Below are 57,671 nucleotides of genomic sequence, written 5' to 3' on the forward strand. Positions count from 1 at the left end.
GCTCGCGGGCATGGCGGTTGGCCCATTCCGGTAAGGGCACGTTGACCGGTGACAACCTCGTCCTGGTGGAGACGCCGGAGGAGTTGCGGGAACTGGCGCCCGGTCAGGTGCGGATCGCGCTGCGCGCGGCGGGCGTCAACTTCCGCGATGTGCTCATCACCCTGGGCATGGTGTCGGATGCGACTGCCGGATCTCAGTCGATCAGCGCGACCATCTGTGTCGAGGGCGCCGGCGTGGTGCTGGAGGTTGCGCCGGACGTCACCGAATTCGCCCCGGGCGACCGGGTTTTCGGGTTCACGTCGGGGGCGGGCGCGGTGACGGTCACCGATCGGCGACTGCTCGCCCGGATGCCGCGCGGCTGGTCCTTCGCCCATGCCGCCGCGGTTCCGGTGGTGTACGCCACCGCCTATTACGGCCTCGTCGATCTGGCCGGCGCGCAACCGGGCCGGACGCTGCTGCTGCACGCGGCCACCGGTGGCGTCGGCTTGGCGGCGATCCAGTTGGCTCGACATCTGGGGTTGCGGGTGTTGCCGACGACGAGCCGGCCGAAATGGGAGGTGTTGCGCCGGCTCGGATTCGACGATTCCGAGATCGGTGATTCGCGCACCGTGGAGTTCGAGCAGAAGTTCTTCGACGCCACCGCCGGCCGCGGCGTGGACATCGTCTTGAATTCGCTGACGCTCGAATTCGTGGACGCGTCGTTGCGGTTGATGCCGCGCGGCGGCAAATTCATCGAGATGGGTCACCTCGACGAGCGTGACCCCGAGCAGGTGGCCGCCGATCACCCCGGCGTGGACTACCACCACTTCATGCTCCTGGACGTGCCGCCGGAACGGTTGGGGCAGATCCTCACCACCGTCGTCGAGCTCTTCGACGCCGGTGCCCTGGCACCCTCGGAGATCACCGCGTGGGATCTACGCCAGGCGCCGGAAGCGTTCCGCCAGATGAGTCAGGCTCGGCATATCGGCAAGAACGTGCTCACCGTGCCGGCCCCGCTGCGGCCGGAGGGCACCGTGCTGATCACCGGTGGTACGGGCGGTTTGGGCGCCGTGGTCGCACGACAGCTGATCACCGAATACGGGGTGCGCCGACTGGTGCTCGCCGGCCGGCGCGGCCCGGCGACGCCCGGTGCGGCCGAGTTGCGGGACGAACTCGCCGGGCTGGGCGCGCAGGTCGAGGTGGTGGCGTGTGACGCCGCCGATCGTGCCGCCCTGGACCGCGTGCTGGCGGCCGTACCGGCGGACCACCCGTTGACAGGTGTGGTCCACGCGGCCGGTGTGTTGTCGGACGGCCTCCTGGCCACGATGACACCGGAGCGGATCGCGGAGGTCCTGCGCCCGAAGGTCGACGCGGCATGGAATCTGCACGAGGCGACGAAGGACCTGGATCTGTCGATGTTCGTCCTGTATTCGTCGATCGCGGGTGTGATCGGCAACCCGGGCCAGTCGAACTACGCCGCCGCCAACGTCTTTCTCGACGCGCTGGCGCAGCATCGGCACGTCCACGGGCTGCCCGCGACGTCGCTGGCGTGGGGACTGTGGGCGGAGAGCACCGGGATGACCGGTGGCCTCGGGGCCGCCGATATCGCCCGGTTGCGCCGAGACGGATTCCCGCCGTTGGACATCGACGACGGTATGGCGCTGTTCGACGCGGCCCTCGCGAGTGGCCGTGCGGACGTGGCCGCGGTCCGGATCGACCGTTCGGCGCTCGCCGCGGACGGTCGCTCGATCATGCGTGGGTTGGTGCGGCCGACTCGTCGTCGCGTGACCGCTGCGGCCGCGAGCGAATCGTCGACGTTGGCGGCGCTGGTGGCGGGTCGTACGCCGGCCGAGCAGGAACGTGTGGTCCTCGACGTGATCCGGAGCCAGGCCGCGGCGGTACTGGGCCACGAGGATGTGGGGGCGATCGCACCGGATATGCCGTTCAAGGACATCGGTTTCGATTCGCTCAGCGTCATGGAGTTCCGCAACCAGTTGGTCCGAACGACCGGTCTGCAGTTGCCCGCGACGCTGGTCTTCGACTATCCGACCGCGGAGGAGCTGGCCGGCTTCGTTTACCGGCAGATCGCTCCGGCGCAGGATCCCGCGGAACGGATCGCGGCCGAGATCGACGCGCTGACGCGCAGCTGCGCCGCCGCCGAGCTGTCGCCGGAGGACCGGTCGGAGGTGGCGCGCAGACTGACCGCACTCCTGCGGCAGCTCGAGGACGGCGCCGACGACAGCGGCCCCGATCGCGCCGTCGACCGCCTCGACACCGCGGACGACCGCGAGCTTTTCGACTTCATCGACAACCTCAGCTGAGCCGACGTTCTTAGGAGCTCCCACCGATGGCCGACAACGACGAGCTGCGGCAATACCTCAAGAAGACCGCGAAGGAGCTGTACGAGACCAAACAACAACTCCGTGAGCTCACCGACCGGTCCACCGAACCCATTGCCATCGTCGGCATGTCCTGCCGGTATCCCGGCGGTGTGCGCTCGCCCGAGGACCTGTGGCGCCTGACCGCCGACGGTGTGGACGCGGTCGGCGGCTTCCCCACCGACCGCGGCTGGGATCTGCAGCGGCTCTACGACCCGGATCCGGATGTGCCGGGCACGGTGTACACCCGCGAAGGCGGATATCTCGATGCCGTCGGCGACTTCGACGCGGCCTTCTTCGGAATCAGCCCCCGTGAGGCCGCGGCGATGGACCCGCAGCAGCGCCTGATGCTCGAAGTGTCCTGGGAAGCCCTGGAGCACGCCGGCATCGATCCGATGTCGTTGCGCGGCAGCGGAACCGGCGTCTTCGCCGGAGTCATCCACCAGAACTACGGTCCGCGCATCGGCACGTCGGCGACCAGCAGTGAAACCGAAGGCCACGCCTACTTCGGCGTCGCGAACAGCGTGCTGTCCGGCCGGATCGCCTACACCCTGGGCTTCAAGGGCCCGGCGATTTCGGTCGACACCGCGTGCTCGTCGTCCCTCGTGGCGATTCACCTCGCATGTCAGGCGTTGCGCAACGGGGACGCCACCCTCGCGCTGGCCGGTGGCGTCACGGTGATGTCCGATCCGTCCCTGCTGATCTCGTTCGCGCGCCAGCGGGGGCTTTCGCCGGATGCCCGCTGCAAGGCGTTCGCGGCGGCCGCCGACGGCACCGGCTTTTCCGAAGGCGTCGGCATGCTGGTGCTGGAGCGGCTGTCCGAGGCCCGCCGGCTCGGCCACACCGTGCTGGCGGTGGTGCGTGGGAGCGCGGTGAATCAGGACGGCGCGAGCAACGGCCTGACCGCTCCGAACGGACTGTCCCAGGAACGAGTCGTCGCGCAGGCGTTGGCGAACGCGGGTCTGGGGGCCTCGGATGTCGACGTGGTGGAGGCGCACGGCACCGGGACCAAGCTGGGCGATCCGATCGAGGCGACGGCACTGATCGGCGTCTACGGGAAGGGGCGCGCACACGGACCGCTGCGTTTGGGCTCGCTGAAGTCGAATATCGGGCATACGCAGGCCGCCGCGGGGGTGGCCGGCGTGATCAAGATGGTGCAGGCGATGCGGCACGAGATGTTGCCGCAGACATTGCATCTGGATGCGCCGTCGCCGCATGTGGATTGGTCGGCGGGAACCGTACGACTGCTGCGCAGCAGCGAACCGTGGCCGGCGGGGGAGCGGGTGCGCCGGGCGGGGGTCTCCTCGTTCGGGGCCAGTGGTACCAATGCCCATCTGATCGTGGAGGAAGCGCCCACCGAGCCGGTCACGGACCCGGCGAGTGCGGATGTGCCGGATCTCGATCCCATCGCCTCCGATGTGGTCCCGCTGGTGATGTCGGCCAAGTCCCGCGACGCGCTGCGCGCGCAGGCGGATCGCTTGCGGCAGTGGCTGCTCGGCGATCCCGATGCCGATCCGTGGGACGTCGCCCATTCGCTGACGACCTCGCGGGCGCTGTTGGATCACCGCGGTGTGGTCCTCGGCCGCGGCCGCGACGAACTGCTCGCGAGCCTGGCCGATCTGGCGACGGGTGCGCCGAACACAATCGAGTCGAAAGTGCTTGCGGGACAGACCGCCTTCCTGTTCACCGGGCAGGGTGCCCAGCGAGCCGGTATGGGCGCCGGTTTGTACCGGGCGTTTCCGGTGTTCGCGGCGGCGCTGGACGAGTTGTGCGCGGAGTTCGATCCGCTGCTCGGCCGTTCGCTGCGGGAGGTGATGTTCGCCGGTCCGGATGCGGTGCTGGATCGGACGGAGTTCACGCAGCCCGCGCTGTTCGCGTTCGAAGTGGCGCTGTTCCGGCTGGTCGAATCCTTCGGTGTGACACCGGACGTGGTGATCGGGCATTCGATCGGAGAGTTGGCGGCCGCATATGTGGCCGGGGTGTGGTCACTCTCGGACGCGTGCGCCCTGGTGGCCGCGCGTGGCCGGTTGATGGGTGCGCTCCCCGCGGGCGGCGCGATGCTCGCCGTGGCGGTCGAGGAGGCGCGGGCGGTCGAGATCGCCGCCGATTCCGGCGGCGCGGTGGAGGTCGCGGCGGTGAACGGCCCGTCCTCGACGGTGCTGTCCGGAGATGTCGACGCCATCGCGGAGATCGAGCGGCGACTCGGCGCTCTCGGTGTCGAGACCAACCGGTTGCGGGTCACGCAGGCCTTCCATTCGGCGCGGATGGATCCGATGCTGGCCGAGTTCCGGTCCGTCGCCGAGAGCGTCACGTACCGCCCGCCGAACCTGCCGGTGGTGTCGAACGAATCAGGCGATGTCGCCGGAAACGCGGTGACACAACCGGAGTACTGGGTGCGCCAGGTACGCGGCTGTGTGCGGTTCGCGCCGGGAGTCGCGGCGCTGGTGGCGGCGGGAGTGCGCCGTTTTGTCGAGGTCGGCCCGAATGCGGTGCTGGCGGCGATGACTCGCGAATGTCTGGCCGAACTTCCGGAGGTCGAGCCGGCCGCTTCGGTGGTGGCGACAGCGCGGCGCTCGGTCGACGAGGTGGTGCGGTTCGCCACGGCGTTGGCTGAGCTTCAGGTGGCGGGTGCGGCAGTGGATTGGGCCCCGTGGTTCGCGGGCCGGAACGTGCGGCGAGTTCCGTTGCCCACCTATGCGTTTCAGCACCGGCGGTACTGGCTGCAGCCCGCCGGCGAGGTGTCGCCGGCGTCGGATCATCCGATTCTGACCGGCGTGGTCGGGCTGGCGGGCAGCGACGAGTGGCTGTTCACCGGCCGGTTGTCGTTGCGCACTCATCCGTGGATCGCCGACCACACGACCTACGGTGTCGTGGTCGTGCCGAGCGCGGCCTTGATCGAGTTCCTGCTCGTCGCGGGCGGCCGGATCGGCTGCGGGGTGGTCGACGACCTCACCCTGCAGGCGCCGATTCTGCCGACCGCGGACGACGAGATCGAGCTGCAGGTCCTGGTGCAAGCGCCCGACCAGGCCGGGCGTCGCCGGTTCGAGTTCTATTTCCGGACCTCGGCGGACGACGACTGGGTACACAACGCGACCGGCGCACTGGCGGCGCAAGGGGACCATGACTCGGAGTTGTCGGCGCGGTTGCGGGCGGAGCCGTGGCCGCCGGCCGACGCGGAACGGGTCGATACCGCGGGACTGGCCGAGCGGATCTACCGGGATGCCGGGCTCGAATACGGTCCGGCGTTCATCGGGGTGCGCGCCGCATGGCAGCGCGGCGACGCGGTCTTCTCCGAGGTCGTCCTCGATACCGCCGCCGCACCGGAGGCCGCTCGCCACGATCTGCATCCGGCCCTGCTGGATCTGGTGCTCCACGCGGGCTTTTCGCGGCTGATGTGGCGGGACGCGGATTTCCCTCCCGATACGGGCCGGTTGTTGTTCCGGTGGGGCGGTGCGCGATTCCACCGGCAGGCGGGTGAACGCCGGGCCGAGGTGACCTCGCTGCGGGTCGTCGCGATCGCGAGCGGGACCGAAACCATCTCCGTCGCGGCGGTCGATCCGAACGGCGACCCGATCGTCTCGGTCGACGCGGTGGTGATGCGCCCGTACGACCTCGGCGAGTTCCGGCGGATCCTGGCGCGCGACGACGTCGGCCTCTACGAGGTGCGGTGGGAGTCCGCGCCGGCGAGCCCGGCCGCCTCGCAGGCCCCGTCGATGGCGGTACTCGGCAGCGCGCCGCTACCGGGGATCGGCGCCTGCTACGGTTCCGTCGCCGAACTCGTTGCGGCCGAACGGGTTCCGGATGTAGTGGTGTGGCGAGCCGCAGCGCAGGCCAGTGCCGATGCCGCCGATGTCGCGGCGGCGGTGCGGGCGCACGTGCAGGGCACGCTGACGGTACTGAAGTCCTGGCTCGCGCAGCGATCTCTCTCCGACGTCCGGCTGGTCGTGGTGACGGCGGGAGGTGCCGGATTGCCCGAGGCGCAACCGGATCCGGCCGCCGCCGCGCTGTCGGGACTGGTGCGCAGTGCGCAGTCGGAGAATCCGGGGCGGTTCGTTCTACTCGACACCGACCCCGCCGTGTCGGTGGACGGTGATCTGATCGCGGCGGTGGTGCGCTCGGGTGAACCGCAGGTCGCCGTGCGCGGTCGGCAGCTGCTGGTTCCTCGGTTGACGCGCGCCTCGGCAGCGGACGAGACCGGTGTCGCGGCGTCGCCGTGGGATGCGACGGTGGTGATCACCGGTGGCACCGGTGGCCTGGGCGCCCTGTTCGCCCGCCATCTGGTCGCCGAACACCGTGTGCGCAGACTGGTGCTGACCTCGCGCCGCGGACCTGCGGCCCCCGGTGCCGACGCCCTGGCCGCCGAGCTGACGCGGGCCGTAGCCGACGTCCGGATGATCGCCTGCGATATCGCGGATCGCGAGGCGGTGGCACAGCTGGTGGAGACTCTCGATCCCGCCGCCGGGCCGATCGCGATCGTGCATGCCGCCGGGGTGCTCGACGACGGCACCGTCGAGTCGTCGACCCCCGAGCAGGTGGATCGGGTGCTGGCGCCGAAGGTCGACGGGGCATGGCATCTGCACGAGTTGACCCGCGACCGCGATGTGTCGGCGTTCGTGCTGTTCTCCTCCGTCGCCGCAGTGCTCGGATCCCCGGGGCAGGGCAATTACGCGGCGGCGAACGGATTTCTGGACGCCCTCGCCCAATCGCGGCGAGCGGCGGGGATGGCCGCGACCTCGGTGGCGTGGGGGCCCTGGCATCAGGGCAGCGGCATGACCGGTGAGGTGGACGATGCGGCGCTGCGCCGCTGGGCGCGCCTGGGCCTGGGGCAGCTCGCCGACGCCGACGGTCTGCGCCTGTTCGATGCGGCCCTCGCGCACGTTCGACCGATACCCCTGCGATTCGACGCGACCGTCCTGCGGCGCGCATCCGACGCCGTCGCGGTTCCCGCCGTACTGCGTGGATTCCTGCCCCGCTCGGCGCGACCGGCGCGCACCGAATCGGCCGCGGCGTTGTCGCTGGGCGCGAGGTTGGCCGGGGTGCCGGAGGCACAACGCCGTGATGTCGTGCTGGAGGTGGTGCGCGAGCAGGTGGCCGCCGTGCTGGGGCACGACTCGGGCAACGATATCGGCCCCGACCAGCCCTTCGACGAGATCGGTTTCGATTCCCTCGCCGCGGTGGAGTTCCGCAACCGCCTGGCCGAGGCCACCGGCGTGCAGCTGGTATCGACTCTCGTGTTCGACCACCCGACCCCGTCGGCGGTGGCGAAACTCGTGCACTCCCGCATCGCGCCGGTCGCGGCCGGCGCAGCCGCCGTCGAGCCCGTGCGCCGGGTGCGGACCGACGAACCGATCGCGATCGTGGGGATGGCGTGCCGCTTCCCGGGCGGTGTGGAATCACCGGACCACCTGTGGGACCTCGTCGCCTCCGGAACCGACGCGACCGGCGAGTTCCCGTCGGATCGCGGCTGGGAGCTCGAGCGACTGTTCGACCGGGACCCGGACAAACCCGGTACCGTCTACACCACCCGCGGTGGATTTCTCTATGACGCAGCGGATTTCGATCCGGGCTTCTTCGGGATCAGCCCCCGCGAAGCCGTCGCGATGGATCCGCAGCAGCGATTGCTGCTGGAAGTGTCGTGGGAGGCGCTGGAGCAGGCGGGTATCGACCCGGTATCCCTGCGCGGCAGCGATACCGGAGTGTTCACCGGCGCCGGCGCCTCGGGCTATGTCGACCGCGTCGAGGGCGAACTCGAGGGCTATCGGCTCACCGGTAACACCAGCAGCGTGATATCCGGGCGGGTGGCCTACGTGCTCGGGCTGGAGGGGCCGGCGGTGACCGTGGACACCGCATGCTCGTCGTCGCTGGTGTCGCTGCATCTGGCCTGCCAAGCGCTGCGCCAAGGTGACAGCTCGCTGGTGCTGGCCGGTGGTGTCACCGTCGCGGCCAGCCCCTATCTGTACGTGGATTTCGCGCGGCAGCGCGGTCTTTCGCCCGACGGCCGGTGCAAGGCCTTCTCCGCGGAAGCCGACGGCGTCGCCTTCGCCGAGGGTGTCGGTGTGCTGGTGCTCGAGCGGCTCTCCGATGCCCGGCGCCGGGGGCACGACGTGCTCGCGCTCGTGCGCGGGACGGCGGTGAACCAGGACGGTGCGAGCAACGGATTGACCGCGCCGAACGGTCCGTCGCAAGAACGAGTGATCGCGCAGGCACTCGCCAATGCCGGGCTCGCACCCGCCGACGTGGACGCGGTGGAGGCGCACGGGACCGGCACCCCGCTCGGTGATCCGATCGAGGCCAACGCGTTGATCGCCGCGTACGGGCAGGACCGCGGCGACCGGGAGCCGTTGCGGATCGGCTCGATCAAATCGAATATCGGCCACACCGTCGCCGCGGCCGGTGTCGGTGGCGTGATCAAGATGGTGCAGGCGCTGCGGCACGAAACCCTGCCCCGGACCCTGCACGCGGATGCGCCGTCCCCGCATGTGGATTGGTCCGCGGGCGAGGTGCGGCTGCTGACCCGGCCGGAACCGTGGCGCGCGGGGGAGAAGGTGCGCCGGGCCGGTGTGTCGTCGTTCGGTGTCAGCGGCACCAACGCGCACGCGATCCTCGAGGAGGCGCCCGCCACCCCGTCGGGCGTCTCGGCGCCGGCCGCCGCCGACCACCGACCGCCGATGCCGTGGCTGGTGTCGGCCAAGAACGAGACCGCCCTGCGGGCGCAGGCGGCCAAGCTGCGGAACTGGCTGCTCGACCATCCGGATGCCGATCCGGCGGATGTGGCGTATTCCCTTGCGACCGCACGCACGCAGCACGAGTGCCGGGCGGTGGTGCTCGGTGGTGATCGTGAGCAGATGTCGGCGCGACTCGCGGCGCTCGCGTCCGGAACACCCTCGCCCGCAGTGATTTCCGGCACGGTGTGCACGGGCAGGACGGCCTTCCTGTTCACCGGCCAGGGTGCGCAACGCGTCGGAATGGGCGCGGAGCTGGCAGCGGCGTTCCCGGTATTCTCCCGAGCGCTGGACGAGGTGTGCGCCCGGTTCGATCCCCTGGTGGGATGTTCGTTGCGGCAGGCGATGTTCACCGGGCACGGAAGTGACGCGGCCGCCGCGGAGACCGGGATGCTGGATCGGACCCGGTTGACCCAGCCCGCCCTGTTCGCCTTCGAAGTGGCGATGTGCCGGCTCATGGAGTCGTTCGGTCTGAGCCCCGACCTGGTGATCGGCCATTCGATCGGCGAGCTGGCCGCGGCGTATGTGGCCGGCGTGTGGTCGCTCGACGATGCCTGCGCACTGGTCGCGGCGCGCGGGCGGTTGATGGCGGAGCTGCCCGAGGGCGGCGCGATGCTCGCGATCGCCGCATCGGAAGCCGAAGTCGATTCGGCAACAGTCGAATTCGGTGATCGAGTAGCCATTGCGGCGGTGAACGCGCCGGCGGCCGTGGTGGTCTCGGGTGACGAAGACGCCGTCGGCGAGGTCGAGCGGCAGTTCACCGAGCGGGGCCGCCGGACGAGCCGATTGCGGGTCTCGCACGCGTTCCATTCCGCGCGGATGGAGCCGATGCTGGCCGAATTCGAGCAGGCGGCGGCCGGTGTGTCCTTCGTCGTTCCCCGCATTCCGCTGGTATCGAACGTCTCGGGCCGCATTGCCGGCGAGGAGATCTCGGATTCGGGGTACTGGGTGTCGCAGGTGCGTGCCGCGGTGCGTTTCGCGCCGGGTGTCGAGACTCTGGTGGCGGCGGGCGTGCGCCGCTTCCTGGAAGTCGGGCCCGACGCGGTGCTGGCGGCGATGACGCAGCAGACCCTTCCCGCGGAGATCGAGGAGCGCTCCGCGATCGCCGCGGCGGCCCGCCGGGAGCACGACGAGGTCGAGCAGTTCCTGACACTGCTCGGCCGAGCGCATACCGCCGGACTGCCGGTCGACTGGACTCGGCTGTTCGCCGACCGCCGCAATACCCGGGTCGCTCTGCCCACCTACGTCTTCGAACATCGCCGGTACTGGCTCGACCCCGCCGCCGGGGACGCCCGGAATACTTCGGAGCATCCGCTGCTCACCGACGTGGTGCGCGTGGGCGATCGCGACGAGTGGCTGTTCACCGGGCGGCTGTCGCTGCGCACCCAGCCCTGGATCGCCGACCACACCAGCTACGGAGTGGTGCTCGTCCCGAGCGCCGCGCTGATGGAGATGCTGGTGGTCGCCGGTCGGCGGATCGGATGCGGCGCCGTGGACGAGCTCACGCTCGAGGCGCCGATCCTCCCGCCGGCGCAGGGCGATGTCGAGCTGCAAGTGCTGGTGCGGGAACCGGATCCGACGGGCCGGCGACCGTTCACCTTCCACTACCGGCTGCCCGGCCGGGACCTGGAATGGGCGCGCAACGCCAGTGGTGTGCTGAGCGGCGAGCAACCGGCCGGCTCCGAACTCACCGACATCCTGCGCGCCGAGGCGTGGCCGCCGGCCGACGCCGAACCGGTCGATCCCGCATGGATCCCGGCCCAGGTCGCCCGGGTCGCCGGCCTGGAATACGGGAGCTCGTTCATCGGCATCGACGCCGCATGGCGTCGGGGCGACACGATCTTCTCCGAGGTCACCTTGAACCGCGAGGTCTCGCCCGATCGGTTCCAGTTGCATCCGGCCCTGTTCGATATGGCGCTCCATGCCGGACTCGTCTGTTTGATCTGGTCCGACGACCCTGGTGACCGTAGCGAGGGCAAGCTCCTGTTCCGCTGGGGCGCAACGCGATTCCATACCACCGCACGGGTGACCACCCTGCGGGTGATGGCCGTCCGGCGCGGCAGCGAGACGACCAGCGTCGTGGCCGTCGATCAGGACGGAAATCCGGTGTTCTCCGTCGACGAGGTGGTGATGCGTTCCTACGATGCCTCGCAGTTGCGCGCCACGCTGCCGGGTGCGCGTGCGAGCCGGTACGGGTTGGGCTGGACGGTCGTCGAGCCCGGCGAACCGCTTCCGGGCCGTATCGCGCTGCTCGGGACCGCGCGGGTGCGCGGAGTCGAGGAGCGGTATCCGGATCTCGCCGCCCTCGCATCGGCGCCGGCCGTCCCGGATGTCGTCGTGTGGCCCGAATCCTGGGGGGCGCAGAGTGATTCGCCGTTGTCGGCGAACGACCGCGTGAAAACGGCCCTGCGCACGGTGCACGACTGGCTGGCGGAGGCTCGCTTCGCGCGGTCGCGGCTGGTGGTGCTGACCGACCGTGCGGCGGCGCTGCCCGGCGAAGCTCCGGATACCGGATCGGCGGCGATCGCGGGACTGATCCGCAGCGCCCAGACCGAATATCCGGAACGGTTCGTCCTCCTCGACGCCGCCGAGGGCACGGACCACATCTCGGCCGAGCGGATCGCCGCCGCGATCGCGACCGGCGAACCCCAGATGGCGCTGCGCGCCGGCCGCCTCCTGACGCCGCGCCTCGAGCCGGTGACATCCGTTGCGGCCGAGCCGGTTTCGTTCGGCTCCGGAACCGTCCTGATCACCGGCGGCACCGGGGGGCTGGGCGCGTTGCTGGCACGACATCTGGTCACCGCGCACGACGTGCGACGACTGCTGCTGGTATCGCGCCGCGGCGAACGTGCCCCCGGCGCAATCGAACTCGCCGACGATCTGGCGCGTCTCGGTGCCGACGTGCGGATCGCCGCCTGCGATGTCACCGACCGCGATGCGCTGCGGGAGGTGCTGGCCGGCATTCCCGCCCAGCATCCGCTCACCGGGATCGTGCACGCGGCGGGCGTCCTCGACGACGGCACCGTCCACACGTTGACGGGTGCGCAGGTGGATCGGGTCTTCGCGCCCAAGGCGGCCGCCGCCGAGTACCTGCACGAGCTCACCCGGGGGATGAATCTCGAGGCGTTCGTGATGTTCTCCTCGATCTCCGGGATCATCGGGTCGGCGGGGCAGGCGAATTACGCCGCCGCGAACGCCTTCCTGGACGCGCTCGCCGCGCGACGCCGCGCCGAAGGGCTACCGGCCGACGCACTCGCCTGGGGTCCGTGGCAGCCGGACATCGGTATGACGGGTGGGCTGGATCGCGCCGCTCTCGGTCGATTGGAGCGCCTGGGTCTGGCGCCCCTGGACCGCACCGAGGGCCTGCGGTTGTTCGACGAAGCCCTCGCCGCGGACGAATCGTTCTCGGTGCTGATGCATCTGGATACCGGGAAGTTGCGGTCGGAGGCGTACGACGGCCTGGTACCGCCGGTATTGCGCGGATTCGTGCGCGCCCGCGACCGTTCGGTCACCGCGGTCGCCGCCGAACCGGCACTGGGGGAGCGGCTGCACGGCGTAGCCGAGGCGAAGCGCCCCGGCGTCGTCCTGGACGTGGTGCGCGAACAGGTGGCCGCGGTGCTGGGCTACGACTCGCCCGACGACGTGGGGCCCGATCGCGGGTTCGACGCACTCGGCTTCGATTCCCTCGGCGGTGTGGAGTTCCGGAACCGGCTGTCGAAGACGACCGGACTGTCGCTGCCCTCGACCCTGGTGTTCGACTATCCGACCGCGCGCGAGGTCGCCGACTACGTGCTGGCACAGATCGCGACGGTCGCGCCTGCCCCGGTGACGCCCGCGGCGTCGGACGATATCGCCCGGCTCGAGGCACTGCTCGAGCGGATCATCGCCGCCGGCGCCGACAACGACGAGATCCGCGCCGGATTGCGCGGGGTCGACGAGCGCCTGCGCACCTTCCTCGGTGCCGAGGCGACCGCGCACGAGTACGACGACCTCGAATTTACCTCCGACAGTGAGCTCTTGGATTTGATCGACAAGGAGTTCGGCCCGGCATGAGCAACCCCGAGACCAGCAACGAGGAACGGCTCAGCCGGTATCTGCGGAAGGTCACCGCGGACCTGCGCGCCGCCCGGAAACATATTCAGCACCTGGAAGACCGGGCCGGCGAACCGATCGCGATCGTCGGGATGAGTTGCCGATATCCGGGTGGTGCCGACACTCCGGCGCGGTTGTGGGAGCTGGTCGCCGCTGGCACCGACGCCGTCGGGCCGTTCCCGGCCGATCGTGGCTGGGACCTCGAGCGTCTGTTCGACCCCGACCCCGGTACACCGGGAACCGTCTACACGCGCGAAGGGGGGTTCCTCGATGCCGCAGGCGATTTCGATGCGGGATTCTTCGGCATATCCCCGCGCGAGGCCGCGGCCATGGATCCGCAGCAGCGGTTGTTCCTGGAAGCGGCCTGGGAGGCGCTGGAGGACGCCGGGATCGATCCGATCGCGCTGCGCGGTGGCGACACCGGGGTGTACGCGGGTGTGATCCATCAGGACTACGGGCCCCGCGTCGGTTCGCCGGGCCTGACCGCGGAGTCGGAAGGCCATGCCTACCCGGGTGTTTCGTCCGCCGTCCTGTCCGGGCGGGTCGCCTTCACCTTCGGATTCAAGGGCCCCGCGCTCTCGGTGGACACCGCGTGTTCGTCGTCGCTGGTCGCGCTGCACCTCGCCTGTCAGGCACTGCGTCAGGGCGACACCTCGCTCGCCCTGGTCGGCGGAGTCACCGTGATGTCGGATCCCACCCTGCTGATCGCCTTCGGCCGGCAGCGCGCGCTGTCCCCGGACGGACGGTGCCGGGCATTCGCGGCGGGAGCGAACGGGACCGGATTCTCCGAAGGGCTCGGCATGCTCGTCGTGGAGCGCTTGTCGGACGCACGCCGCAACGGTCATCAGGTTCTCGCGCTCATCCGAGGCAGCGCGGTCAACCAGGACGGCGCGAGTGCCGGCCTGACCGCGCCGAACGGCCCGTCGCAGGAGAAGGTGATCACCGATGCGCTCGCCAACGCCGGTCTGACGCCCGCCGACATCGACGTGGTCGAAGCGCACGGCACCGGCACGACGCTCGGCGACCCGATCGAGGCGCAGGCGTTGATCGCCACCTACGGCCGCGAGCGCGTCGCGGGCCCGCTCCGGCTCGGCTCGCTGAAGTCGAACATCGGGCACACCTCCGCCGCGGCCGGGGTCGGCGGGGTGATCAAGATGGTGCAGGCATTACGGCACGATCTGCTGCCCGCCACTTTGTACGTCGACGCACCGTCCCCGCATGTGGACTGGTCGGGCGGCGGGGTGCGGCTTCTCACCACCGCGGAACCGTGGCCGGCGGGCGAGCGGGTGCGTCGCGCGGCGGTGTCCTCCTTCGGTGCCAGCGGCACCAACGCGCATCTGATTCTGGAGGAGGCTCCTGTTCCGGAGGCGGCATCCGCCGACCCGGTGGGCGACGGCGCCGATCGTGTGCGGGCCGTGGGATCCGCTGTCTCGCCGTGGCTGATCTCGGCGAAGACCGAGGCGGGCCTGCGGGCGCAGGCGGGCGCGTTGCTGAATTGGGTGACCGAACAGCCGGACCTGGCAGTCGACGACATCGGCTGGTCGCTGGTGACGACCCGTGCTCAGCTGGAGTACCGGGGTTCGGTCGTGGCCGCCGACCGGGAGACGATGGTCGCCGGACTGGCAGCACTCGCCGAACACGGTTCGGCGACCACAGCGGGCGGAGTGGTGACGGGGCAGGCGGTCACCCGGAAGGCGGCCTTCCTGTGCACCGGTCAGGGCGCGCAGCGGGTCGGGATGGGGCGGGAACTGTACGCGGCGTTCCCGGTGTTCGCTGCCGCGGTGGACGAGATCTGTGCGCAGTTCGATCCGCTGCTGGGCGGCTCGCTCGCCGAGCTGATGTTCACCGGACGGTGGTCGGGCGGCGGTCTCGACGAGACCGACGGCCATGTGCTCGATCGGACCGAATTCACCCAGCCCGCGCTGTTCGCGTACGAGGTCGCGCTGGGCCGGCTCCTGATCTCCTACGGCATGACACCCGATGTGCTGATCGGACATTCGATCGGCGAGGTGGCGGCCGCCTGCCTCGCCGGCGTGTGGTCGCTGCCCGACGCCTGCCGATTGGTGGCGGCCCGCGGGCGGCTGATGGGGCGGTTGCCACAGGGCGGCGCCATGCTCGCGGTCGCGGCGAGCGAAGCCGAGGTCTCGGAGGTGCTGGCGGCGGTGGCCGGCGATATGCGCCGGGTGTCCATCGCGGCGGTGAATTCCCCTGTCTCCGTCGTGGTTTCGGGCGACGATGATGCCGTCTCGGCAGTCGGCCGGTGGTTCGCCGACCGTGGGCGCAAGACGTCGCGGCTGGCGGTATCCCACGCGTTCCATTCGCACCGCATGGAACCCATGCTGGCCGAATTCGAGGCCGTCGCAGGGGATCTGACCTATCACCGTCCGCGGATTCCACTGGTGTCCACCGTGTCGGGCCGGATCGTCGGCGACGAAATACTGGAACCCCGGTACTGGGTCGAGCAGGTGCGGGCGGCCGTGCGGTTCGCTCCGGGCGTGGACGCCCTCGTGGCAGCGGGTGTCCGCCGGTTCCTGGAAGTCGGCCCGGATGCCGTCCTGACGGCGATGGTCCGCGAATGCCTGCCGGAGAATATCGAATCGCAGTCGTCGGTCGTCGCGGGCGCGCGTCGGGGCCGGCCGGAGGAGGAGCAGCTCGTCGACTGCCTGGCCCACGCGCACGTGGTGGGCTTCGACGTCGATTGGCCCGCGTTCTTCGCCGGACGATCGGTCTCGCGAGTGCCGTTGCCCACCTACGCTTTTCAGCGTCACCGCTATTGGCTCGCGTCCGGCTCCCACACCGCCGACCTCGAGGCGGCCGGTCTCGGTGCGGTCGACCATGCGCTACTGGGCGCGGTGATCTCGGTCCCCGAATCCGATGGCCTGCTGTTGACGGGCCGGCTGTCGGTGGCAACCCAGCCGTGGCTGGCCGACCACACGATCGCGGGGCTGGTGGTCTTCCCCGCCACCGGCTTCGTCGAGCTCGCGCTGCATTCCGGGATGCGGATCGGCTGTTCGACGCTGACCGAACTGGGGTTGCGGGCACCGCTGGTTTTGCCGGAGTCCGGCGGCGTCGCCCTCCGGGTCGTGGTCGGCGGCCGGGACGAGGAGGGCGGCCGGACGGTGCGGGTGTTCTCCTGCCCCGACGGTGATTTCGAGGCGAATCCGTCCTGGACATTGCATGCCGAGGGCGTTCTCGCCGAGGGCGAGGACGCCGGCTTCGACCTGATGTCGTGGCCGCCGGTGGGCGCCGCCGCCGTCGACGTCGACGGTATGTACGACGAATTGCTCGGTGCCGGTTACGGATACGGCCCGGCGTTCCAGGGGGTGCGTGCGGCCTGGCGGCGTGGAGACGAGTTGTTCGCCGAGGTCGCGTTACCCGACTCGGCCGCAGCCGAGGGTTTCGGCATTCATCCGGCGCTGTTCGACGCGGCGCTGCAGCCCGGGATGGTCCGCGGCGCGGACGCAGCGTCCCCGGCGTTGCCGTCCACATGGACCCGGGTGACCCGGTATTCGGTGGGGGCCGCGGTGGTGCGGGTGCGGATCGTCGTCGACGGCGACGAGTTCGGGGTGCGGATCGCCGACGATCGCGGGCGGCCGGTGTTGTCGGCGGCTGCCGTGGCCCCCCGGCCGATTTCGGCCGAGGAGTTGGGTGCGCGCCTGGCTGATCGGAATCTGTTCGATGTGGAGTGGGTCGCCGCCGCGCGGTCCTCGGTGGCGACCGTTGTGCCCGAACGTGTGGCGGTAATAAGTTCGCCGGCCGGCCATCCCGACCTCGAGACTCTGATCGACACTCTGGCCGCGTCCGAGGATTCGGTAGTTCCGGAGGCCGTTCTGTGGGAGTGCCCCGAGTTCGAGGGTGCGCCGCCGGAGGCGGCCCGGCGCGTCGTCACCGATGTTCTCGGCACGCTCCAACGCTGGTTGAGCGATTCTCGCTTCGAACGGTCGCGTCTGGTTGTGGTGACCCGATTCGCCGTGGCCGTCGATAAGTCCGACCCGGTGAGCCTGAGCCACGCCCCGGTGTGGGGTTTGTTGCGCGCCGCACAGGCGGAACACCCGGACCGGTTCCAGGTGCTCGACCTCGACAGGGCGGATTCGGAGCGGGACCCGAGCACTGTGGCGGCGTTGTCCGCCGCGGTTGCGGACGAGCCCGAAGTCGCGGTGCGCGGCGCGGAGGTGCTGGTTCCGCGGTTGCGTCGCCGTGAGTCCGGCGCACTCGTTCGGACCGTGGAGCGGGGCACGGTGCTGGTCACCGGTGGGACGGGAGGGCTCGGTGCGTTGATCGCCCGGCACCTCGTCGCGAATCACGGTGTGCGGCAACTGCTTCTGATCTCACGTCGCGGAACGGTGGCCCCCGGCGCGATGCGGTTGCGCGACGAACTGGTCGAACTCGGCGCGCAGGTGACTATCGCCGCGTGTGACGTATCCGATCGGGCCGCGCTGGCCGCGGTGATCGACGGCATTCCCGGCGAACATCCCCTCACGGGAGTGGTGCACGCGGCCGGAACGGTCGACAACGGTGTGATCGAATCGATGACCGGGGAACGGATCGACTCGGTTTTCGCTCCGAAGGTCGATGCGGCGTGGCACCTCCACGAGCTCACGCGCGATCGTTCGCTGTCGCTGTTCGTGTTGTTCTCCTCGGCGGGCGGGCTCGTCCTGGCTGCCGGGCAGGCGAATTACGCCGCGGCGAACGTGTTCCTGGATGCGCTGGCGGCGCATCGCTGCCGTGCGGGATTGCCCGCGACATCGGTGGATTTCGGGCTGTGGGCGCGGTCGAGCGGGCTCGGCGTCGACTTGTCCGAGGCCGATTTCGAACGGATGCGCCGACAGGGGTTCCCGCCTCTGACCGAATCGCAGGGTGTGGCGCTGTTCGATTCGGCGTTGGCCGCCGATACGGCTCAACTGGTGGCGCTGCGGATCGATCCGGCGATGCTGCGCACCCGCGGTGCGGGGATTCCGGCGCTGGTCCGCTCGATCGTTGCGGTCATCCCACGCCGGCAGTCGACACCCGCGGCGGGACCGGCATTCCTGCGGCTGCCGGCTGGTTCGTCGGACTCCGATCGTGCGGCAGCGGTGCTCGACCTGGTTCGATCGGTGGCTGCCGGTGTTCTCGGGCATCCGTCCGCGGATGCGGTCGAACCGCGGCGAGCGTTTCGGGAGTTGGGTTTCGATTCCCTCGGTGCGGTCGAGTTCCGGAACCGGCTCGACGCCGCGAGCGGTCTGAAACTACCAGCGACGCTCATCTACGACTATCCGACTCCCGAAGCCGTCGCGCAGTTCGTCCGTTCGGAACTCGACGGCGTGAGGACCGCCGATACCGGTGTGCCCGAACGCATTCGGAACGAGGGTGACCCGATCGCGATCGTCGCGATGAGTTGCCGATATCCCGGCGGGGTTGCCTCACCGGAAGACCTGTGGCGCGTGGTCGCGGCGGGCACCGATACCACCGGGGTGCTGCCGGCGGATCGAGGCTGGGATATCGACACCCTCTACGATCCGGAACCGGGAAAGGCGGGTCGTACCTACACCCGGAACGGCGGATTCCTCTATACCGCAGCGGATTTCGATGCCGACTTCTTCGGAATCAGTCCCAACGAGGCCACCGCGATGGATCCGCAGCAGCGGCTGCTGCTGGAGACGTCATGGGAGGCCTTGGAACGCTCCGGCGTCGACGCGAACGCGTTGCGCGGCAGTGCGACCGGGGTCTTCACCGGGGTGTCGTTCCACGACTATCCCGCCAGCGCGAATACGGGATCCATTGTGTCCGGGCGGGTTTCGTATGCATTCGGCTTCGAGGGCCCGGCGGTCACCGTGGATACGGCGTGTTCGTCGTCGCTGGTGGCGATGCATCTGGCCGCGCAGTCGCTGCGGTCGGGGGAGTGCGATCTGGCGCTGGCCGGTGGCGTGACGGTGATGGCGACACCGGATGTCTTCGTGGAGTTCAGCCGTCAGCGTGGCCTGTCTCCCGACGGCCGGTGCAAGTCGTTCGCCGAGGGGGCCGACGGAGTGGGCTGGTCCGAGGGTGTCGGTGTACTGGTGCTGGAGCGGTTGTCGGATGCGCGTCGCAACGGTCACGATGTCCTTGCGGTGCTTGCGGGTTCGGCGGTGAATCAGGATGGTGCGTCGAATGGTTTGACCGCGCCGAACGGTCCGTCGCAGCGGCGGGTGATCCGGCAGGCGTTGGCCAATGCTGGTCTTTCGCCCGCGGATGTGGATGCGGTCGAGGCGCACGGCACGGGGACGACGTTGGGTGATCCGATCGAGGCCCAGGCGCTGCTTGCCACCTATGGGCAGGATCGTGCCCCGGATCGTCCGTTGTGGTTGGGATCGTTGAAGTCGAATATCGGCCACGCCCAAGCCGCGGCGGGTGTGGGTGGTGTGATCAAGATGGTCATGGCGATGCGGCACGGGGAACTGCCGCGGACACTGCACGTCGATCGGCCGAGTACGAAAGTCGATTGGTCCGAGGGCAATATCCGGTTGTTGACCGAGTCGGTGGCGTGGCCGGAGGTGGATCGTCCGCGCCGGGCCGGTGTGTCCTCTTTCGGGATCAGCGGCACCAACGCGCACGTCATCCTCGAACAGGCCCCGGAGACCGACTCGCGACCGGCAACCACGACGGCACCGGCCGGCGGCGTGCTGCCGTGGGTGGTATCGGCGCGCACGGGTGCGGCGCTCGCCGACCAGGCCCGGCGGCTGGCATCCCATCTCGCCGACCGTGAATACGACTCGGCCGATATCGGCTTCTCCATGGCGACGAGGATGGCGTTCGACCACCGTGCGGTGGTGTTGTCCTCCGAGCGCGAGGGCCTGCTGGCCGGGATCCGAGCGCTGGGCCGCGGTGAGTCCGTGCCCGGTGTGGTGTCGGGTCGGGTGGTGCCGGGTTCGACGGGTGTGGTGTTCTCGGGGCAGGGGGCGCAGTGGGCCGGTATGGCTGCCGAGTTGCGCGGTGCCTACCCGATGTTCGCCGAGCATTTCGACGCGATCGTTTTGCAGCTGGAACCTGCTCTGGGACAGTCGGTTTCACTGTCGGATGCGTTGGTCGACGAGGCGTTGGTCGATCGGACGGTGTTCGCGCAGGCGGGTTTGTTCGCGTTCGAGGTGGCGTTGTACAGGCTGCTGGAGTCGTGGGGTGTGCGGGCGGATGTGGTGGCGGGTCATTCGATCGGTGAGGTTGCTGCTGCGCATGTGGCGGGTGTGTTGTCGCTCGAGGATGCGTGTGTGTTGGTGGCGGCGCGTGGTCGTTTGATGCAGGCGTTGCCGGCGGGTGGGGCGATGGTCGCGGTGGGTGCCTCCGAGGCGGATGTGCTCCCGCTACTGAGCGGAGATGTCTCGATCGCGGCGGTGAACGGTCCGTCCTCGGTGGTCCTGTCCGGCGCCGAATCCGCCGTCACCACGGTGGTCGAGGCGAGTGCCGAACGCGAGTGGCGGACCAAGCGCTTGCGTGTCTCGCATGCCTTCCACTCGTCACTGATGGAACCCATGCTCACCGAATTCGACTCGGCGATAGCGGGTTTGACGTTCACACGCCCTATCGTCCCGCTGGTGTCGACCGTGACCGGTGCGCAGGTCGGCGACGAGATGTGCGATCCGTCGTACTGGGTGGGGCAGGTTCGCGACACGGTGCGCTTCGCGGACGCGGTCACCGCGATGGCGGATCTGGGGGTGTCCCGCTTCGCCGAGGTCGGACCGGACGCCGTCCTGTATCCGATGGTCGATCAGACCCTGGACGGGCGCACCGCGCCCGCGGGCCGCGCTGCCGCCGTGGTGGCGTTGGCTCACCGGGGCCGGGCCGACGCCGCGAGCGTGACCGCCGGCGTGGCCGCGCTGTTCGTCGCCGGTGCCGAGGTGAACTGGGCCGGTCTCTACGCCGGTACCGGAAGCCGTCGAGTCGATCTGCCCACCTACGCTTTTCAGCATCGGCGGTATTGGGCGAACGTCGCGCCCGCGGCCGCCGACGGTGGCGCTCGGGCACTGGGATTCGTCGATACCGGGCATTCGCTGATTTCGGCGATGGTGCCGCATCCCGACTCCGGCGCCGTCACCCTCAGCGGTCGTCTCTCGGTCCGTACCCATCCGTGGCTGGCTGATCACCGGGTGATGGATACGGTGCTGTTTCCCGGAACCGGGTTCGTCGAGCTCGTGCTGCACGCCGGCGACCAGGTCGGCTGCCCGGTCCTCGACGAGTTGGTGCTGCGGGCGCCCTTGGCGCTCCCGGAAACCGGTGGGGTCGCGATCCGCGTGGTGGTCGACGAACCGGATGACACCGGACTCCGAGCCGTCCGGGTCTTTTCCTGTCCCGATGCCGAGGTCGATTTTACCCCGTCCTGGACATTGCACGCCGAAGGCGTTGTCGCCCAGGACGATACGACGCCCGATTTCGACCTGGTGTCGTGGCCCCCGGCGGGCGCCAGGGCTGTCGACATCGACGGTGTGTACGACGCACTCGATGCCCAGGGCTACCGGTACGGGCCCGTATTCCAGGCATTGACCTCGGTCTGGCGCGGGCCCGACGGCATCTACGCCGAGGTGGCGGTACCCGAACACGTGCGCGCCGACGCGGCCGGATTCGGGCTGCATCCGGCTTTGCTCGACGCGGCCTTGCACGCCGTGCGCTCGGCCTCGGAGACGGCCACGACGGAGGTGCCCACGACCGGCATCGCCCTGCCGTTCGAATGGTCGGGCGTCACCGCGTACGCGGGCGGCGCCGACTCGCTGCGGGTTCGGCTCACTCCGCAGGGCGAGCACGGCGTGGCTCTGGAGCTCGCCGATTCGACGGGCATGCCCGTGGCGTCAGTGCGCCACCTCGCGTCTCGGCCGATCGATCCCGCACAACTCACCACCGGGGCGGCCGCCGGACGGAATGCGTTGTTCCAGGTCGGCTGGACACCGATATCGATCCCCGAAATCGAGACGACGACGGTCCGATGGGCAGAGCCGGCCGACGATGTCCCCGGCCTCGTCGTGTGGGACTGCCCGGCCGGTGACGATCCCGCCGCCGTCCGCGCCGCGACTCACGCCGTGCTGCACACCCTTCAGGAGTGGACGACCGCCTCCCGCTTCGCCGATTCGGTGCTGGTGGTCCGGACCGAGGGCGCGGTATCCGTTGCGGGCGAGGAGATCACGAACCTCGCGGGTGCGGCGGTCTGCGGACTCGTTCGTTCCGCGCAGACCGAACATCCGGGCCGGATCGTCCTGCTCGATACCGACTCCGGCGTGCCGGCCGGACTGGCGGCCGTGGACGAACCGCAGATCGCTGTCCGCGCCGGACAGGCATACGCCACCCGTCTGACCCGCGTCACCTCCGTGTCGGCTCCGGCGGCGGACAATCTCTTCGCCGCCGACGACACCGTCCTGATCACCGGTGCGAGCGGCTATCTCGGCGGGCTGCTCGCCCGGCACCTGGTCACCGCGCGCGGTGTGCGCCGGCTGCTGCTGGTGAGTCGTCGCGGTGAATCCGCCGACGGCGCAGCGCAATTGCGCGCCGAGGTGGAACAGCTCGGCGCTCGGGTCGGCTTCATTTCCTGCGACGTCGCCGACCGCGAGGCATTGGCCGCGGCGTTGTCCACCGTCCCGGAGGAGCATCCGGTCACCGGCGTCTTCCATCTGGCCGGTGCGCTCGACGACGGCGCGATCGGTTCGCTCACTCCCGACCGGTTGGACACGGTGTTGCGTCCGAAGGTCGATGCCGCCCTGCATCTGCACGACCTGACCCGGGATCTCCCGCTGAAGGCGTTCGTGCTGTTCGGTTCTGTGGCCGGCACCTTCGGCAATGCCGGGCAGGGAAACTACGCGGCGGCCAACGCGTGTCTGGATGCGCTGGCCGTGCATCGCCGGGCCGCCGGCCGGCCCGGGCAATCCCTGGCGTGGGGTCTGTGGGAGGCGCAGGGCGGAATGGCCGCCGAGCTCGATGTCGCCGCGCGGCAGCGGATAGCTCGTTCCGGTGTGCTGCCGCTGCCGGCGGAACAGGGTCTCGCCCTGTTCGATGCCGCGACACGGATCGACGCCGCGACGCTGGTCCTGGCCCGATTGGATCCGACCGCGGTGCGCGCCGCCGGAATGGTTTCGCGCCTGTTCACCGACGTGCTCCCGCAGCGTCGCACCGCGGCGTCGGGCGCGGCCGCGTCGTTGCGTGCCAGGCTGGCCGACACCCCGGACTCCGAGCGTCTCGCGGTACTGGTGGCGATCGTGCGCGGCCAGGTCGCAACGATTCTGGGCCACGACCACGCGCATGCCGTCGACGTGGACAAGGCGTTCAACGAGCTGGGTTTCGACTCGGTCACCGCCGTGGAGTTCCGCAACGTTCTGAAAACCGTCACGGGTCTGCCGCTGCCCGCGACCCTGGTATTCGACTATCCGACGCCCCAGGCTCTCGCCGACCGTCTCGTCGAGATGCTTGCCGAGAGCGACTCCGGCGAGCCGGAAGCGTTGCCGGAGGACGAGATTCGTCAGGCCCTGCGGACGATCCCGCTCTCCCGGCTCCGGGAGGCGGGGCTGCTGGATGCGCTGATGGAACTCGCGCAGGACGGGCGGACATCGCGCGGTGAAACAGACGGCACCGATCACAGCGTCGCGGACGAGTCCATCGACGACCTGGACATCGACGACCTGATCGACCTGGCCTACAACGGCTCATCAGAGGACTGAGAATGACGAACCCCGATGACAAGACGCAGAAGCTGGCGCAGGCGCTGCGTGTCTCGCTCAAGGAGACCGAGCGGCTGCGGGCGCGCAATCGCAAGCTCGACGCGGCCCTTCGGGAGCCGATCGCGATCGTCGGTATGGCGTGCCGGTATCCGGGCGGGGTGGAATCGCCGGAGGATCTGTGGCGGTTGGTGGCCGAGGGCGGCGACGCCACCTCGGAATTCCCGGTGAACCGCGGGTGGAACGTCGAGCGACTCTACGATCCGACCGGGGAAACGCCGGGCAGCACCTACAGCCGTGAGGGTGGCTTCCTGCATACGGCGGGTGAATTCGACCCCGCGTTCTTCGGCATCAGCCCCAACGAGGCCGCGACGATGGATCCGCAGCAGTTCTTGCTGTTGGAGACCTCGTGGGAGGCCTTGGAACGCTCCGGCGTCGACGCGAGGTCGTTGCGGGGCAGCGCGACCGGCGTTTTCACCGGCCTGATGTATCACGACTATCCGGCCAACGCGAACGCCGGATCCATTGCCTCCGGCCGGGTTTCGTATGTGCTCGGCTTCGAGGGGCCGTCCGTCACGGTGGATACGGCGTGTTCGTCGTCGCTGGTGGCGATGCATCTGGCCGCGGGGTCGCTGCGGTCGGGGGAGTGCGATCTGGCGCTGGCCGGCGGTGTGACGGTGATGTCGACACCGGAGACCTTCGTCGAGTTCAGCCGCCAGCGCGGCTTGGCCCCGGACGGCCGGTGCAAGTCGTTCGCAGATGCGGCCGACGGTGTGGGCTGGTCCGAGGGCGTCGGAGTGCTTGTGCTGGAACGGCTTTCCGACGCACAGCGCAACGGTCATCGGATTCTGGCGGTCCTGGCGGGTTCGGCGGTGAACCAGGACGGTGCGTCGAATGGTCTGACCGCGCCGAACGGTCCGTCGCAGCGGCGGGTGATCCGGCAGGCGCTGGCCAATGCGGGTATCTCGGCGGCCGACGTGGATGCGGTCGAGGCGCACGGCACGGGAACGACGCTGGGTGATCCGATCGAGGCACAGGCTCTGCTCGCTACCTATGGCCGGGACAGGGATGCGGACAGTCCGTTGTGGCTGGGCTCGTTGAAGTCGAATATCGGTCACGCCCAAGCCGCGGCGGGTGTCGGTGGTGTGATCAAGATGGTGATGGCCATGCGGCACGGCGTATTGCCGCGGACGCTGCATGTCGATCGGCCGAGTACGAAAGTCGACTGGACCGAGGGCAATATCCGGTTGTTGACCGAGCCGGTCGAGTGGCCGGAGGGGGACCGTCCGCGTCGTGCGGGGGTGTCCTCGTTCGGCATCAGCGGCACCAACGCCCACGTGATCGTCGAACAAGCACCCGCGACCGAGGCGGTGGCGGACCCGGTGGTGCGAAGCGCGCCCGCGGGCGGCGTGCTGCCGTGGGTGGTCTCCGCGCGCAGCGGCCCCGCAGTCGCGGATCAGGCCGTTCGCCTGGCGGGGTACATCGCACATGCGTCTGCGGACGAACCGGATCCGCTCGATATCGGTCTGTCGCTGGCCTCCACGCGGTCCGCGTTCGAGCATCGTGCCGTCGTGCTGGCCGGTGACCGTGACGGCCTGCTCGCGGGTGTGCGGGCGCTGGCGGCGGGTGAGTCCGTGCCCGGTGTGGTGTCGGGTCGGGTGGTGCCGGGTTCGACGGGTGTGGTGTTCTCGGGGCAGGGGGCGCAGTGGGCCGGTATGGCTGCCGAGTTGCGCGGTGCCTACCCGATGTTCGCCGAGCATTTCGACGCGATCGTCGCGAAGCTGGAACGTGGCCTCGGGCAATCGGTTTCGCTGTCCGATGCGTTGGCCGACGAGGAACTGATCGATCGGACCGTCTTCGCGCAGGCGGGTTTGTTCGCGTTCGAGGTGGCGCTGTACAGACTGCTCGAGTCGTGGGGTGTGCGGGCGGATGTGGTGGCGGGTCATTCGATCGGTGAGGTTGCTGCCGCGCATGTGGCGGGTGTGTTGTCGCTCGAGGACGCGTGCGTTCTGGTGGCGGCGCGTGGTCGTTTGATGCAGGCGTTGCCGGCGGGTGGGGCGATGGTCGCGGTGGGTGCCTCCGAGGCCGACGTGCTGCCGTTGTTCAGCGGTGAGGTCTCGATCGCGGCGGTGAACGGCCCGTCCTCGGTGGTGGTATCCGGTGCCGACGTGGACGCGGTCGCGGCTGCCTGCGCCGAACGCGGGTGGCGGACCAAGCGCCTTCGGGTCTCGCACGCGTTCCACTCGGCGTCGATGGAGCCGATGCTCGCCGAATTCGCCACTGCCATCGCCGATGTGACGTTCAGCCGTCCGACTCTGCCCGTGGTGTCGACGGTGACCGGCACCCGGGTGACCGATGAGATGCGTGATCGGTCCTATTGGGTGAACCAGGTTCGGGATACCGTCCGACTCGCCGACGCCGTCACGACGATGGCGGGCATGGGGGTGACTCGTTTCGCCGAGGTCGGACCGGATGCCGTGCTGGCCCCGATGGTCACCCGAACCCTCGACGACGCTCCGGCCGGCGCGACGCCGGTGGTGGTCGCCCTCGCGCGTCGCGGCCGGGCGGACGCCGCGACCTTGTCGGCCGGTGCCGCCGGGTTGTTCGTCCGCGGCGCGGAACTGGATTGGGCCGGCTGGTACGCCGGGACCGGAGCGCAGCGAATCGACCTGCCCACCTACGCCTTCCGGCACGAACGCTTCTGGCTCGACGCCCGGCAGGTACTCGCGCAATCGTGGCTGGGAGCCGAACTCGGCGGGGTGACGGCGGTCGGTCTCGATGCCGTCGCGCATCCACTGCTCGGCGCGGCCGTACCGCATCCGGAATCCGGCGGAGTGAGCTTCACCGGTCGCTGGTCGGTGGATTCCGTCGATTGGCTGGCCGACCACAGCGTCTTCGGCGTGGTACTGCTGCCCGGCACCGGATTCGTCGAATTGGCCGGCCACGTCGGCGGCCTGCTGGGCTGCGATGTGCTCGAAGAACTCGTCCTGCACACCCCGTTGACGCTTCCGGCGCAGGGCAGTGTGTCGGTGCAGGTGGTGGTGGCCGCCGCGGACGACACCGGCCGTCGACGGCTGAGTATCCATTCCCGCCGGGCCGCCGAGGAACCCTGGGCGATCCATGCCGAAGGCGTTCTCACCTCGGGTGGCGTGGTCGCCGATTTCGATCTGAGGTCGTGGCCGCCCAGCGGCGCGCGGCCGGTGGATATCGACGGCATCTATGACGAACTGCTCGATCTCGGTTACGGCTACGGTCCGGCGTTCCGGGGTATGCGGGCGGCGTGGCAGCGTGGGGACGACCTGTTCGCCGAGGTCGCGCTGCCCGACCCGGCCGACGCCGACAGCTTCGGCATCCATCCGGCTTTGTTCGACGCCGCGCTGCATGTCCGGATCGTGCACGCGCTGCGCGGCGGAGGCGGCACGTCCCCGGCCTTGCCGTTCACCTGGAACACGGTGGCGTTGCACGCGGCCGGGGCCGCGGTGGTGCGCGTGCGGATCGCGGTCGAGGGCGAGAAGTTCGGCGTACAGATAGCCGATGCGCAGGGTGAACCGGTGCTGTCGGTGGCCGCCCTCGTATCCCGGCCGGTCACGGCCCGCCAGCTCGACGCGCCCCGGGTGTCGCAGGATCTGTTCGGCGTGGAGTGGGTCCCGGTGGCGGGATCAGTGGTGGTTGTCGACCCGGAACGGGTGGCGGTGCTCGGCGCCGGCGTCGATACGGGGGAGGTGCGCGGATACAACGATCTGGCGGCACTGGTCGCCGATCTGGATGCGGCCGCGGAGCCGGTTGTCCCGGAGATCGTCGTGTTCGAATGTCCGCGAGGTGAGGGCACGCCGCCCGCGGCGGCACGGCAGGTCGTGACCGGCGTGCTCGAGACCGTGCAGCGGTGGTTGAGCGATTCCCGGTTCGCCGGCTCCCGGCTGGTCGTGGTCACCGAAAACGCTGTGCCCGTGCGTGATTCGGAGTCGGTGAACCTGGCGCAGGCGCCGGTGTGGGGTGTGCTGCGGGCCGCGCAGGCCGAGCATCCCGATCGATTCCAGCTGCTGGATCTGGACCGCGAGGACGCCGAGACTCGCACCCCGCTGGCTGTGGCGTCGTCGGCCGCCGCGGTCGCGGGCGAACCCGAAGTCGCCGTGCGCGGTGCGGCCGTATCGGTTCCGCGATTGAGCCGTCACCCGGCCGGCGACACCGTTCGGCTGGACGAGCCCGGCACCGTGGTGGTGACCGGTGGCACCGGTGGTCTGGGTGCGTCGATCGCGCGGCATCTGGTCGTGAACCACGCCGTGCCGCGGCTTGTTCTGGTGTCGCGTCGTGGGCCGGCCGCGCCCGGCGCCGAGCGGTTGCGTGACGAGTTGACGGAGCTCGGTGCGCAGGTGCGGATTGTCGCGTGCGACGTGTCCGATCGGGATGCGTTGGCGGCGTTGATCGCCAGCATTCCGGACGAACATCCCTTGGTCGGTGTGGTGCACGCCGCGGGTGCCGCCGACAACGGTGTGGTCGAGGCGATGTCGGCGGATCGGGTGGATCATGTGTTCGCGCCCAAGGTCGACGCGGCATGGCATCTGCACGAGTTGACCCGTGATCGGCCCTTGTCGCTGTTCGTGGTGGTGTCGTCCGCCGGCGGACTGGTGTTGGCGGCCGGCCAGGCGAATTATGCTGCGGCGAACGTCTTTCTGGATGCGCTGGCCGCCTATCGCCGGGCAGCGGGATTGCCGGCGACCGCGATCGATTACGGGCTGTGGGCGCGCTCGAGCGGACTCGGCACGGAGCTGTCCGAAGCCGATTTCGAACGGATGCGCCGGCAGGGGTTCCCCGCGCTCGCTGAGGACGAGGGCCTCGCGCTCTTCGATGCGGCGATCGCGACCGAGACCGCTCAACTGGTCGCGCTGCGGATCGATTCCGCCGCGCTCCGGGCCCGTGGCGAGAGCGTCCCGGTACTCGCGCGCGGAATCGTCACCCCGGCGAGCACACGTCGCAACACCTCCGCGGCGACGCACGCCTTCTTGGACACGCCGGCCGGGCTGTCGGAGGCCGACAGGCGAGTGGCCGTGCTGGATCTGGTGCGTTCGGTGGCCGCCGGTGTGCTCGGGCACACGTCTGTGGATGCCATCGAACCGCAGCGCGCTTTTCAGCAGCTGGGTTTCGATTCGCTGGGTGCGGTGGAGTTCCGGAACCGCTTGAATGCCGCGACGGGTTTGAAGCTTCCGGCGACCTTGATCTTCGACTATCCGAACGCCCAGGTCGTCGCGGAATTCATCGGCGCCGAGCTGGCCGGTGTGGCAGTGGTGGAGGAGAAGCCGGTCGGGCGGGTTCGGGTCGATGACGATCCGATTGCGATCGTGGCGATGAGTTGCCGCTATCCGGGTGGTGTCGCGTCGCCGGAGGAGCTGTGGCGGTTGGTCGCCGAAGGCGTCGACACCAACGGGGAATGGCCGGTCGATCGTGGCTGGGATATCGACGCCATGTACGACCCCGAGCCCGGTAAGGCGGGGAAGACCTACACGCGTCGTGGTGGATTCCTCTACGAGGCAGCGGATTTCGATGCCGACTTCTTCGGGATCAGTCCGAACGAGGCCACGATCATGGATCCCCAGCAGCGATTGCTGCTCGAGACCTCCTGGGAAGCACTGGAACGCGCCGGTGTCGACCCGGCCGAATTGCGGGGGACCGCCACCGGTGTGTTCACCGGCGTCATGTACCACGACTACGCGCAGGGAACGGAGAGCCGCAACAGCGCCGGGGGAAGTCTGGTCTCCGGCCGAGTCGCGTACACGCTGGGGTTGGAAGGCCCTGCGGTATCGGTGGATACGGCGTGCTCGTCCTCGCTGGTGGCCGTGCATCTGGCGGCGGGATCGCTGCGATCGGGAGAATGCGATCTGGCCCTGGCCGGTGGCGTCGCGGTGATGGCCTCGCCGGACATGTTTCTGGAGTTCTCCCGCCAGCGCGGTCTCTCTCCCGACGGCCGGTGCCGTGCCTTCGCCGATGCCGCGGACGGTGTGGGCTGGTCCGAGGGCGTGGGTGTGCTCGTGCTGGAGCGACTGTCCGACGCGCAGCGCAACGGCCATCAGGTCCTGGCGGTCATCGCGGGTTCCGCGGTGAATCAGGACGGCGCGTCGAACGGTTTCACCGCGCCGAACGGTCCCTCGCAGCAGCGGGTGATCCGCCGGGCGCTGGCCGATGCCGGACTCGCCGCGGCAGAGGTGGACGCGGTCGAAGGCCACGGCACCGGCACGACATTGGGTGATCCGATCGAGGCCCAGGCATTGCTGGCGACCTACGGCCGCGACCGCTCTGCGGATCGTCCGTTGTGGCTGGGGTCGTTGAAGTCGAATATCGGTCATGCCCAGGCCGCGGCGGGTGTGGGTGGTGTGATCAAGATGGTCATGGCGATGCGCCACGGCGTGTTGCCCAAGACCTTGCACGTCGATCGGCCGAGCACGAAAGTCGACTGGTCCACAGGCAATATCGCGTTGTTGACCGAGCCGGTCGAATGGCCCGAGAGTGATCGGCCGCGGCGGGCCGGTGTGTCCTCGTTCGGGATCAGCGGCACCAACGCCCACCTCATCCTGGAGCAGGCGCCGAGCGTGGCGGTGCCGGTGCAGGCCGCGCCCACCGCTCCGGTCGGCGGCGTCGTGCCCTGGGTGATCTCGGCGCGCAGTGCCGCGGCCCTCGCCGGTCAGGCCGACCGGCTCGCGTCCGCGATCGGCGACGAGCACGATCCGATCGACATCGGGTTCTCCCTCGCATCCACCCGTGGGGTGCACGAACACCGTGCTGTCGTGGCGGCCGGTGACCGTACCGACTTGCTCACGGGCGTGCGGGCATTGGCCGGCGGTGAGCAGGCGCCGGGTGTGGTGTCCGGTCGGATGCTGCCGGGTTCGACCGGCATGGTGTTCTCGGGGCAGGGGGCGCAATGGACCGGGATGGCCGCCGAACTCCGCGCCGCCTACCCGGTCTTTGCCGAACACTTCGACGCGATCGTGACCGAGCTGGAACCCGCTCTGGGACAGACGGTTTCGCTGCGGAACGCGCTGGCCGACGATGGCCTGATCGACCGCACCGTCTTCGCGCAGGCGGGATTGTTCGCGTTCGAGGTGGCGCTGTTCCGGCTGTTCGAATCGTGGGGTGTGACCGCGGGGGTGGTGGCGGGTCATTCGATCGGTGAAGTCGCTGCCGCGCATGTGGCGGGCGTGTTGTCGTCGGCGGATGCGTGTGTGCTGGTCGCCGCGCGCGGCCGGCTGATGCAGGCCCTGCCTGCCGGTGGCGCGATGATGGCGGTCGGGGCGTCCGAGACGGATGTGCTGTCGGTGCTGAGCGGTGAGGTCTCGATCGCGGCGGTGAACGGTCCGGCGTCGGTGGTGGTGTCCGGTGTCGAATCCGAGGTGATGGCGGTCGCCGCTCGCGCCGCCGAGCGTGGATGGCGTACGACCCGGTTGCGCGTGTCGCATGCGTTCCATTCGGCGTCGATGGAGCCGATGCTCGCCGAATTCGCCCGTGCCATCGAAGGTTTGACGTTCGGCCGCCCGGAGATCGCCGTGGTGTCCACGGTGACCGGTGCCCGGGTGACCGATGAGATGTCGTCCCCGGCGTATTGGGTCGCGCAGGTTCGCGACACCGTGCGGTTCGCGGACGCGGTCACCGCGATGGCGGATCTGGGAGTCTCCCGCTTCGCCGAAATCGGGCCGGATGCGGTGCTCGCGCCGATGATCACCCAAACCCTCGAGAACAGGGCGACAGCGGGGGCAATGACGGCGGTGCCTGCCGTGGTCGCGCCGGTGCGCCGGCATCGGGCCGATGCGGCGACGCTGACGGCCGGGGTGGCCGGACTGTTCGTCGCGGGCGCCGAGGTGGACTGGGCCGGTCTGTACGCCGGCACCGGAGCCCGGCGAATCGACCTGCCCACCTACGCCTTTCAACGTCGGCGCTACTGGGCGGGGGCGACCGGCGCCGGCGGCGACCTGCGGGCCATCGGCCTCGCATCCACGGGACATCCCCTGGTCTCGGCGATGGTGTCACACCCGGATTCCGACACGGTGACCCTCACCGGACGCCTGTCCGTGCAGACCCACCCGTGGCTCGCCGATCACCGGGTGATGGATACGGTGCTGTTCCCCGGAACCGGTTTCGTCGAACTCGCCCTGCACGCCGGGGAACGAGTCGGTCTGCCCATGCTCGACGAGTTGGTGCTGCAGGCGCCGCTGGTGTTGCCGGACACCGGCGGGGTCGCGGTACGGGTAGTGCTCGGTGAGCCGGACGCGACGCGACGGCGCGAAATCCGGATCTTCTCCTGCCCCGACCGCGATGTCGACATGATGTCGTCGTGGACGATGCACGCCGAGGGTGCTCTCACGTCGGAGGAAATCGACGAATCCGGATCGGCCTCCTGGCCCCCGGCCGACGCCACCGTTGTCGACGTCGACGGCGTCTACGACGAGCTCTCATCCATCGGGTACGGGTACGGCCCGGTCTTCCGGGGCTTGCGGGCGATGTGGCAGCGCGGGAACGAATTCTTCGCCGAGATCGCGCTACCGGACTCCGGGCGCGCCGACGGGTTCGCGATCCATCCGGCGCTGTTCGATGCCGCATTGCATCCGGGCATCGTGGACGGCTTCCGCAGCGGGAAAATCGGTGATTCCCCGGCGTTGCCGTTCATGTGGAATCGGGTCGCGGTGCATTCGACCGGAGCTCAGGTGGTGCGCGTGCGGATTTCACCGGACGCGGACGGATTCGGCGTGCGGATCACCGACCAGCAAGGGCGCCCGGTGCTGTCGGTCGGTGCGCTCGTCTCGCGGCCGGTATCGGCCGAGCGACTCGCTGCGAATCCGGTCGCGGACTCGCTGTTCGGCGTGGAGTGGACGGCCGCCTCGACGGCATCCGCGACGCTCGAACCGAACCGCATCGCGGTGGTGGGTTCCGGACGAAGCTCCGAAGGTGCGCCACGGCACCTAGGTGCATTGATCGCCGACCTGGATGCGGCCGGGAACACGGTGGTCCCCGAGGTCGTCGTTCTCGAATGCCCCGAGGACGAATCCGCACCGCCGGTCGCGGCCCGGCAGATGGTCGCCGGTGTCCTCGAGGCCGTGCAAAGATGGTTGCGCACTTCGTATTTCGCAAGCTCTCGCCTGGTGGTCGTCACCAGACATGCGGTATCCGTCGACGGGGCCGAGCAGGTGAATCCGGCGCAGGCGCCGGTGTGGGGTCTGGTGCGGGCGGCACAGGCCGAGCATCCCGGCCGATTCCAGCTCCTCGACTTGGACCACGACCGCGATGCCGTCACCGCGCTGACCACGACGACACCGGCCGCCACCGAGCCGGAGGTCGCGGTGCGCGGGGCGGATGTGCTGGTTCCGCGGTTGCGCCGGCTCGCCCCCGGTACGGTGGTTCGCTCGATCGAGCCCGGCACCGTGCTGATTACCGGCGGAACGGGTGGCCTCGGTGCGTTGATGGCGCGCCACCTTGTTGTGAATCACGGTGTGGCACAGCTGATTCTGGCATCGCGCAGCGGGCCGGACGCGCCCGGTGCCGAGCAGTTGCGTGACGAGCTGGCAGAGCTCGGCGCGCAGGTGCGGATCGCGGCCTGCGATGTGTCCGACCGCGATGCGTTGGCGGCGCTGATCGACGAGATTCCGGACGAGCATCCGCTGATCGGTGTGGTGCATGCGGCGGGCGCCGGCGACAACGGGTTGATCGAATCCCTCACGGCGGATCGATTCGGGCCGGTGTTCGCGCCGAAGGTCGACGCGGCGTGGTATCTGCACGAGTTGACCCGTGAGCGACCGCTGTCGCTGTTCGTGCTGGTGTCGTCGGCGGGCGGTTCGGTGCTGGCGGCCGGGCAGGCCAATTATGCCGCGGCCAACGTCTTTCTGGACGCGCTGGCCGCCCACCGTCGCGCGGCGGGTCTGCCCGCGACCGCCATCGATTACGGATTGTGGGCGACCTCGACCGGCCTGGGGTCGATGCTGTCCGACGGTGATGTCGAGCGGATCCGGCGGCAGGGACTTCCGCCGCTGAGCGAGGCCGAAGGGCTGGCGCTGTTCGATCTGGCGATCGCCACCGAGTCCGCGCAGGTGGTGGCATTGCGCGTCGATCCGGCGGCCCTGCGCGACCGCGGCGACGAGCTGCCGGCACTGCTGCGTGCGATGGCCCCGGCCCCGATCCGGCGCCGGGCACGAGGCCAGGGTCCCGATCACGCGTTCGCCCGCACGCTGGCCGGTTTGCCGGATGTGGATCGGCATGCGGCTGTGCTGGATCTGGTCCGGTCGGTGGCCGCGGGTGTATTGGGCCATGCGTCGGTGGATGCGGTGGAGCCGCAGCGTGCTTTCCAGCAGCTGGGATTCGATTCGCTGGGGGCGGTGGAGTTTCGGAATCGGTTGAACGCGGCGACGGGTTTGCAGCTTCCGGCCACGTTGATTTTCGACTATCCGAATGCGGAGGTGGTGGCCGAGTTCATCGGGTCGGAATTGGCCGGTGTGGCGATTGCCGACGCCGAGCCGGTCGGCCGGGTCCGGGTGGATGACGATCCGATCGCGATCGTGGCGATGAGTTGTCGTTATCCGGGGGGTGTGGCGTCGCCGGAGGATTTGTGGCGATTGGTCGCCGAAGGTATCGACACCAACGGGGAATGGCCGCTCGACCGCGGCTGGGATGTCGACGATATCTACGATCCGGAGCCCGGAAAGCCCGGCAAGACCTACGCGCGCAACGGTGGATTCCTCTATTCCGCAGCGGATTTCGATGCCGACTTCTTCGGGATCAGCCCGAACGAGGCCATGGCGATGGATCCGCAGCAGCGGTTGCTGCTGGAGACCTCGTGGGAGGCGCTGGAACGGGCCGGTATCGAACCGGCCGTGCTGCGCGGCAGCGCCACCGGTGTGTTCACCGGTGTGATGTACCACGACTACGCCCAGGGGACCGGCAAGGCCGGAACCGCGGGCGGCAGTCTGGTCTCCGGGCGTATCGCCTACACGCTGGGGTTGGAAGGTCCTGCGGTGTCGGTGGATACGGCGTGTTCGTCGTCACTGGTGGCGATGCATCTGGCCGCGCAGTCGTTGCGGTCGGGGGAGTGCGATCTGGCGCTGGCCGGTGGCGTCGCGGTGATGGCCACGCCGGATATGTTCCTCGAATTCTCCCGTCAGCGCGGGCTGTCCCCGGATGGCCGGTGCAAGTCGTTCGCGGACGCCGCGGATGGTGTGGGTTGGTCCGAGGGGGCGGGCATGCTGGTCCTGGAGCGTTTGTCGGATGCGCGTCGCAATGGTCACGAGGTTCTTGCGGTGTTGGCGGGTTCGGCGGTGAATCAGGATGGTGCGTCGAATGGTTTCTCCGCGCCGAACGGCCCGTCGCAGCGGCGGGTGATCCGGCAGGCGTTGGCCAATGCCGGGCTCTCGCCCGCCGAGGTCGACGCCGTGGAAGGCCACGGCACGGGGACGACGCTGGGCGATCCGATCGAGGCCCAAGCGCTGCTTGCCACCTATGGGCAGGATCGTTCTGCGGATCGTCCGTTGTGGTTGGGATCGTTGAAGTCGAATATCGGCCACGCCCAAGCCGCTGCCGGTGTCGGTGGTGTGATCAAGATGGTCATGGCCATGCGCCACGGTGTGCTGCCGAAGACCTTGCATGTCGACCGGCCGAGCACGAAAGTCGAATGGTCGCAAGGCAATATCCGGCTGCTGACCGGGTCGGTCGAGTGGCCGGAGGCGGCTCACCCCCGCCGCGCCGGTATCTCGTCCTTCGGACTCAGCGGCACCAACGCCCACCTCATCGTCGAACAGGCGCCGGCCGACCCGGCCTCCGTCCCGGAGACCAGGACCGCCCCGGCCGGTGGTGTGCTGCCGTGGGTGATCTCGGCCCGCACCGGTGCGGCCCTGGCCGAACAGGCCCGGCGCTTGACCGCGCGGATCGGCGACCAGCACCCGGTCGACATCGGCTACTCACTCGCGACCTCACGAGTGGTGTTCGATCACCGCGCTGTGGTGCTGGCCTCCGAGCGCGACGGCCTGCGAATCGGTACCCAGGCTCTCGGGCGCGGAGAAGGCCTTCCCGGTGTGGTGTCCGGCCGGGTGGTGCCGGGCTCGACGGGTGTGGTGTTCTCGGGGCAGGGTGCGCAGTGGGCCGGTATGGCGGCCGAGCTGCGCGATTTTCCGGTGTTCGCCGGGCATTTCGACGCGATCGTCGCGAAGCTGGAACCTGCTCTGGCACAGTCTGTTTCACTGTCGGATGCGTTGGTCGACGAGGCGTTGGTCGATCGGACGGTGTTCGCGCAGGCGGGTTTGTTCGCGTTCGAGGTGGCGCTCTACAGACTGCTCGAGTCGTGGGGTGTGCGGGCGGATGTGGTGGCGGGTCATTCGATCGGTGAGGTCGCTGCTGCGCATGTGGCGGGTGTGTTGTCGCTCGAGGACGCGTGCGTTCTGGTGGCGGCGCGTGGTCGTTTGATGCAGGCGTTGCCGGCGGGTGGGGCGATGGTCGCGGTGGGCGCGTCCGAGGCCGACGTGCTGGCGCTGGTGGATTCCGGTGCGGTGGCGGCCCGTGACGTGTCGATCGCGGCGGTGAACGGCCCGTCCTCGGTGGTGCTGTCCGGCGTGGAAGCCGCTGTGGTGGCGGTCGCGGGACGGTGTGCGGAGAAGGGTTGGCGCACACATCGTTTGCGGGTGTCGCATGCGTTCCATTCGGCGTTGATGGAGCCGATGCTGGACGAATTCGCGGCCGCGATCGACGGTTTGACGTTCGGTAGGCCGACTGTGCCGTTGGTGTCGACGGTGACCGGCGCGAAGGTGACCGACGAGATGTCGGTCCCGTCGTATTGGGTGCGCCAGGTTCGGGATTCGGTGCGGTTCGCCGATGCGGTGGCGGCGATGGCGGAGTCGGGGGTGTCTCGTTTCGCCGAGGTCGGACCGGATGCGGTGCTGGCCCCGATGGTCACCCAGACCCTCGACGCCGCGTCCCCGGTGGTGGTGGCGCCCGCCCGCCGGCACCGAGCGGATGCGTCGACCCTGACGGCCGGACTGGCGAGGCTGTTCGTCACCGGCGTCGATGTCGACTGGGGCGCCTTCTACTCGGGAACCGGCGCCCGGCGAATCGATCTGCCCACCTACGCTTTCCAGCGCCGGCGGTATTGGATGTCCGACGCGTCCGCGACATCCGGCGGCGCGCGGGCGATGGGCTTGGTCGCCGCGGAACATCCGCTGATCTCGGCCGTGGTGTCCCAGCCGGACTCCGACGGTACGGATCTCATCGGCCGCCTGTCGCTGCGGACGCACTCGTGGCTGGCGGACCACACGGTCATGGACAGCGTCCTGTTCCCCGGCACGGGCCTGGTCGAACTCGCCCTCTACGCCGGCGAACAGGTCGGGTGTCATCACCTCGAGCAACTCGTCCTGCGAGCCCCGCTGACACTGCCGGAATCCTCCGGCACCGCGGTGCGCGTCGTGGTCGGCGCCGAGGACGAGGCCGGTCGTCGCCCGGTGCGGATCTACTCCCGCCCCGAGGACGAGGCCGATGCGCCGCCGTCCTGGACGGTGCACGCCGAAGGCGTTCTCGCGCCCGAAACCCCCGGCACCGCTGTCGAATTGCGGACCTGGCCGCCCACCGGCGCGGTCGCCGTGGATATCGACGGGGTGTACGACGCCCTCGACGCGCAGGGATACCACTACGGTCCCGCGTTCCAGGCGCTGCGCTCGGTCTGGCGAGCGAGCGGTGACGTTCTCTACGCCGAGGTGGAACTGCCCGAGACCGCCAGGCCCGACGCACAGCGGTTCGGTGTCCATCCGGCGCTGCTGGACGCGGCGATGCATGCGCTGCGATTCGCCGACGCGCGGCCCGACGGACCGGCGTTGCCGTTCGAATGGTCCGGAGTCACCGTCCATGCGGCGGGGGCCGACGCGGTGCGGGTCCGGCTCACCCGCGTCGGGGAACGGGGCGTGGCGCTGGATCTGGCGGATAGCACCGGTGCTCCGGTGGCGACGGTCCGCCACCTCGCCTCCCGTCCCGTCGATCCCGCGCAGCTCGCCACCGGCGCGTCCGCGGGCAATGCCCTGTTCCGGATCGACTGGACCCCGATCGAGGTGGACGCGGCCGACATCGCCACGGCCGCATGGCCGGAACTCGGCGACGAGATACCGCCGGTCGTGGTACTGGACTGCCCGGCGGGTAACGATCCCGCCGCGATCCACGCCGCGACGCACCACGTTCTGGAGGTGTTGCAGTCCTGGACGGCGAGCCCGCGATTCACCGACTCGGTCCTCGTGGTCCGGACCGGTGGTGCGGTGTCGGTGGCCGGAGAGGACATCACGAATCTGGCCGGTGCCGCCGTCGGCGGCCTGGTCCGCTCGGCACAAGCCGAGAACCCCGGCCGCTTCGTGCTGATCGACACCGATGCCGCGCTCGACGATCTGCTCGGCGGCATCCTGGCCGCGGCCGAACCGCAGGTGGCCGTGCGGGACGGGCGAGTGCACGCCGCACGCCTGGTCCGGACGTCTCCCGCCGCCCCCGAGGCGGTCGAGTTCGATCCGGACGAGACGGTGCTGATCACCGGTGCGGGCGGGCTGCTGGCCGGGGTGTTCGCCCGGCACCTGGTCACCACCCGCGGCGTCCGCCGCCTGCTGATGCTGAGCCGACGCGGCGAATCAGCTTCCGGCGCAGACGAATTGCGAGTCGAACTCGGCGACCTCGGCGCCCAGGTGGAATTCGCCGCCTGCGATGTCGCCGACCGCGGCGCGCTGGCCGCCGTGCTGGCGGGCATACCCGCCGCGCACCCGCTGACCGGCGTCTTCCACCTGGCCGGTGTGCTCGACGACGGTGCCGTGGCGTCGCTGACTCCGGCGCGGATGGATACGGTGCTGGGGCCCAAGGTCGATGCCGCACTCCATCTGCACGATTTGACCGCCGAACTGCCGTTGCGGGAATTCGTGCTGTTCAGCTCGGTGGCCGGTGCGTTCGGCAACCCCGGACAGGGCAACTATGCCGCGGCCAACGCCTGCCTGGACGCGCTCGCCATCCATCGCGCCGCGACCGGCCGGTGCGGTACGTCCCTGGCGTGGGGTCTGTGGGACGGGGGTATGGCCGGGCAGCTCAGCGACGTCGATCGGCACCGCATGTCCCGCTCGGGCCTGCTACCGCTCTCGGCGGATCAGGGCCTGGCGCTGTTCGATGCCGCGGCCGGTATCGACGTGCCGGCGCCGGTGCTCGCCCGGCTCGACACCGAGAGCATCCGCAACGCCGGAACTGCCACGCCCGCACTGCTTTCCGGTCTGGTGCCGGCCCGCCGCAGCGCGGCCTCCGGCACCTTCACGGCGCTGCGCGCCCGGGTGTCGAGCACTCCCGACAGCGAACGCTTCGGGGTGCTGGTGGAGATCGTGCGTGGACAGATCGCGGCGACTCTCGGCCACGAGAACGCAAAGTCGATCGCCGCGGACCGGGCCTTCAACGAACTGGGGTTCGATTCGATCACCGCCATCGAATTCCGCAACGCCCTCAAAGCCGTCACGGGCCTGCCCCTGCCCGCCACCCTGGTGTTCGACTATCCGACACCCGAGACACTGGCGAGACATCTCGCCGAGGAGTTCACCGGCACGGGCCGGGACACCGAGGTCCCCGCGACCCGGGCCGTCGACGACGACCCGATCGCGGTGGTCGGAATGGCGTGCCGGTACCCCGGTGGTATCACCTCTCCCGAGGAACTCTGGGATCTGGTGCGCGACGGCGCCGATGCGATCACGCCGCTGCCGGCCGACCGGGGCTGGGACATCGCCGGCATCTACGACCCGGAACCCGGCCGCGCGGGGAAGTCCTACACCCGGGAAGGCGGATTCCTGCACAGCGCAGCCGATTTCGACCCGGAGTTCTTCGGCATCGGCCCCAACGAGGCCACCGTGATGGACCCCCAGCAGCGGCAGTTGCTGGAGACGACATGGGAAGCGCTGGAGCGCGCCGGTGTCGACCCCACCATGCTGCGGGGCAGCTCGACCGGTGTCTTCGCCGGCGTGATGTACCACGACTACGCCCAGGGCAGCGGCAACAGCGCGGGCGGCAGCCTGGTCTCCGGGCGTATCGCCTACACGCTGGGGCTGGAAGGTCCTGCGGTGTCGGTGGATACGGCGTGCTCGTCGTCGCTGGTGGCGATGCATCTGGCCGCGGGATCGCTGCGTTCGGGGGAATGCGATCTGGCGCTGGCCGGTGGAGTGACGGTGATGGCGACACCGGAGACCTTCGTGGAGTTCAGCCGCCAGCGTGGGCTGTCCCCCGACGGTCGATGCAAGTCGTTCGCGGACGCCGCGGATGGTGTGGGCTGGTCGGAGGGGGCGGGCATGCTGGTGTTGGAGCGGCTTTCGGATGCGCGTCGCAATGGTCACGAAGTCCTTGCGGTGCTTGCGGGTTCGGCGGTGAATCAGGATGGTGCGTCGAATGGTTTCTCCGCGCCGAACGGCCCGTCGCAGCGGCGGGTGATCCGGCAGGCGTTGGCCAATGCCGGTCTCTCGCCCGCGGATGTGGATGCGGTCGAGGCGCACGGCACCGGTACGACGTTGGGTGATCCGATCGAGGCTCAGGCGTTGTTGAGTACGTACGGGCAGGATCGTGCCCCGGATCGTCCGTTGTGGTTGGGATCGTTGAAGTCGAATATCGGCCACGCCCAGGCCGCTGCCGGTGTGGGTGGTGTGATCAAGATGGTCATGGCGATGCGGCATGGGGAACTGCCGCGGACACTGCACGTCGATCGGCCGAGTACGAAAGTCGATTGGTTCGAGGGCAATATCCGGTTGTTGACCGAGTCGGTGGCGTGGCCGGAGGTGGACCGTCCGCGGCGTGCCGGGGTGTCTTCGTTCGGGATCAGTGGCACCAATGCGCACGTCATCGTCGAGCAGGCCCCGGCGGCCGAAACCGCGCCGCCGGTGACAATCGGCCCGGCCGTCCTGCCGTGGACGCTGTCGGCGCGCGGTAACGACGCACTGGCCGGACAAGCGGCCCGCCTGGCCTCGCATGTGGACGCCCACGATCCGGATGCCGTCGATGTCGGCTTCTCGCTGGCCTCCACGCGGGCGGTGTTCGAGCATCGGGCCGTGGTCGTGGGCCGGGATCGTGACGATCTGCTCGCGGGCGTCCGGGCGCTGGCAGCGGGCGACACCGTGCCCCGTGTCGTCTCCGGTCGCGTGCTACCCGGTTCGACGGGTGTGGTGTTCTCGGGGCAGGGCGCGCAGTGGGCCGGTATGACGGCCGAACTCCGCACCGCGCATCCGGTATTCGCCGAACATTTCGATGTGATTGCCGGCATGCTGGATCCGCTTCTGGAACAACATGTTTCGCTGAACGACGCGTTGGCGGACGACGACCTGGTCGATCGCACCGTGTTCGCGCAGGCCGGTTTGTTCGCGTTCGAGGTGGCGCTGTACAGGCTGCTCGAATCCTGGGGATTCGGTGCGGATGTGGTGGCTGGTCATTCGATCGGTGAGGTCGCCGCCGCACATGTGGCCGGGGTGTTGTCGCTCCGGGACGCGTGTGTGCTGGTGGCGGCACGCGGGCGACTGATGCAGGCACTGCCCGGGGGCGGAGCGATGATCGCCGTCGAGGCATCCGAGGCCGACGTCTCGGCCCTGCTGACCGGCGACGTCGCGATCGCCGCGGTGAACGGCCCGTCCTCGGTGGTGCTGTCCGGTGTCGACGCCGATGTAACGGCTGTTGCCGGAAGGTGCACTGAAAGAGGCCGGCGCACACATCGTTTGCGGGTGTCGCATGCGTTCCACTCGGCGCTGATGGAGCCGATGCTGGCCGAATTCGCCTCGGCGATCGAGGCTTTGACGTTCGGGCGTCCGACTGTGCCGCTGGTGTCCACCGCAACCGGCGCCAGGGTGACCGACGAGATGTCGGATCCGTCCTATTGGGTGCGGCAGGTTCGGGACGCGGTGCGATTCGCCGACGCGGTCCTCGCCATGGCGGAACTGGGCGTGACACGATTCGCCGAAGTCGGGCCCGATGCGGTGTTGACGCCCATGATCGCCCTAACCCGCGACACGGCAACCGCGGTCGCGCTCACCAAGCGCCACCACGCGGACCCCGCGACCGTGCTCACCGGGCTCGCCCGCCTGTATGTCGCTGGTGCGATGGTGGATTGGACCCGCTACTACGCCGGCACCGGCGGCAGGCGGACGGATCTGCCGACCTACCCCTTCCAGCACCGCCGCTTCTGGGCCATGGGCCGGCTGCATTCCGGTGAGCCGTCGGCGCTCGGCCTGCGGTCCACCGAACACCCCATGCTGGGCGCGCTGGTGGCGCAACCCGAAGGCGGCGGCGTCCGCCTCACCGGGCGACTGTCCACGGCCACGCATCCGTGGCTGGCCGATCACGACGTACTCGGCGTAGTCCTGCTGCCCGGAACCGGTTTCGTCGAGTTGGCCGTCCACGCCGGAGAGCAGGTCGGCTGTCCGGAACTCGCGGACCTCACACTGCGGGCGCCGCTGACGTTCAGCGGACCCGGCGGCGTGCAGATCCAGGTGGTCGTGGGTGACGGCGACGAGGCCGGTCATCGGCCCGTCGACATCTACTCCCGCCGGGACGAAGACGATCCGGCAGTCCCGTGGACCCATCACGCGCAGGGCCGGCTGAGCCCGAGCGCGGATACGGGCGAACCGGCGCACTGGGCCGATTTCGTGCAGTGGCCCCCGTCCGGCGCCACGGCGGTCACGGTGGACGGCGCGTACGACGAACTCGCCGACCACGGCTACCACTACGGTCCGGCCTTCCGCGGTCTGCTGGCGGTATGGCGGCGCGGTGACGAACTCTTCGCCGAGGTCGCGCTGCCGGAACAGACCACCGCACACGGTTACGGCATGCATCCGGCGCTGCTCGACGCGGCCCTGCACGCGCTCACCGTCGGCGCTCCGCGCGAGCAGGCCGAGCCACAGACCCTGGTTCCGTTCACCTGGTCGTCGGTGCGTCTGTACGCCGACGGTGCCCGCCGGGTGCGGGTGCGGCTGACCGGACGGGACGAGGCGGTCACGGTGCAGATCGCCGATTCCGGTGGCGCGCCGCTGCTTTCGGTGCGTTCGCTCGCCTTGCGGCCGATCTCACCCGACGTGCTCGCGGCCTCGTCTCGTCCCTCGTACGACGCGCTGTACGAACTCGCGTGGCGGCCCGGCCCGCAGCCGCGCCGCACGGCGGATATCTCCTGGGCCGAGTGGGGTACGGCGGAATCGGCTTCGGTCCTCGTCTACCGCCCTCCGGTCGAGGAGGTCGCGGTGCCGGCGCGGCTGCGCACGGCGCTGCACGCCACCCTCGGTGTCCTTCAGCAGTTCCTGCGCGACGAACGCTGTGCCTCGAGCACTCTCGCGGTGATCACCGACTCGACCGGAGATCCGGCCACTGCCGCGGTGTGGGGCCTGGTGCGCGCGGCGCAAGCGGAGAACCCCGGGCGAATCGTGCTCATCGAGGCCGACGAGGCCGTCGCGATGCACGACCTCGTGGCCGCCGCGGCGACGGGTGAGCCGGAACTGGCCGTCGACGGGGCCGGCACGCGGGTGCCGCGACTCGTCCGGGCCGCGTCTGCCGAGGCGACGCTGCCGACCGCGTGGGATCCCGAACGGACCGTCCTGATCACCGGCGGAACCGGTGGGATCGGCCGCCACCTCGCCCGGCACCTGGTGCGCGAGCACGGGGTGCGCCACCTGGTGCTGGCCGGTCGGCGCGGACCGGACGCCGCCGCGGATCTGGTCGCCGAACTCGGCGCACTCGGCGCTCGGGTTCGGGTCGCGGCCTGCGACGTCACCGACCGCGACGCGGTGCGGCAGCTGCTCGGATCGATCCCCGCCGAGTATCCGCTGGGCGCGATCGTGCACGCGGCGGGGGTCGCCGACAACGGCCTGGTCGATACCTTGACCCCGGATCGGATCGACCACTGCCTGAGCGCCAAGGCCGACGCCGCCTGGTACCTGCACGAGCTCACCCGCGAGGCCGGACTGTCCGCATTCGTCCTGATCTCCTCGGTGGCGGGGTCGATCCTGCCCGCCGGCCAGGCTGGGTACGCGGCGGCCAATCTGTTCCTCGACGCGCTCGCGACGCATCGCCACGCCGAAGGCTTGCCGGCGACGTCACTCGCCTACGGCATGTGGGATATCGACACCGGACTGTCGCAATGGCTCGGCGAGGCCGACCGGCAGCGGATGCGGCGCCAAGGCTTTTCACCGCTGCCCGCCGGCGCCGCACTCGAATTGTTCGATGCGGCAGTGTCTTCCGGTCGTCCGGTACAGGTGCCGGTCGCGATCGATCACGCCGTACTCCATGCCCGCGATGCGGTCCCGGCCCTCCTCGGTGATCTGGCCGCGAAGACGGGACGCCGGCAGCGCGCCACGACGCCGGACGCCGCGGCACTGCGCAACCATCTGGCGCAACTGCCGGACGCCGAACAGGAACGGTGGCTGTTGACGCACATCCTCGAGCACGCCGCCCGGCTGCTCGGGCACGGCAGCACCGAGGCGCTCGACCCGGAGCGAGATTTCCTCGAATCGGGCTTCGACTCGCTGGCCGCCATGGAGTTGCGCGGCGCCCTCAACGCATCCACCGGACTGACGCTGTCCACGGCGGCGATCTTCGACCACAAGACGCCCGCGGTACTGGCCCGGCATCTTCGCGAGGAGCTCGGCGCCGCGCCACAACAAACCAACAGCCAAGCGGTCCAGGATGATTCGCTGTACGGGATGTTCCGCGGCGCGGTCACGAACGGTCAGGCCGGTAAGGGCTTCGCCCTGCTGCGAGCGGTGGCGGAACTGCGGGACCAGTTCACCGCGGACGAGCAACCGGAACAGTTGCCGGCGCCCGCGCGCCTGGCCGCGGGCTCGGCCCTGCCGCGGATCATCTGCCTCAATCCGCCGCTGGCCACCGGCGGTGCGCACCAGTACGCCCGGATCGCGTCGCAGCTGCGCACCGGCCGCGATGTCCTGGCACTGCCGCTGATCGGTTTCGGTGCGGGCGAGCCGCTACCAGCGACGCCGGTCGCCGCGCTGGCGGCGCTGGCACGCGGCGTGCTCGAGGCCGTGCAGGGTGAGCCGTTCGTCCTGCTCGGGCATTCCTCGGGGGGTCTGCTGGCCTACCTCGTCACCGAGTATCTGGAGGCGGCCGGCGGTCCGGCGCCCGCCGGCGTGGTCATGCTGGACACCTATCCGGCGCACGCGGGTGCGGAATGGCTGCTGCGAGAGATGGCCGAACACATGGTGTCCCACGAGGCCACGTTCGGTCGTTTCGATCAGGCCCGGCTCACCGGAATGGGCCGTTACGTGCAGTTGCTGCACGAGCTGGTGCCGGGGTCGGTCGACACGCCGACGCTGTTCGTCCAGTGTGCGCGATCGTTCCTGGACGGCTCCTCGGAACGTGCGGACTGGCAGACCCGGCCGTGGGACGCGACGCATTCCGTCGTGCCGGTGGCGGCCGATCACTTCACGATCCTGGAGGACGGCGCGGCGGAGGTCGCCGAGGCGATCGAGGACTGGCTCGCGCACTGAGGGCGGCGACCGGGTGGGCGAATACGCCCGCCCGGTCGTTCCCGGCTAACTCGACAGCGCTCGCGAACTGTGATCGGAAATCAACCGCGCGACCGCATCGCCATTGGCGTCGAGAAAGAAATGGCCGCCGGGAAATGTTCGGGCGGAGAAACTTTCGGTGGTGTGCGAGCGCCAGACCTCGAGATCGGCGAGACTCGCATCGGCGTCGCGATCACCGGCCAGTGCGACGATGGGACATGCGACGGTCGCCCCCGGTGCGCAGGCGTAGGTTTCGATGGCCCGGTAGTCGTTTCGGGTAACGGTCAGGATCATGTCGCGCATTTCCGGATCCTCGAGCAGGGCCGCCGGGGTGCCGCCGTAGTTCAGGAGATGATCGGCCAGCTCACGATCGCTCAGCGTGTGCATCACCTCGGTGCCCTGTTGTGACGGAGCGCGGCGTCCCGAGGCGAACAACACCGCCGGTCGCGCGTCGGTTTCGCGTTCGAGGCGCCGGCAGGTTTCGAATGCCACCGCGGATCCCATGCTGTGGCCGAACAGGGAAAAACGCGAGGCGTCGGCGAGTGTCTCGGTCAATTCGGTGAACAGCCCGTCGACGAGCCCGGAAATGGTGTCGACGAGCGGTTCGCGCCGCCGGTCCTGCCGCCCGGGGTACTGCACGGCGAGGACGTCGTATTCCGACCCCAGGCGTTTGGCCAGCGGCCCGTACGAGATGGCGGATCCGCCGGCATGAGGAAAGCAGACCACCGTATGCGATCCGTTCTCCGGAGCGGGGGACAGACGACGCAGCCAGCTATTACCCACGGGCCGAAAGCCTACACCGACTGCTTCGCCTCCGAATTCACCGCGCTCGCAACGGATTCGCCTGGGAGGTGCCGTGACGTCACGCCAGCGAGAGGAACAGCTTCTCCATCTTCTTCATGTCGGCGCCGTCCGCGCTGCCGTTGGTCAGGCAGTGCTGGAGACCGGTCGCCACCAGGGCGTAACCGCTGCGGCTCAGCGCTTTGTTGACCGCAGCGAGCTGAGTGAGCACATCCTCGCACTCCGCACCGTCTTCCATCATGCGGATGACGGTCGCCAGGTGGCCGTGTGCGCGCTTCATGCGAGTGATCACGGCCTTCACCTCGTCCGGTTCGAATTGCATCTGTTCCTCCAGCGTCTCGTCCGGCCCGTCGCGGACCGTACCCAGGAATCATATCCCCCCGGGGGGATGCTATGGTTGTCTCATATCCCCCCGGGGGGATAGCCCGTACGTGGTTCTCCCCGCCCCACCCGCGACGGACCACAGCTGATGAAAGGAATGCCGGATGTCCGAACACAGTGAGCGCCCGTCCCGCCACGGCGCCGCCGTGCTCCAAGAGCTCTCGCCGCAGCATCGCGCGCTACGTCACGCGATCCCCGAGGTGTACAAGGGTTTCGGCGAACTCAGCAAAGCCGCGTTCGCGCCGGGAGCCATCGATCGCAAGACGAAGGAACTGATCGCGCTCGCCATCGGCGTGGTCGAGGGCTGTGACGGTTGCATCGCCTCGCACGGGCAAGCGGCTGCGCGCGCCGGGGCCACGCGTCAGGAGGCCGCGGAGGCCATCGGCGTTACCTTCCTCATGCACGGCGGCCCGGCAACGATCTACGGTGCTCGCGCCTATGAAGCGTTCTGCGAGTTCGCCGATGCCGTCGATGCCGGCGACGGCCCGGCGTGATCACGAACGGAAAAGGTCCTCGGTATGTGTAGTCCCGTTCGATGCAGGGTGTGCGGCAAGACGACGTGGTCCGGTTGCGGTCGGCACGTCGCTCGGGTCCGGGCCGCCGTTCCGGCCGACCAATGGTGCGCCGGCCATCCGGCATCCGCCCAGGACGGCTCGTCGCGTCGGCTGTTTCGCAAGTGGGCAGGCCGCTGAAGCGGCTCACGCGTAGTCTCCGACCTCTGTCACCAGCCGTTTTGGTGTTTCCCGTGCGGTTGCGTAGGGTTGTCCCTGCCCGACGCGGGGTGGAGCAGCTCGGTAGCTCGCTGGGCTCATAACCCAGAGGTCGCAGGTTCAAATCCTGTCCCCGCTACTACAGAGGGCGGTCCTGACCAGAGGTTCAGGGCCGCCCTCGACTCTTGCCGGGGTTGTCGGCATCGAATTCGACATCACGCGGAACCACGATGAACGTGGCATGAGCCGGCACCGGGCGTGGCACAGCCACGAACTCGAGTTCTGTCCGGGCTTCCGATCAGCTCAGCGATGTGGGCCGGGTGGGCTCGATGTAGCGGGTGGCTAGGGTGGCAAGAATTCGCTGGTAGGACGAGCCGAGGATGCGGACGAGGAGGTCGCTCACGTGGGCGTCGGCGCCGACGAGGATCTTGGCCTTGCCCTTGGCCGTTCCGTCCAGGATGACGCGGGCCGCCTTCTCGGGGGTGGTGCGAGCGAGGCGGTCGAACAGCTGGACGAGGTGCTGCAGCTCCTCGGGGTTGGTGCCGGTGGCCTTCGTCGCGATGGCGGTGCGAACGCCGCCGGGGTGCACGCTGGACACGGTGACCGGATGTCCGGCGGTGAGCATTTCCTGGCGTAGCGATTCGGTGAAACCTCGAACAGCGAATTTGGCCGCGTTGTAGGCACTTTGAGTGGGAACGGCGAACAGGCCGAAGACGCTCGAGGTGTTGGCGATGCGGCCGTCGCCGGAGGCGATCAGGTGTGGCAGGAACGCCTTGGTGCCGTGCACGACACCCCAGTAGTCGACATCGAGGACGCGGGACAGATCTTTGATGTCGCTGTTCTCGACGGTACCGACGAAACCGATTCCGGCGTTGTTGAATACGTCGTGCACGGCCCCGAACCGCGCGAGGACGGTCTCGGCAAACCGCAGCATCTGTTCGTATTCGGCGACGTCGAGGACGGCTGTCTCCACTCGGGCGTTGTAGGCGAAGCATCGGGCAGCGGTTTCGGCGAGCTCTTCGGCGTCGAGGTCGCACAATGCCAGGTGTGCGCCGCGGCGGGCGAGTTCGATTGCGAGGCTGCGACCCATTCCTGATGCGGCGCCGGTGACGACGGCGACGCGGCCGCGGTAAGGCTCGGACATGATTCTCCGGTAAGAGTTTCGGTGGTGGGTACGAAGGCGATTGCAGGTGGTCGGTGCGGCATCGGGGGTCCGCACCGACCGCGGAAATCAACTGTCGATGCGGTTCAGGTAGGCGCGGCGCCGCTGCTGGTCGTACCGGCCGGGTTCGCGACCGACGAATCGGCGCTTGACCGCGCGCAGAGCCGTCTCGGGAATACCTTGTTCGACGGTGCCCATCGGAGCGAGCCATCGTGGGATCGTCACTTCGGCACGCCGGTGGCGAACGGTATCGGCGATCGCCTCGCCCACTTCCGCGGGGTGCAAGGTGGGTTGCAGTTTCAGGTTCACCCCCGATGTCAGTTCGGTGTGCACGGCGGCGGGCATCACGGTGGTGACGGTGACGCCGGTGCCGTCGAGTTCGGCGCGGACCGCGCGGGACAGCGCGCCGACGGCGAATTTCGAGGCGCAGTAGACCGCCGCGCCCGGGGTAGTGACCTTGGCGGCCATGGACGCGACATTGACGATGTGGCCGCGTCCGCGCGCGACCATTCCCGGCAAAGCCAGACTCATGCCATTGATCACCCCGCCGACATTGATGGCGATCTCGCGGTGGTGCCCGGCCAGGTCCAGCTCGAGGAAGGGTGCCAGGCGCATGATGCCCGCGTTGTTGACCAGTACGTCGACGGGACCGGTTTCGGTGGCGGCGTTCAAGAATTCGGCGAAGCTGCCCGGATCGGTGACGTCGAGTTGGGCGGCGTGTCCGCCGATCTCGGCGGCGGTCGCCTCGGCCACGGGAAGGTCGATATCGCCGATCCAGACCTGGGCGCCGCGCGCGGCGAGCGCGATGGCGGTGGCGCGGCCGATTCCGCGTGCCCCGCCGGTGACGCAGGCGACCGTCCCGTCCAGTCGCATCATCGGTTCGTCTCCCGCAGCGGTGCGCGCAGCGCGAAGTAGCCGATGACCCGGATCTCGCCGGTTCGCGAACCCATCAGTGCGCGGCCCAGATACACCCCGGGCACCAGTTCGACGAGTTCATCGCGAACTCGTTCGATGGGCACGATCCTCGAACGGGGGTTGCCGAGCGCTGGGTCGGTGTAGGTGACCGCCGCGACCTGAACGAACGGTGCGAGCGAAGCACGTTCTACGCGATAGCCGAAGCGGAAACCCTGGTAGACCGCACTCGTCCGGACCCAGCCGCTGTACCGCGGCACCGCGGCCCGTAACGCGAGGTAGGCGATGCGGTTCAGGCGGTTGTACCCGGTCGCGGTGGCGGCGTCGAAACTCTTGCCCACCCACCCGGGTTCGACGGCGACTACCGGATTGAGCAGAGCCGCTTCCGGAATCCCGAACAACTTGCCCGCGATCATCCCCTCGTAGTCGCCGTCCAACTGTGGGGCCGTGCCTTGGGCGAACAGAGCTGCCAACAGCTCACGGTCGTCGGTGTCGGCCGCCCCTCGCAGATAGTCCCAGCACGCTGCGGCGGCGCGTGCCGGTGCCGAACCGGCCAGTTCACGCAGCTCCCCGAGCAGCGATGTCGGTTGTCTGCGGGCAGCGCCGGAGCTGCGGCGGGATGAGGTTCCAGTAGTCATCGAGATTCCTTTCTGAAGTGTCAGGCCGCTGCCGAGGAGGCTGCGGTCCGGACGTGCTCGCGGATGAAGCGGGCGATTTCCGCGGTGAGTTGCCTGCTTTCGGGCAGGTACGGGAACACCACCGGGAAGGCGTGGATCTGGCCGTACCAGATGTGCAGTTCGCACGGCACACCTGCCGCGTCGAGGCCGGCGGCCATGACTTCGGAATCCAGGCGCAGGAACTCGTCGTCGCAGGCGGCCAGCAGGGTCGGGGGTAGGACGCGGAGGTCGCCGTTGACCGGCGACAGCGCTGTATCGATGCGGCCGTCGCGGGCACAGCCGAGTTCGGCGATGCGCGTGAATGCCGCGGTGGGCAGATATGCCTCGGTCATCGCATTGTGGTGTGCGAGTTTGGCGGTGAGGTCGAGGTCGAGCCACGGGCTCAGCGCGACCACCGCCGCCGGGGCCGGCAATTGCTCGCCGGCGACCCCGAGCGCGGTGCTCAGCGCGAGGAATCCGCCTGCCGAATCCCCGGCGAAGACGACCGATTCGCTACCGACGCCGTGGTCGAGGAGCCACCGGTAGGCGGCCAGGCAGTCGCGCACCGACTCCGGAACCGTGGCCTCGGGCAGATAGCGGTAGCGCACCTGCACGACCGGCAACCCCGTGGCCCGCGACAATTCAGCGACCAGGCGACGGTGTGTGTGCAAGCCTCCGGCGACGAAACCGCCGCCGTGGAAATACAGCACCGCGCCTGCGCCGAACCCGTCCGGCGCCTCGGCTGCGCGCACGATCTCACAGCGCACCGTCGTCGTTGTCACCGCTTCGACCCGCACAGGGGTGCGGACACACAGTGCTCGGGATCCGAGGTCGACAAGCCCTCCGACGCGTATCGCGAGCGGAGAGATCGGTACCCGGCGCAGTGCCGGTCGTACCAGCTCGCGCACTGCGGCCGTCGCCAGCTGCGAGCGCACGCTGGGGTGACGGGAGTGGGCACCGAAATGGTGACGTCGCATGAGTGGCATGGCAGCACCTCTCTGAGAAGGCGGTTCCGAGCAGCGGCGGGGCGGCCGGACGAGGAAGATGAAGCGAGCGTTTCATGTTGAAACGCCTGATGTCAATACGTGCTCGGCGGTCCGTGTCTCGGCGCGGTGAGAGGATCGGCTGATGAGCTCTCCGAAGCTGTGGCGCGGGCAGACCCTGAAGGATCGCTCGCTGGACCGCCGCGAACAGATGCTGGACGTGGGCGAAGAATTGCTCGGCACCGGCGGGGTATCGGCGGTGACGACCCGCGCGGTGATGCGGCAGACCAATCTCAGTCCGCGCTACTTCTACGAAACCTTCGACAGCCGTGAGGATCTCATCATCGCGGTGTACGACAGGGTCGAATCCCGGCTGTTCGAACGGATGCGCGGCGTCCGCACCGCCGACGGGCTACGCGCGGCGATCCGCGAGATCTTCGAGATCTGCGCGCAATACTTCGAGGAGGATCCCGGCCGTGCGCGCATCCTGCTGCGCGAACCGCTCGCCGACGACACCTTGCGCCGGCACAGTGCCGACCGCGCTCCGACATTTCTGCGAATGCTCATTCCGGTTCTCGGCGCCGAAGCCGGTGCGATCGTCCCTGCCGACGAGGAAGCTCTCGCGATCGCGGCCACGGCCCTGAGTGGCAGCCTCGTGTCGTTGTATCTCGAATGGGTCGACGGGCGGCTGTCGGTCAGTCGGGAACGACTCGCCACCGCTGCGGTGGCAACAGTATTCGCCCAGCTCGAGGCGGTGCGGCAACACGACTGAGGCGATGGGGCTTGACAATGCGCGGCCGTAAGTTGAAACATGCGTTTCAAGATGAAGCGCGCGTTACCGCTTACTGCTTCCCGGAAGGACTCCTCGACCATGACCGTCGACCTCATTGCACCGCAGCACCGCGACAAGCGCACTCCGCCGGACCGGCATATCGTGATCGTCGGTGCCGGAATAGCCGGCATCGGAATGGCGATCACCCTGCGCCGCAATGGAATCGACAACTTCACCGTGCTCGAGCGGGCCGGTGATATCGGCGGTGTCTGGCGTGACAACGTCTATCCCGGAGTCGGTGCCGATGTGCCGTCCTTCAGCTACCAGTTCTCGTTCGAGAAGAACCCCGGCTGGTCGCGACTGTTTCCGAAGGGCGAGGAGATCAAGCGCTACCTCGACCGCTGCGTCGAGAAATACGACATCGCGCGGCACATCGAACTCGGCACAGAAGTGCTCGAACGTCGTTGGTCCGAAGACGAGCGCGTCTGGTATGTGCACACCAACCACGGCGAGTTCACCAGCCGCTATGTCATCAGTGCTCTCGGTCCCTTCGTCAATCCTCGCACTCCCTCCATTCCGGGGCTCGAGGATTTCACCGGCATCGTCATGCGATCTCAGCAGTGGGATCACCGCCAGGACCTGACGGCTCGACGAGTCGCGGTCATCGGCACCGGCGCCAGCGCGGTACAACTGGTCCCGAAAGTCGCCGAAACCGCGGCACACCTCACCGTCTTCCAGCGTCGCCCCATCCACGTATTGCCCAAACTCGACATCCCCGTCCCCGGCCCGCTGCAGCGCGTGATCGCCGCCGTCCCCGGTAGCCAGGACGCACTGCGACTCGCCTTCACGGCCCAGGTCGAGGTGCTGCTCGTCGCGGTCGCGGCCTACGGTAAATCGGTCGCACCGCTGGCGCGCGGGCTCTCCGCCGCGAGCCGGGCGCTGCTGTTCGCTCAGGTCCGCGATCCCGGACTGCGGGAAAAGCTCACGCCCGACTACGATTTCGGCTGCAAACGCCCCAGTGTGTCCAACGCCTGGTACCGCACGTTCACTCGTGACAACGTCAGTCTCGTCACCGAGCCCATCGATCGCATCACCCCGACCGGCGTCCGCACCGTCGACGGCGCCGAGCACCCTGTCGACGTCCTCGTCCTGGCTACGGGCTTCCATTTCGCTCACGAACCGATCAACTACCGGATCTCCCCGGTGCAGACCAGCGATGGATTCGACCTCGCGGACTTCTTCGAAACCGAAGCCCTGCAGTCCTACGAAGGCGTCAGTCTCCCCCAACTGCCCAATGCCTTCTCGCTGTTCGGTCCCTATTCCTGGTCGGGCGGCTCGTATCACGTCATGGTCGAGACGCAGGCCAATCACATCATCCGGGTCCTGCGCGAAGCCGAGCGCCGCGGCGCCGATCGGGTAGCCGTGCGGCCCGAGGCCAACGCCCGCTTCCTGGCGTTCGTTCGCGCGCGGGCCGACAATTCGCTGCTCGCGATCAGCAACTGCGCATCAGCCAACAGCTACTACTTCGACCATCACGGCGACTTCAGCTCCTTGCGCCCCACTACCGGACTGCAAGCCTGGTGGACCAGCCGCACCTTCCCCCTCGACGATTACGCCTACAACTAGCAATCCGGCCTTGCGCAGGCTCGAAAGATACTCCCCGTGTCATGAGATCGAATCGGCAATCCCGACGACGTGTTGATCCGGCGCCACATTTCGAGCGTTGCGGCCGCCGGCCGCACTAGCCGCCGATCGGAGTTTCCGACGGAACACCGGGCGTCACGGGTGCGCCGAACCAGAGCTGCAGTGCGGCGCGCAGGCCGGACTCCGCGGTGTCCGCGGGTTCGCCGACGGTCGCGGCCCAGGCTATGTGCGCATCGGGGCGGATGAGGAGGGCGTCGGCGGTCCGATCGGCGGTCTCGGCGGTGCGAATCTCGATGCGGTGTCCCCATTCTCGTGCCGCCGCGCGCAGCTCCGGCCGTCCGGCGAGATCGAGCAGGACGGGCCGTGCGTCGTGCAGCAGCGTCGCGACGTCGGTGCTGCCCTCGCCGGTGCGCAGGGCCAGGTTGGGTGCGAAGGTGCCGGTCGCGGCGTGGCCGTTCGGGTTCGGCAGCTCATAGCGGATATCGGCGCCGGCGATGAGGGCGCCCATGCGCCGCAGGGGCTGATCGTCGGTGAGGAGCTCCTGAAAGACCGCCCGCAGCGCCTCGGCCGCCGGGTCGTGCCCACGCCGCAGCGCCACCTGCGCACGGGTGTGCAGCATGGTGCGCGCCGCCGCGAAATACCGTTCGTCGTGGTAGCTGTCCAGCAGTCCGTCCGGCGCCCAGCCCTGGACTTCGGCGGCCAGCTTCCACGCCAGGTTGACCGCGTCCAGCATGCCGGCGTTGAGGGCCACGCCCGTGGCCGGGAACAGATGGGCCGCATCGCCGGCCAGCAGGATCCGGCCCTCGCGACAGCGTTCGGCCTGCCGGGCCTTGAAGGTGAAACGTGACAGCCGATGCGTCTGTGCCACAGGGAGTTCCGCGCCGAGCACGCGGCGGATGCTGTCCTGCAGTTCGGTGACGGTCAGCGGTACGTCGTCGTCGTATTCGACGGACTCGTCCTCGATCGTGTAGACCGACAACACCTCCGACGTGGGTGAGCCGCCCATCCCGAACAGCCCGCGGTCGGTCCGCGTGAAACCCGTCCTGATGGTTCCGAAACCGTCGACGTCGAGGTCGCCGTTGTCGTGCCGGGTCACCGAATCGGGCACCGTGATCTGGGCCAGCCGGTTGACCTCCGGATAGACGGTGCCGGGAAACGGAATTGCGGCCAGCTCGCGAATCCGGCTGCGGGCGCCGTCGCAGCCCACGAGGTAGCGGGCGGTGACCCGATAGGTGCCGTCCGGGCCCCGCACGTGGGCGGTGACCGCGTCGGTGCCCTGCGTCACGTCCAGCACCTGATGTCCGCGCCGGATGTCGACGCCGAGTTCATCGGCGCGTTCGCCGAGCACCCGCTCGAGCTGCTGTTGCGGCAGCGGCAAGGCGTGCATCGGCGACTCGGCGAGCCCGGTGAGGTCCACATGGACACCGCCGAACGGGAACCGCGGAGCCGGTATCGGGTCGGTGCAGGCCGCTTCGAACCGGTCCAGCAGGCCCCGGTAGCGCAACAACTCGAGAATCTGCCCGCCGAGCCCACCGGCCTTCGGAGTGTCGCGGGGTCGCGGTTGCCGTTCCAGCACCAGCGGCCGGACTCCGGCCGCCTGCAGTTCGGCGGCCAGCATCAGACCGGTCGGGCCCGCGCCCACGATGATCACGTCGGTATGCATTCCACTCCTGTTCCGGCCGTTTCCGGCCGGTCGAACGATTCGGACATCCGGCACTGTCGGCCGTTACCGGGCCCCGTGCCTGCCGTGCCGGGGCCACCCGCCCTTGGAATTGGTGACTGTGCGCGGAGGCACGGGGCGTGTGACGAAGCGCCGTTGGTCGGCCTGGGCAGGGAAGGTGGTGTGGTGCTTTCGCATATCGTTACCGCCTCAGGTGTAGTACTCTGAACGAAGTGTTTTGAACCGTAGTACTACGAATGGAGTGGTGTCAAGTGGTGCGCACGAATCCGGAACGCCGGCAGGCTCTACTGGACGCGTCCATCGAGGTCCTGGCCCGGGAGGGGGCGCGCGGGCTGACCTTTCGGGCGGTGGATCAGGAGGCGGGAGTGCCCGCGGGAACGGCGTCCAACTACTTCCCCAACCGGGATGCGCTGCTCGTTCAGGTCGGCCATCGCTATTACGAGCGGCTGATCCCGAGCGAGGAAGCGATGGCGAAATCGCGTGGACCGCAGACCCGCGAGACCATGACCGAACTCATGACCGAGGTGGTCGAGCGAGTCTTCCATTTCCGCACCGGCTATCTCGCGATCCTCGAACTGCGGTTGGAGGCAACCCGTCGTCCCGAACTGCAGGCGCTGCTGACCGAGCGAGTGCGCGCGGATCTGGACTTCAACATCAGCAACTTCCGGGAGTCGCAGCTGCCCGGCGACGAGGACGCCGTGGTGCTGTTGTACCTCGCGCTGAACTGGCTCATTCTCGAAAGGCTCACGCTCCCCGGCATTTTCGACGAGAAGCGGGCCGCCGAACTGGTCCGCACGATCGTGGAGCGCGCCATCCCCGCCGCCGGTTGATCGGCGTTCGGGTGAACGCCGACTCCGCTACCGACGCGCATCGTGCCGCGGCGGGATCAGCGGCCCGTCGGTGCTCCCGCCACCCGGCGCTCGCCGTTGTTGCGTTCCTGCCACCGGCGGTAGACGTCGACCGCGTCGGCGCGGGATTCGTGGCGCATCGGCAGGCGGCGTTGATCCCACGGCTTGCCGAACTCGTCGTAGAAGGTGCCGAGCTCGAAGTACTTCCGGTCGTCGACGTAGTGCGGAGCGTAGGCCTCGCGGGTGGTGAGAAAGACGACCTCGTCGGGGGAGCAGTAGTACAGCGCGCCCAGGCACATCGGACAGGGCAGGGCGAGGATGTAGATCGTGGCACCGGTCAGATGTTCGGTGCCGAGGGTGGTGCAGGCCCGGCGGATCGCGAGGATTTCCGCGTGGGCGGTCGGGTCGGCGGTCTGGGCGACCAGGTTGGGGCTTTCGGCGAGAATTTCCCCGTCCTTCACGACGACCGTCGCGAACGGCCGGCCGCCCTCCTCGACGTTGCGGCGGGCCAGATCGATGGTGTGTTGTGCGAAATCCATTGCACTCCTTGATGAGTCGATGTCGGAGCGGTGGTTGCTCAGAAGGGTTCGGTGGGCAGGTACTTGCCGTCCAGCGTGATCACGGCGCGTTCGCCGCCCTCCGGATCGGGCACCTTGCGCACGTCGAGCTTGAAGTTGATGGCGCTGATGATGCCGTCGCCGAACTGTTCGTGGACCAGCGCCTTGAGCGTGGTGCCGTATACCTGCAGCATTTCGTAGAAGCGGTAGATCGTCGGATCCGTCGGCACGCCACCCGGAATCGACCCGCGGGTGGGGATGGTCTGCAGCAGCGCCGCCGCGTCGTCGCCCAGGCCGAGCAGCTCGGCCACGGCTTCCGCGGACTGTTTCGGCAGCGGATGCTGGCCGAGGATCGCCGCGGTCACGAAGGCCGTCGAATAGCCGGCGGTGTCGGCGATCTGCTGCCAGGTGAGATCTTTGGCGATCTTCGCCTCGACCGCCGTGACGGCCAGTGCCTGGCGGGCGGCCGGATCGAATTGTGCGTGCACCATAGTGATCTCCTTTCTTTCGACCGCCGGATCTGCCGGCGGCACAGGGGGTTTCAGGCGGCGATGGTTCGGTCGCCACCGGCTGGATCGATCACCGTGACGGCGCCGGTGCCGATATCGAAGACCCAGCCCTCGACGGTGACGGCGCCGGTCGGCAACGCTCGCGCCACCGCCGGGTGGGTGGCCAGATTCGCCTGCTGGGCAACGACATTCGCGCGAATCAGGGCCGCGGTCGCTTCCGAGCCCGGGCGGTCGATACTGGCCGCCACGCCGTCGGCGCCCGGCCCGTAGGCGGGAACGAGATTGCCCGCGGTGCGAATCACGAACAGCTCACCGGGTTCACTTCTGGTGATCAGTTCGGGGACGACGCGTGCGTCCGAGCAGCCGATGAACAGCGTGGCGGGCGTGTGAGTCGTCGTGAGCCAAGCGAACAACTGCGCCTTGGTGGGGAAGACGGCGTCGCGGAAGTGCGTGACGCCGGCGCGATGTGCTCGACCCCCGCGGCGTGCGTGCCGGCGAAGGCGATCCCGAGATCGAGCCGATCGGCGAGCAGATCCGCCTCGATCGCATCCTGGGTCGTCTCCCGGAGGGTGAGGCTGATCCCCGGATGTTCGGAACGGAACCGGTGAACCAGCGGGCCGATCAGATAGGCGGTGAAGGTCGGCGTCGTCGCCACCCGCAGATGACCGCGTGACAGGTCCTGGACGTCGTGCACCGCGCGTTCGCCGGCCTCCAGATCGCGCAGTGCGAGCCGGGCGTAGCGCGCGTACG

At 69.2% G+C, this 57,671-nt stretch carries 19 protein-coding genes, 1 tRNA gene and 1 pseudogene (2 of these 21 cut by a window edge); 10 read left to right on the forward strand and 11 right to left on the reverse strand.

Annotated features, from left to right (window positions below; genetic code table 11):
• The 4 genes in view from NN2_RS38120 to NN2_RS38125 are tightly spaced (at most 26 nt apart) and all read left to right on the forward strand, a layout consistent with a single transcriptional unit that may run on beyond the window.
• Positions 1–2,300 carry the final stretch of a type I polyketide synthase gene (locus NN2_RS38120; protein ID WP_082856693.1) on the forward strand. The gene continues 11,923 nt to the left of window position 1, outside the view, so only the last 2,300 of its 14,223 coding nucleotides appear in the window; the start codon falls outside the window, past its left edge; it ends in the stop codon at positions 2,298–2,300.
• Between the two features lie 26 nt (positions 2,301–2,326).
• A complete protein-coding gene (locus tag NN2_RS03755) occupies positions 2,327–13,132 on the forward strand; it encodes a type I polyketide synthase (RefSeq protein ID WP_063010345.1) in 10,806 nt (3,601 codons plus the stop codon).
• Positions 13,129–23,817 carry a type I polyketide synthase gene (locus tag NN2_RS03760; protein ID WP_063010347.1) on the forward strand — a complete coding sequence of 3,563 codons (10,689 nt, stop codon included), beginning with the start codon at positions 13,129–13,131 and terminating at the stop codon, positions 23,815–23,817. The genes NN2_RS03755 and NN2_RS03760 overlap by 4 nt, the downstream gene beginning before the upstream one ends.
• A 2-nt stretch (positions 23,818–23,819) precedes the next feature.
• Positions 23,820–45,287 (forward strand): type I polyketide synthase, encoded by a 21,468-nt coding sequence (locus tag NN2_RS38125; protein ID WP_063010349.1) that lies wholly within the window; start codon positions 23,820–23,822, stop codon positions 45,285–45,287.
• Between the two features lie 45 nt (positions 45,288–45,332).
• Here the strand turns inward: NN2_RS38125 and NN2_RS03770 are convergent, their stop codons facing one another.
• Positions 45,333–46,088: a thioesterase II family protein gene (locus tag NN2_RS03770; RefSeq protein WP_063910649.1), complete on the reverse strand. Its 756-nt coding sequence runs from the start codon at positions 46,086–46,088 to the stop codon at positions 45,333–45,335.
• A gap of 79 nt (positions 46,089–46,167) precedes the next feature.
• On the reverse strand, positions 46,168–46,428 hold the full coding sequence (locus NN2_RS03775; RefSeq protein ID WP_063010353.1) for a metal-sensitive transcriptional regulator: 261 nt from the start codon (positions 46,426–46,428) through the stop codon (positions 46,168–46,170).
• A 163-nt stretch (positions 46,429–46,591) separates the two neighbouring features.
• On the opposite strand from NN2_RS03775, the gene NN2_RS03780 reads away from it, so the two are divergent.
• The 3 genes from NN2_RS03780 to NN2_RS03785 all read left to right on the forward strand — a co-directional run bounded on the left by NN2_RS03780 (position 46,592) and on the right by NN2_RS03785 (position 47,336).
• Positions 46,592–46,981, forward strand: coding sequence for a carboxymuconolactone decarboxylase family protein (locus NN2_RS03780; protein WP_063010356.1), 390 nt, complete (start codon positions 46,592–46,594; stop codon positions 46,979–46,981).
• A gap of 24 nt (positions 46,982–47,005) precedes the next feature.
• Complete coding sequence (locus NN2_RS39245; RefSeq protein WP_501039980.1) at positions 47,006–47,179, forward strand: DUF8730 family Cys-rich protein; 174 nt, start codon at positions 47,006–47,008, stop codon at positions 47,177–47,179.
• A gap of 83 nt (positions 47,180–47,262) precedes the next feature.
• Positions 47,263–47,336: transfer RNA gene (locus tag NN2_RS03785), tRNA-Met, on the forward strand.
• Positions 47,337–47,495: 159 nt separating this feature from the next.
• On the opposite strand, the gene NN2_RS03790 is transcribed toward NN2_RS03785, so the two are convergent.
• The 4 genes from NN2_RS03790 to NN2_RS03805 all read right to left on the reverse strand — a co-directional run bounded on the left by NN2_RS03790 (position 47,496) and on the right by NN2_RS03805 (position 50,709).
• Positions 47,496–48,341, reverse strand: coding sequence for an SDR family NAD(P)-dependent oxidoreductase (locus tag NN2_RS03790; protein ID WP_063010358.1), 846 nt, complete (start codon positions 48,339–48,341; stop codon positions 47,496–47,498).
• A gap of 87 nt (positions 48,342–48,428) precedes the next feature.
• A complete protein-coding gene (locus tag NN2_RS03795) occupies positions 48,429–49,235 on the reverse strand; it encodes an SDR family oxidoreductase (protein WP_030517990.1) in 807 nt (268 codons plus the stop codon).
• The gene (locus tag NN2_RS03800; protein ID WP_063010360.1) at positions 49,232–49,909 is read right to left on the reverse strand and encodes a hypothetical protein; all 678 of its coding nucleotides are present in this window, start codon (positions 49,907–49,909) and stop codon (positions 49,232–49,234) included. Before NN2_RS03800 ends, NN2_RS03795 begins: the two co-directional genes overlap by 4 nt.
• A 20-nt stretch (positions 49,910–49,929) precedes the next feature.
• Positions 49,930–50,709: an alpha/beta hydrolase gene (locus NN2_RS03805; protein ID WP_245658531.1), complete on the reverse strand. Its 780-nt coding sequence runs from the start codon at positions 50,707–50,709 to the stop codon at positions 49,930–49,932.
• Between the two features lie 346 nt (positions 50,710–51,055).
• On the opposite strand from NN2_RS03805, the gene NN2_RS03810 reads away from it, so the two are divergent.
• Together NN2_RS03810 and NN2_RS03815 are read left to right on the forward strand one after the other, a co-directional pair.
• Positions 51,056–51,682: a TetR/AcrR family transcriptional regulator gene (locus NN2_RS03810; protein ID WP_063010364.1), complete on the forward strand. Its 627-nt coding sequence runs from the start codon at positions 51,056–51,058 to the stop codon at positions 51,680–51,682.
• A gap of 99 nt (positions 51,683–51,781) precedes the next feature.
• Positions 51,782–53,308, forward strand: a complete 1,527-nt coding sequence (locus NN2_RS03815) for a flavin-containing monooxygenase (RefSeq protein ID WP_063010366.1) — start codon at positions 51,782–51,784, stop codon at positions 53,306–53,308.
• 115 nt (positions 53,309–53,423) lie between these two features.
• Here NN2_RS03815 and NN2_RS03820 read toward each other — a convergent pair whose 3' ends face one another.
• Positions 53,424–54,989: an FAD-dependent monooxygenase gene (locus NN2_RS03820; protein WP_063010368.1), complete on the reverse strand. Its 1,566-nt coding sequence runs from the start codon at positions 54,987–54,989 to the stop codon at positions 53,424–53,426.
• A gap of 269 nt (positions 54,990–55,258) precedes the next feature.
• Between NN2_RS03820 and NN2_RS03825 the strand changes: the two genes are divergently transcribed.
• Positions 55,259–55,837 (forward strand): TetR/AcrR family transcriptional regulator, encoded by a 579-nt coding sequence (locus tag NN2_RS03825; RefSeq protein WP_063010370.1) that lies wholly within the window; start codon positions 55,259–55,261, stop codon positions 55,835–55,837.
• A 56-nt stretch (positions 55,838–55,893) separates the two neighbouring features.
• Here the strand turns inward: NN2_RS03825 and NN2_RS03830 are convergent, their stop codons facing one another.
• The 4 genes and pseudogenes from NN2_RS03830 to NN2_RS03845 all read right to left on the reverse strand — a co-directional run.
• Positions 55,894–56,394 (reverse strand): nucleoside deaminase, encoded by a 501-nt coding sequence (locus NN2_RS03830; protein ID WP_063010372.1) that lies wholly within the window; start codon positions 56,392–56,394, stop codon positions 55,894–55,896.
• A gap of 38 nt (positions 56,395–56,432) precedes the next feature.
• Positions 56,433–56,903: a cyanase gene (cynS, locus tag NN2_RS03835; protein ID WP_063010374.1), complete on the reverse strand. Its 471-nt coding sequence runs from the start codon at positions 56,901–56,903 to the stop codon at positions 56,433–56,435.
• Positions 56,904–56,953: 50 nt separating this feature from the next.
• The gene (locus NN2_RS03840) at positions 56,954–57,334 is read right to left on the reverse strand and encodes a carbonic anhydrase (protein ID WP_063010376.1); all 381 of its coding nucleotides are present in this window, start codon (positions 57,332–57,334) and stop codon (positions 56,954–56,956) included.
• Between the two features lie 32 nt (positions 57,335–57,366).
• Positions 57,367–57,671 (reverse strand): annotated as a pseudogene (locus NN2_RS03845) (LysR family transcriptional regulator) (its annotated part continues 187 nt past the right edge of the window); the annotation flags it as partial.

The sequence above is a fragment of the Nocardia nova NBRC 15556 genome, assembly GCF_001613005.1.
Lineage (GTDB): Bacteria > Actinomycetota > Actinomycetes > Mycobacteriales > Mycobacteriaceae > Nocardia > Nocardia nova.

What these genes read in the sequence shown, in the direction of transcription:
- NN2_RS03775 (WP_063010353.1), bottom strand. Translation starts at nt 46,428, where the DNA reads ATGCAATTCGAACCGGACGAGGTGAAGGCCGTGATCACTCGCATGAAG.
- NN2_RS03820 (WP_063010368.1), bottom strand. Translation starts at nt 54,989, where the DNA reads ATGCATACCGACGTGATCATCGTGGGCGCGGGCCCGACCGGTCTGATG.
- NN2_RS03810 (WP_063010364.1), top strand. Translation starts at nt 51,056, where the DNA reads ATGAGCTCTCCGAAGCTGTGGCGCGGGCAGACCCTGAAGGATCGCTCG.
- NN2_RS03815 (WP_063010366.1), top strand. Translation starts at nt 51,782, where the DNA reads ATGACCGTCGACCTCATTGCACCGCAGCACCGCGACAAGCGCACTCCG.
- NN2_RS39245 (WP_501039980.1), top strand. Translation starts at nt 47,006, where the DNA reads ATGTGTAGTCCCGTTCGATGCAGGGTGTGCGGCAAGACGACGTGGTCC.
- NN2_RS03790 (WP_063010358.1), bottom strand. Translation starts at nt 48,341, where the DNA reads ATGTCCGAGCCTTACCGCGGCCGCGTCGCCGTCGTCACCGGCGCCGCA.
- NN2_RS03780 (WP_063010356.1), top strand. Translation starts at nt 46,592, where the DNA reads ATGTCCGAACACAGTGAGCGCCCGTCCCGCCACGGCGCCGCCGTGCTC.
- NN2_RS03755 (WP_063010345.1), top strand. Translation starts at nt 2,327, where the DNA reads ATGGCCGACAACGACGAGCTGCGGCAATACCTCAAGAAGACCGCGAAG.
- NN2_RS03800 (WP_063010360.1), bottom strand. Translation starts at nt 49,909, where the DNA reads ATGACTACTGGAACCTCATCCCGCCGCAGCTCCGGCGCTGCCCGCAGA.
- NN2_RS38125 (WP_063010349.1), top strand. Translation starts at nt 23,820, where the DNA reads ATGACGAACCCCGATGACAAGACGCAGAAGCTGGCGCAGGCGCTGCGT.
- NN2_RS03760 (WP_063010347.1), top strand. Translation starts at nt 13,129, where the DNA reads ATGAGCAACCCCGAGACCAGCAACGAGGAACGGCTCAGCCGGTATCTG.
- NN2_RS03795 (WP_030517990.1), bottom strand. Translation starts at nt 49,235, where the DNA reads ATGATGCGACTGGACGGGACGGTCGCCTGCGTCACCGGCGGGGCACGC.
- cynS (WP_063010374.1), bottom strand. Translation starts at nt 56,903, where the DNA reads ATGGTGCACGCACAATTCGATCCGGCCGCCCGCCAGGCACTGGCCGTC.
- NN2_RS03830 (WP_063010372.1), bottom strand. Translation starts at nt 56,394, where the DNA reads ATGGATTTCGCACAACACACCATCGATCTGGCCCGCCGCAACGTCGAG.